The 57,671-nt window shown below is 57.5% G+C and carries 50 protein-coding genes (2 of these 50 cut by a window edge); 26 read left to right on the top strand and 24 right to left on the bottom strand.

Going from position 1 to position 57,671, the window contains the following annotated elements; translation table 11 throughout:
- The 11 genes from map to ccoM all read left to right on the top strand — a co-directional run.
- Positions 1-590, top strand: the 3' portion of a protein-coding gene (gene map / locus Q672_RS20365) for a type I methionyl aminopeptidase (RefSeq protein WP_022984264.1). Its footprint begins 187 nt before the window's first position; the window shows 590 of its 777 coding nt (coding positions 188-777); the start codon falls outside the window, past its left edge; it ends in the stop codon at positions 588-590.
- Between the two features lie 78 nt (positions 591-668).
- Positions 669-3,341, top strand: a complete 2,673-nt coding sequence (locus Q672_RS20360; RefSeq protein WP_022984263.1) for a [protein-PII] uridylyltransferase — start codon at positions 669-671, stop codon at positions 3,339-3,341.
- A gap of 3 nt (positions 3,342-3,344) precedes the next feature.
- A complete protein-coding gene (dapC, locus tag Q672_RS20355) occupies positions 3,345-4,526 on the top strand; it encodes a succinyldiaminopimelate transaminase (RefSeq protein WP_022984262.1) in 1,182 nt (393 codons plus the stop codon).
- A gap of 203 nt (positions 4,527-4,729) precedes the next feature.
- Positions 4,730-5,077, top strand: a complete 348-nt coding sequence (locus Q672_RS20350; RefSeq protein ID WP_022984261.1) for an ArsC family reductase — start codon at positions 4,730-4,732, stop codon at positions 5,075-5,077.
- A 35-nt stretch (positions 5,078-5,112) separates the two neighbouring features.
- Entirely contained in the window at positions 5,113-6,147 is a 1,035-nt protein-coding gene (gene dapD / locus Q672_RS20345; RefSeq protein WP_022984260.1) for a 2,3,4,5-tetrahydropyridine-2,6-dicarboxylate N-succinyltransferase, read from the top strand.
- Between the two features lie 91 nt (positions 6,148-6,238).
- Entirely contained in the window at positions 6,239-7,372 is a 1,134-nt protein-coding gene (gene dapE, locus Q672_RS20340; protein WP_022984259.1) for a succinyl-diaminopimelate desuccinylase, read from the top strand.
- Between the two features lie 218 nt (positions 7,373-7,590).
- A complete protein-coding gene (locus Q672_RS20335) occupies positions 7,591-7,791 on the top strand; it encodes a DUF1656 domain-containing protein (protein WP_022984258.1) in 201 nt (66 codons plus the stop codon).
- Between the two features lie 14 nt (positions 7,792-7,805).
- Positions 7,806-8,642: an efflux RND transporter periplasmic adaptor subunit gene (locus Q672_RS20330; protein WP_031225970.1), complete on the top strand. Its 837-nt coding sequence runs from the start codon at positions 7,806-7,808 to the stop codon at positions 8,640-8,642.
- Positions 8,632-10,737: an FUSC family protein gene (locus tag Q672_RS20325; protein ID WP_022984256.1), complete on the top strand. Its 2,106-nt coding sequence runs from the start codon at positions 8,632-8,634 to the stop codon at positions 10,735-10,737. Before Q672_RS20330 ends, Q672_RS20325 begins: the two co-directional genes overlap by 11 nt.
- A gap of 92 nt (positions 10,738-10,829) precedes the next feature.
- Entirely contained in the window at positions 10,830-12,428 is a 1,599-nt protein-coding gene (locus Q672_RS20320; protein WP_022984255.1) for an aldehyde dehydrogenase family protein, read from the top strand.
- Positions 12,429-12,635: 207 nt separating this feature from the next.
- The gene (ccoM, locus tag Q672_RS34375; protein ID WP_022984254.1) at positions 12,636-12,764 is read left to right on the top strand and encodes a cytochrome c oxidase subunit CcoM; all 129 of its coding nucleotides are present in this window, start codon (positions 12,636-12,638) and stop codon (positions 12,762-12,764) included.
- Between the two features lie 93 nt (positions 12,765-12,857).
- On the opposite strand, the gene Q672_RS20315 is transcribed toward ccoM, so the two are convergent.
- Positions 12,858-13,727, bottom strand: a complete 870-nt coding sequence (locus Q672_RS20315; RefSeq protein ID WP_022984253.1) for a Dyp-type peroxidase — start codon at positions 13,725-13,727, stop codon at positions 12,858-12,860.
- Positions 13,728-13,904: 177 nt separating this feature from the next.
- Here Q672_RS20315 and plsB point away from each other — a divergent pair, with 177 nt between their 5' ends.
- Positions 13,905-16,370 (top strand): glycerol-3-phosphate 1-O-acyltransferase PlsB, encoded by a 2,466-nt coding sequence (gene plsB, locus Q672_RS20310; RefSeq protein ID WP_022984252.1) that lies wholly within the window; start codon positions 13,905-13,907, stop codon positions 16,368-16,370.
- A 45-nt stretch (positions 16,371-16,415) separates the two neighbouring features.
- On the opposite strand, the gene Q672_RS20305 is transcribed toward plsB, so the two are convergent.
- The 6 genes from Q672_RS20305 to Q672_RS20280 all read right to left on the bottom strand — a co-directional run bounded on the left by Q672_RS20305 (position 16,416) and on the right by Q672_RS20280 (position 21,878).
- On the bottom strand, positions 16,416-17,111 hold the full coding sequence (locus Q672_RS20305) for an outer membrane protein (protein ID WP_022984251.1): 696 nt from the start codon (positions 17,109-17,111) through the stop codon (positions 16,416-16,418).
- A gap of 119 nt (positions 17,112-17,230) precedes the next feature.
- Positions 17,231-17,959, bottom strand: a complete 729-nt coding sequence (locus tag Q672_RS20300) for a class I SAM-dependent methyltransferase (RefSeq protein WP_233552393.1) — start codon at positions 17,957-17,959, stop codon at positions 17,231-17,233.
- A gap of 4 nt (positions 17,960-17,963) precedes the next feature.
- Complete coding sequence (locus Q672_RS20295; protein ID WP_022984249.1) at positions 17,964-18,761, bottom strand: undecaprenyl-diphosphate phosphatase; 798 nt, start codon at positions 18,759-18,761, stop codon at positions 17,964-17,966.
- A gap of 62 nt (positions 18,762-18,823) precedes the next feature.
- Positions 18,824-19,261, bottom strand: a complete 438-nt coding sequence (locus Q672_RS20290) for an acyl-CoA thioesterase (RefSeq protein ID WP_022984248.1) — start codon at positions 19,259-19,261, stop codon at positions 18,824-18,826.
- Positions 19,258-19,932 (bottom strand): tRNA (adenosine(37)-N6)-threonylcarbamoyltransferase complex dimerization subunit type 1 TsaB, encoded by a 675-nt coding sequence (gene tsaB, locus Q672_RS20285; RefSeq protein ID WP_022984247.1) that lies wholly within the window; start codon positions 19,930-19,932, stop codon positions 19,258-19,260. Before tsaB ends, Q672_RS20290 begins: the two co-directional genes overlap by 4 nt.
- Entirely contained in the window at positions 19,929-21,878 is a 1,950-nt protein-coding gene (locus tag Q672_RS20280; RefSeq protein ID WP_022984246.1) for an ATP-dependent DNA helicase, read from the bottom strand. Before Q672_RS20280 ends, tsaB begins: the two co-directional genes overlap by 4 nt.
- A 90-nt stretch (positions 21,879-21,968) precedes the next feature.
- Between Q672_RS20280 and Q672_RS20275 the strand changes: the two genes are divergently transcribed.
- Positions 21,969-22,532: an NTP transferase domain-containing protein gene (locus tag Q672_RS20275; RefSeq protein ID WP_031225961.1), complete on the top strand. Its 564-nt coding sequence runs from the start codon at positions 21,969-21,971 to the stop codon at positions 22,530-22,532.
- 79 nt (positions 22,533-22,611) lie between these two features.
- Here the strand turns inward: Q672_RS20275 and Q672_RS20270 are convergent, their stop codons facing one another.
- The 4 genes from Q672_RS20270 to Q672_RS20255 all read right to left on the bottom strand — a co-directional run bounded on the left by Q672_RS20270 (position 22,612) and on the right by Q672_RS20255 (position 26,035).
- Positions 22,612-22,998 (bottom strand): SCP2 sterol-binding domain-containing protein, encoded by a 387-nt coding sequence (locus Q672_RS20270; RefSeq protein WP_022984244.1) that lies wholly within the window; start codon positions 22,996-22,998, stop codon positions 22,612-22,614.
- Positions 22,999-23,201: 203 nt separating this feature from the next.
- Positions 23,202-24,488 (bottom strand): ammonium transporter, encoded by a 1,287-nt coding sequence (locus Q672_RS20265; RefSeq protein WP_022984243.1) that lies wholly within the window; start codon positions 24,486-24,488, stop codon positions 23,202-23,204.
- A gap of 13 nt (positions 24,489-24,501) precedes the next feature.
- Complete coding sequence (locus Q672_RS20260) at positions 24,502-24,840, bottom strand: P-II family nitrogen regulator (protein ID WP_022984242.1); 339 nt, start codon at positions 24,838-24,840, stop codon at positions 24,502-24,504.
- A 325-nt stretch (positions 24,841-25,165) separates the two neighbouring features.
- Positions 25,166-26,035, bottom strand: coding sequence for a tetratricopeptide repeat protein (locus tag Q672_RS20255; protein ID WP_022984241.1), 870 nt, complete (start codon positions 26,033-26,035; stop codon positions 25,166-25,168).
- 208 nt (positions 26,036-26,243) lie between these two features.
- Here Q672_RS20255 and Q672_RS20250 point away from each other — a divergent pair, with 208 nt between their 5' ends.
- From Q672_RS20250 to Q672_RS20215, 7 genes are all read left to right on the top strand, one after another.
- Entirely contained in the window at positions 26,244-28,700 is a 2,457-nt protein-coding gene (locus tag Q672_RS20250) for an acyl-CoA dehydrogenase (protein WP_022984240.1), read from the top strand.
- A gap of 383 nt (positions 28,701-29,083) precedes the next feature.
- Positions 29,084-29,809, top strand: coding sequence for a septum site-determining protein MinC (gene minC / locus Q672_RS20245; protein ID WP_022984239.1), 726 nt, complete (start codon positions 29,084-29,086; stop codon positions 29,807-29,809).
- Between the two features lie 30 nt (positions 29,810-29,839).
- Positions 29,840-30,655, top strand: a complete 816-nt coding sequence (minD, locus tag Q672_RS20240; protein WP_022984238.1) for a septum site-determining protein MinD — start codon at positions 29,840-29,842, stop codon at positions 30,653-30,655.
- Between the two features lie 2 nt (positions 30,656-30,657).
- Entirely contained in the window at positions 30,658-30,909 is a 252-nt protein-coding gene (gene minE, locus Q672_RS20235; RefSeq protein ID WP_022984237.1) for a cell division topological specificity factor MinE, read from the top strand.
- A 297-nt stretch (positions 30,910-31,206) separates the two neighbouring features.
- Positions 31,207-33,582: a hybrid sensor histidine kinase/response regulator gene (locus tag Q672_RS20225; protein ID WP_160169799.1), complete on the top strand. Its 2,376-nt coding sequence runs from the start codon at positions 31,207-31,209 to the stop codon at positions 33,580-33,582.
- 225 nt (positions 33,583-33,807) lie between these two features.
- The gene (locus tag Q672_RS20220) at positions 33,808-35,013 is read left to right on the top strand and encodes an OmpA family protein (protein WP_022984234.1); all 1,206 of its coding nucleotides are present in this window, start codon (positions 33,808-33,810) and stop codon (positions 35,011-35,013) included.
- Between the two features lie 2 nt (positions 35,014-35,015).
- A complete protein-coding gene (locus Q672_RS20215) occupies positions 35,016-37,838 on the top strand; it encodes a thrombospondin type 3 repeat-containing protein (protein WP_022984233.1) in 2,823 nt (940 codons plus the stop codon).
- A 65-nt stretch (positions 37,839-37,903) separates the two neighbouring features.
- Here Q672_RS20215 and Q672_RS20210 read toward each other — a convergent pair whose 3' ends face one another.
- Positions 37,904-38,212: an antibiotic biosynthesis monooxygenase family protein gene (locus Q672_RS20210; RefSeq protein WP_022984232.1), complete on the bottom strand. Its 309-nt coding sequence runs from the start codon at positions 38,210-38,212 to the stop codon at positions 37,904-37,906.
- Positions 38,209-38,967 (bottom strand): zinc-dependent peptidase, encoded by a 759-nt coding sequence (locus tag Q672_RS20205; protein ID WP_022984231.1) that lies wholly within the window; start codon positions 38,965-38,967, stop codon positions 38,209-38,211. The genes Q672_RS20210 and Q672_RS20205 overlap by 4 nt, the downstream gene beginning before the upstream one ends.
- Positions 38,968-39,095: 128 nt before the next feature.
- On the opposite strand from Q672_RS20205, the gene Q672_RS20200 reads away from it, so the two are divergent.
- Complete coding sequence (locus Q672_RS20200) at positions 39,096-40,046, top strand: DMT family transporter (RefSeq protein ID WP_022984230.1); 951 nt, start codon at positions 39,096-39,098, stop codon at positions 40,044-40,046.
- Between the two features lie 304 nt (positions 40,047-40,350).
- The gene (locus Q672_RS20195) at positions 40,351-41,511 is read left to right on the top strand and encodes a tetratricopeptide repeat protein (protein ID WP_233552392.1); all 1,161 of its coding nucleotides are present in this window, start codon (positions 40,351-40,353) and stop codon (positions 41,509-41,511) included.
- Here the strand turns inward: Q672_RS20195 and Q672_RS20190 are convergent.
- Positions 41,488-41,754: an acyl-CoA-binding protein gene (locus Q672_RS20190; protein WP_022984228.1), complete on the bottom strand. Its 267-nt coding sequence runs from the start codon at positions 41,752-41,754 to the stop codon at positions 41,488-41,490. The two genes, Q672_RS20195 and Q672_RS20190, sit on opposite strands and share 24 nt — an antisense overlap.
- 206 nt (positions 41,755-41,960) lie before the next feature.
- Here Q672_RS20190 and Q672_RS20185 point away from each other — a divergent pair, with 206 nt between their 5' ends.
- Positions 41,961-43,112, top strand: a complete 1,152-nt coding sequence (locus tag Q672_RS20185; protein WP_235047180.1) for a GAF domain-containing protein — start codon at positions 41,961-41,963, stop codon at positions 43,110-43,112.
- On the opposite strand, the gene Q672_RS20180 is transcribed toward Q672_RS20185, so the two are convergent.
- Together Q672_RS20180 and Q672_RS20175 are read right to left on the bottom strand one after the other, a co-directional pair.
- Complete coding sequence (locus Q672_RS20180) at positions 43,104-43,739, bottom strand: 1-acyl-sn-glycerol-3-phosphate acyltransferase (RefSeq protein WP_035481688.1); 636 nt, start codon at positions 43,737-43,739, stop codon at positions 43,104-43,106. The two genes, Q672_RS20185 and Q672_RS20180, sit on opposite strands and share 9 nt — an antisense overlap.
- Positions 43,736-44,524 carry an acyl-CoA thioesterase gene (locus Q672_RS20175; RefSeq protein WP_235047179.1) on the bottom strand — a complete coding sequence of 263 codons (789 nt, stop codon included), beginning with the start codon at positions 44,522-44,524 and terminating at the stop codon, positions 43,736-43,738. The genes Q672_RS20180 and Q672_RS20175 overlap by 4 nt, the downstream gene beginning before the upstream one ends.
- Before the next feature lie 246 nt (positions 44,525-44,770).
- Between Q672_RS20175 and Q672_RS20165 the strand changes: the two genes are divergently transcribed.
- Positions 44,771-46,810 (top strand): LTA synthase family protein, encoded by a 2,040-nt coding sequence (locus Q672_RS20165; protein WP_022984223.1) that lies wholly within the window; start codon positions 44,771-44,773, stop codon positions 46,808-46,810.
- 55 nt (positions 46,811-46,865) lie between these two features.
- On the opposite strand, the gene Q672_RS20160 is transcribed toward Q672_RS20165, so the two are convergent.
- The 7 genes from Q672_RS20160 to Q672_RS20130 all read right to left on the bottom strand — a co-directional run bounded on the left by Q672_RS20160 (position 46,866) and on the right by Q672_RS20130 (position 53,689).
- Positions 46,866-47,585, bottom strand: coding sequence for a proteasome-type protease (locus tag Q672_RS20160; RefSeq protein WP_022984222.1), 720 nt, complete (start codon positions 47,583-47,585; stop codon positions 46,866-46,868).
- Positions 47,586-47,606: 21 nt separating this feature from the next.
- The gene (locus tag Q672_RS20155; RefSeq protein WP_022984221.1) at positions 47,607-48,404 is read right to left on the bottom strand and encodes a transglutaminase family protein; all 798 of its coding nucleotides are present in this window, start codon (positions 48,402-48,404) and stop codon (positions 47,607-47,609) included.
- Complete coding sequence (locus Q672_RS20150) at positions 48,401-49,330, bottom strand: alpha-E domain-containing protein (protein ID WP_022984220.1); 930 nt, start codon at positions 49,328-49,330, stop codon at positions 48,401-48,403. The genes Q672_RS20155 and Q672_RS20150 overlap by 4 nt, the downstream gene beginning before the upstream one ends.
- Positions 49,324-50,769, bottom strand: a complete 1,446-nt coding sequence (locus tag Q672_RS20145; protein WP_022984219.1) for a circularly permuted type 2 ATP-grasp protein — start codon at positions 50,767-50,769, stop codon at positions 49,324-49,326. The genes Q672_RS20150 and Q672_RS20145 overlap by 7 nt, the downstream gene beginning before the upstream one ends.
- 231 nt (positions 50,770-51,000) lie before the next feature.
- Positions 51,001-51,777 carry an SDR family NAD(P)-dependent oxidoreductase gene (locus Q672_RS20140; protein WP_022984218.1) on the bottom strand — a complete coding sequence of 259 codons (777 nt, stop codon included), beginning with the start codon at positions 51,775-51,777 and terminating at the stop codon, positions 51,001-51,003.
- A 233-nt stretch (positions 51,778-52,010) separates the two neighbouring features.
- Positions 52,011-52,940, bottom strand: a complete 930-nt coding sequence (locus Q672_RS20135; protein WP_022984217.1) for an electron transfer flavoprotein subunit alpha/FixB family protein — start codon at positions 52,938-52,940, stop codon at positions 52,011-52,013.
- On the bottom strand, positions 52,940-53,689 hold the full coding sequence (locus Q672_RS20130; RefSeq protein WP_022984216.1) for an electron transfer flavoprotein subunit beta/FixA family protein: 750 nt from the start codon (positions 53,687-53,689) through the stop codon (positions 52,940-52,942). Before Q672_RS20130 ends, Q672_RS20135 begins: the two co-directional genes overlap by 1 nt.
- Before the next feature lie 499 nt (positions 53,690-54,188).
- Here Q672_RS20130 and Q672_RS20125 point away from each other — a divergent pair, with 499 nt between their 5' ends.
- Both Q672_RS20125 and Q672_RS20120 read left to right on the top strand, forming a co-directional pair.
- Positions 54,189-55,844: an electron transfer flavoprotein-ubiquinone oxidoreductase gene (locus Q672_RS20125; protein ID WP_022984215.1), complete on the top strand. Its 1,656-nt coding sequence runs from the start codon at positions 54,189-54,191 to the stop codon at positions 55,842-55,844.
- Between the two features lie 573 nt (positions 55,845-56,417).
- Positions 56,418-57,302 carry an oxygenase MpaB family protein gene (locus Q672_RS20120; RefSeq protein WP_022984214.1) on the top strand — a complete coding sequence of 295 codons (885 nt, stop codon included), beginning with the start codon at positions 56,418-56,420 and terminating at the stop codon, positions 57,300-57,302.
- Here Q672_RS20120 and Q672_RS20115 read toward each other — a convergent pair.
- Positions 57,299-57,671 carry the 3' portion of a pseudouridine synthase gene (locus Q672_RS20115; RefSeq protein ID WP_031225945.1) on the bottom strand. The gene runs 338 nt beyond the window's last position, so the window shows 373 of its 711 coding nt (coding positions 339-711); the start codon falls outside the window, past its right edge; its stop codon occupies positions 57,299-57,301. The two genes, Q672_RS20120 and Q672_RS20115, sit on opposite strands and share 4 nt — an antisense overlap.

Here is a 57,671-nt window from a genome sequence, read left to right as displayed (position 1 = left end):
GGGGTTTTCCCAAGTCCATTTGTACCTCGGTCAACCACGTGGTCTGCCACGGCATCCCCAACGACCGCAAGGCCCTGAAAAGCGGCGATATCATCAATATTGATGTCACCGTCATCAAGGATGGCTGGCATGGCGACACGTCCAAGATGTTCTTTGTCGGCGAGCCCTCCGTGCTGGCGCGCCGACTGGTCGACACTACCCGTGAATGCATGATGGCGGGCATTCGCATGGTCAAGCCGGGCGTGCGGCTGGGCGATATCGGGCACCGAATCCAGAAGATGGCTGAAGGCGAGCGTTTCTCGGTGGTTCGCGAGTACTGTGGCCACGGCATTGGCGAAGGCTTCCATGAGGAACCCCAGGTATTGCATTACGGCAAGCCCGATACCGGGCTGGAACTGCAAGAAGGCATGGTCTTTACCATTGAACCCATGATCAACGCCGGCAAGGCCGCCAACAAACTGTTGCCCGATGGCTGGACGGTGGTCACCAAGGACCGCAAGCTCTCCGCCCAGTGGGAACACACCATCGCCGTCACTGCCGACGGTTACCAGGTGCTGACCGCCCGCAACGAAGAAAACGACCTTTACTGACGCCTGCAGCTGGCGAGCTGCACGGTACCTGCATTTACACAGTACCGCTGCCCGCCAGCCCAACCACACAGGATCTCCATGCAGCTTTCACCGGCACTGACCCAGCAACAACTACTGGACGCCCTGCAGGAAAGCGCCCAGCCCGGCCAATATGCCCGCCAGTACCTGGAACAAGGTCAGGAGCGACTCAATCAGGCCTTTGAGATCGCCGACATTACCGATCTGGTACATGCCCGCTCCCAACTGGTGGATCAGGTCATGGTGGGCGCCTGGGCCCTGTTCGGGCTGGCGCAGCGCGACGATGTGGCCCTCGTTGCCGTTGGCGGCTACGGCCGTGGAGAGTTACACCCCTGCTCCGATGTAGATCTGCTGGTGTTACTCGCAGACACCCCTGAACAGTCTGTGTGTGACTGCCTGGAACGTTTTGTCGCTTTCCTCTGGGATATCGGCCTTGAAATTGGCCATGCGGTGCGCACCCTCGACGAATGCGTGGATCTGGCCCGTGACGACATCACCGTAGCCACCAATATCATGGAAGCCCGCACCCTCGCCGGGGAAGACCGTCTGCGCGAGCAACTGGAAGTGCGAACCGGCCCGGAGCACATGTGGGATTCTGCCGCCTTCTTTGCCGCCAAGTGGGAGGAGCAGGTTACCCGCCACAAGCGCTTCAACGACACCGAATACAATCTGGAGCCGGATCTCAAGAATGCCCCGGGAGGCCTGCGCGACATACAGATGATTGCCTGGGTCGCCAAGCGTCATTTCAATGCAGACAGCCTTGAGGCCCTGGTGGGTGCCGGGTTCCTGACCAAGGAAGAATACGCCGTACTGCGCAAGTGCCTGGACTACCTCTGGGAAGTTCGCTGGCAGCTACACGTCCTGACCGGGCGAAGTGAAAACCGCCTGCTGTTCGATCACCAACGCCAGCTCGCCGACCGCCTGGGTCATGAAGATTCCAGCGCCAATCTGGCCGTCGAACATTTCATGAAAGGCTTTTATCGCGTGGCGCTGGCCATGTCGGTGCTCAACGAAATGCTGCTGCAGCTTTTCGATGAGGTGATCCTGCGCTGCGACGACCCCGAAAAGGTCCGCCCCCTGAACCGTCGTTTTCAGGTCCGTAACGATTACCTGGAAATCACCAGTGACGACGTCTTCGAAAAGAGCCCCTCGGCCCTGCTCGAAACCTTTGTCCTGATGGCTCAAAACCCGGACCTGAAAGGTATCCGGGCGTCCACTGTTCGAGCCCTGATCTACAACCGGCGACAGATTGACGAGGCGTTCCGCAACAATCCGGTCAATACCGGTTTGTTCATGCAGCTTCTGCGAAGCCCTCATGCCCTGTTTTCACAACTTCGGCGCATGAAACGCTACGGCATTCTCGGCAAGTACCTGCCGGAATTCGGCGGCATCATCGGCATGATGCAATACGACCTGTTCCATATTTATACGGTCGATGCGCACACCCTGCTGGTGATCAAAAATATGCGCCGGTTGCGCTATGAGGACCTGCGCGACGAATTTCCGCTGGCCAGCGAAGTGTTCTACCGACTTCCCAAGCCGGAGCTGCTTTACGCAGCAGGCCTGTATCATGACATTGCCAAGGGCCGCGGTGGTGACCACTCTGAACTTGGTGCAGTGGATGCCATCGACTTTTGCCAGCGCCATGGCCTGAGTGCCTGGGACGGCAAGCTGGTGGCCTGGCTGGTCAAAAGCCACCTGATGATGAGTGTGACGGCTCAACGCAAGGACATTTCCGACCCGGACGTGGTCTACGAATTCGCCCGCAAGGTGGGCGATCTGGTGCATCTGGATTATCTCTACGTGCTTACCGTGGCAGATATCAACGCCACCAATCCGACGCTCTGGAATTCCTGGCGCGCCTCGCTGCTCCGCCAGCTGTACACCGAAACCAAGCGCGCACTGCGGCGGGGCCTGAATAACCCGGTAGAGAAGCAGGACTGGATTGACGAAACCCGCGATGTGGCCATGAGGCTACTGACCGGTCAGGATCATGATGCAGCGGAAATCGAAACCCTGTGGGCTAACATCGGTGACGAATATTTCCTGCGTGAAACGCCACGGGATATCGCCTGGCACACCGAAGCACTGCTGGACCGGGATGACCCCAACGACCCGCTGGTGTTGATCCGCGAATCCAGCCAGAGCGTGTTGGCAGGTGGCTCACAGATCTTTATTTACACCCCGGACACCCGCAACCTGTTTAGTGCCACGGTGAATGCACTCGATTCCCTTGGGCTGACCATCATGGATGCCCGCATTATCACCAGTGCCGACGGTTTCAGTCTGGATACCTATATCGTTCTGGATGAGCACGGCACACCCATCGGCGAAGACTGGGCCCGTATCGAACAGATTCGCAAGACGCTGACGGAAACCCTGAAATACCCGGAGCGCTTCGCCAGTACCGTCAGCCGGCGGATGCCTCGCCGCAACAAGCATTTTGATGTCCCCACCCAGGTACTGATCAGCAACGACATCGTCAACGACCGCACCGCCGTGGACATTCATACCCTGGACCGCCCCGGTCTGCTCGCCCACATCGGCCGCATTTTCATGCGTTTCGAACTGTTGGTGCAAAATGCCCGCATTGCCACCCTCGGCGAACGGGCGGAAGACGTCTTCTTTATTACCGATCTCGACGGTGAACCGGTATCTGACCCGGCGCTTTGCCTGGAACTTCAGGAAGCCCTGACCCGCGAGCTCGACGACAAGAACAACGGAAAACAGTAAACCATGAATCCAGATCTTGAACGGTTGCACCCCTACCCGTTTGAAAAACTGAAAACGCTGTTCAGCGGCCTGCCTGCCTCTGACAAGAGCCCGATTGCACTTTCCATTGGAGAGCCTAAACACCCTTCGCCGGATTTTGTGCAGCAAGTCCTCAAGGACAACACACACAGGCTCTCGAACTACCCCACTACCGCTGGCATTGCCGAGCTGAGTGAAGCCATTGGCCAATGGCTGACCCGTCGCTTTCATCTGAAGCAAGTGGATGCCGCCAGCCAGGTGCTACCGGTGAACGGCACCCGGGAAGCGCTGTTTGCCTTCACTCAGGCAGTGATCGACCGCCAGCGGCATCCGCTGGTGCTGATGCCCAATCCGTTCTATCAGATTTACGAAGGTGCCACCCTGCTGGCTGGCGGCGAGCCCATGTACCTGCCGTGCACCGACAGCACGGGTTTGCAGCCTGACTTTGATGCCGTCAGCGAAGACACCTGGACCCGGACCCAGCTGCTGTTTATCTGCACGCCGGGTAACCCAACCGGGGCGACCCTCAGCAAGGCACAACTGAAAGCACTGATACAGCTGGCGGACAAATACGATTTTGTGATCGCCTCCGATGAGTGTTACTCGGAAATCTACCGTGACAAGCCGCCCACCGGGCTGCTGGAAGCCTGTGCAGAAATGGGCCGTCACGACTACCGCCGCTGCGTGGTCTTTCATTCCCTGTCCAAACGCTCCAACCTCCCGGGGCTGCGCTCGGGCTTTGCGGCCGGCGACAGCGAAGTGCTCAAGCGCTTTCTCCGCTATCGGACCTACCACGGCTGCGCCATGCCGATTCATCACCAGCTGGCCAGTATTGCCGCCTGGAATGACGAAGCCCATGTTGAGCAAAACCGCGCCCTCTACCGGGAAAAATTCGATGCCGTGCTGGACATTCTCGGTGGCCCCCTTAAGGTTAGCGCCCCGGCGGCCGGCTTTTATCTGTGGCCCAAAACGCCCATCAGCGATGAGGATTTCGCCAAACGGCTACAGGCAGAACAAAACGTCACCGTGCTTCCCGGCCGCTACCTGTCCCGCACCGTCAATGGCAAGAACCCGGGGGAAAAGCGGATAAGAATGGCACTTGTGGCACCGCTGGAAGAATGCATCGAGGGAGCTCAACGCATCAAGGCTTTGCTGGATACCCTCTGACATAGCTGTAGGAGCGTCGCTCGCGGCGCGTTCACAACCGTCATTTAAAGTCGGTTTTACCACAGAGCTCACCGAGTTCACTGGGATAAAACAATGGGTTTTCCCTGTGCCTCTGTGTTCCCTGTGCTGAGGTTGCTTTTGATCCTGGTGAGAAATCGCGCCGCCAGCGGCGCGCCTTCGGAAAGGTTTGGAAAGGAAGAATCATGGAACTGACCATCTTCGGCATCAAGAACTGCGATACCATGAAGAAAGCCATGAAATGGCTGGATGACAACGGGGTTGCCTACCATTTTCACGACTACAAGAAAGAAGGCGTTCCTGAGCAGCGCCTGCGTGAATGGCTGGAAGCGCTGGGCTGGGAAACCGTGATCAACAAGCGCGGCACCACCTGGCGCAAACTCGATGATGGCATCAAGGCAACCATGAACACGGAAAAAGCGGTGACCGTGGCCTTGGAGAATCCGTCCGTCATCAAACGCCCGCTTCTGCAAAACGACAGTTTCATCACCGCCGGCTTCAATGCCGACGAGTGGCAACAGACTTTGAAATAAACGTCGGACGTCCGACGTAGAAATGAGAGGACATCATGAGCAACTATTTCGCTATCGCCCTGGGCTGCGGCACCAAGAACCGTAACGACAACTGGCTGGAAGTCTACTATCCAGACCCGGCGCTGCACCCGGACGCCAAGCTGGTAGAGGTGATTCGTGAAGAGCTGGACTACCAGGGTGGCAACGCCGCCATTGAACTGACCCACCGTCAGGTCCAGCACATTGCCCGCGAGTGGCGTGAGGCGGGCTTCGAGCACGAAGCCAGCTATGCCGTAGCGTTCCAGGAAAGCGATCGCCCCGTGGTGCTGACCGTGCTGGAAACAGATGCCGAGCCGGCCACCACCCCGGAAGCCTATCTCAAGCTGCATTTGATCTCTCACCGTCTGGTGAAACCCCACGGCGTCAACCTGGCCGGCATGTTCCCACTGCTGCCTAACGTGGCCTGGACCAACGAAGGTGCGGTAGACCTGGAAGAGCTGCAGGAGCGCCAGCTGATGGCCCGCCTCAATGGCAAGGTGCTGGAAGTGAACAGCGTGGACAAATTCCCGAAAATGACGGACTACGTGGTCCCTGCCGGCGTGCGTATTGCCGACACCTCCCGGGTTCGCCTGGGCGCCTACGTTGGCGAAGGCACCACCATCATGCACGAAGGTTTCATCAACTTTAACGCGGGCACCGAAGGCCCCGGCATGATCGAAGGTCGAATCTCTGCCGGTGTATTTGTAGGCAAGGGCTCCGACATCGGTGGCGGCGCCTCCACCATGGGCACCCTGTCCGGTGGCGGCAATATCATTATCTCCCTGGGCGAAGGCTGTCTGCTCGGTGCCAATGCGGGCACCGGCATCCCCCTCGGCGACCGCTGCACTGTCGAGGCAGGCCTGTACATCACTGCCGGTTCCAAGGTCCAACTGATGGATGACAAAGGCGAGCTGGTCGACACCGTCAAGGCCCGTGATCTGGCCGGGAAGTCCGACCTGCTGTTCCGCCGCGACACCATCAGCGGTGCCGTTCAGTGCCTCACCAACAAAAGCGCCATCGCACTGAACGACGAACTGCACAAGCACAACTAAAACAGCGACAAGCGACGAGTCACAAGCCACGAGCAGACCTTCCGGGTTTGCCGGCTTGTAACTTGTGGCTTGAGGCCTGGAGCTGAATTTAATGTCCCGCACCCTCGACTACACCAAGGAACTCATCCGTCGCGCCTCCGTCACCCCGGAAGATGAAGGCTGTCAGGACTGGATGATTGAAAAACTCGAAGAACTGGGCTTCGAATGCGAAACCCTGTGGTTTGAGGAGGTCCGCAACTTGTGGGCTCGCCGGGGTACGCAAGGGCCAGTTTTCGCCTTTGCCGGGCATACCGACGTGGTTCCGACCGGAGATGTCTCCGCCTGGAAATACGATCCATTCACCCCGACCGAGGAAGGCGACTTGCTCTACGGGCGCGGTACAGCGGACATGAAGGGCTCCATTGCCGCCATGATGGTGGCCATTGAAGACTTCGTGGCGGCCAACCCCAATCACGCAGGCAGCCTGGCCCTGCTGATCACCGCTGACGAAGAAGGCCCTTCCGTCAACGGTACGGTCAAGGTAGTGGAAACCCTGCAGGCACGTAACGAACACATCGACTACTGCCTGGTGGGCGAACCTTCCTCAACGAATACCGTGGGGGATGTCATCAAGAACGGCCGCCGGGGTTCACTGGGCGCCCGGCTGATCGTCAAAGGAATCCAGGGGCATGTGGCCTACCCGCATCTGGCACGCAACCCGGTCCACGATGCGGCGCCGGCACTCGCGGAGCTGGCCGCCGCGGAATGGGACAAGGGTAATGACTTTTTCCCTGCCACCAGTTTCCAGATCTCCAACATCAACGCCGGAACCGGGGCCACCAATGTGATTCCCGGTACCTGCGAAGTGATCTTCAACTTCCGCTTTTCCACCGAACTGACTGACGCCATCCTTCGTGAGCGCACCGAGGCCATCCTGGACAAGCATGGTCTGGACTACGATCTGACCTGGACGCTTTCAGGCCAGCCGTTCCTTACCGATCGGGGCGCACTGGTGGATGCCACTGTCACGGCCATTCGCGACGTCACCGGCAAAGAAACCGAACTGTCTACCGCTGGCGGCACCAGTGACGGACGCTTTATCGCACCCACAGGTAGCCAGGTCGTAGAGCTCGGCCCCATCAATGCCACCATCCACAAGGTCGATGAGCACACCAGCATCAGCGAACTGGATACCCTCACGGCAATCTATACCCGGTTGCTGGGGAATTTGATGGGCGGCGCCTGACGCAACACCGCCCGCTCGAAGCCCATCAGCCCATCACCCGCAGGCTGGCTCCGACAGTTTGAGGTGATCGGCAGTGGAAACCTGGCCTCTGAGAGAACTTGCCTGCAAGCGAGCCCGATAGCGAGCTACCCGCACACATCCGCATACCGGCGGGGGCGCCTACAGCGGCTCCACTTTATCCGCTACCATGGGTGAAACATCGAGCACCGGGGACAACAATGTGGCTGCATGAAATACCCGTGGGAGGCCTGCTGGTCAGCCCCATGGTGTTATTCGTACTGCTTGGCTTATTGCTGACGGCCCTGACCTGGTGGGTACTGCGCTTGCTCGGCTGGCACCAACAAATCTGGAAAGCCGCCTGGCTGTATTTGTCACTGTTTGTCTGTTACCTGGCGCTGTCAGTGCGCCTGCTGAGTTAAGGACACAGATGCTGATGTCTCAACGTCTACGCATACTCATCACTGTCATCGCCGTGATCATCGCCCTGCTTGCTGGCAACTGGGTGTGGAATTACTACCTGTATGCTCCCTGGACCCGCGACGGTAAAGTCCGGGCAGAAATCATTACGCTGTCTCCCGACGTTTCCGGCTGGGTAGCAGAGTTATCCGTGGGCGACAACCAGCAAGTACGCAAGGGCGACCCGCTATTTCGCATCGACGACCGACGTTACCTGGCTGCCCTCTCCCAGGCCGAGGCCCGCCTTGCCTATCAGCAAGCCAGTTACCAGCTCGCGCAGAAGCGACATGAACAAGCCACACAAAACGACCAGGAACAAACGCAACTGGCCCTGCAGCAAGCGGCGGCCAACATGGCCATGGCCGAAGCCGAACTGGAGAGTGCAAAACTCAATCTGGAGCGCACCCGCATCAGCGCTCCTGCCGACGGTACGGTGGCCAATCTGGCGCTTCAGGAAGGCAACTTTGTGAAACAGGGCGAGCCCGTACTGTCCATGGTCCGCGAGAACAGCTTCTATGTGACCGGCTATTTCGAAGAAACCAAGCTGCCGCTGGTGCATGTAGGTCAATCTGCCACCGTGGTACTGATGAATGGTGCCCATGCACTCAACGGCAAGGTCACCAGCGTCGGGCAGGCTATCGCCAATGCCAACACCCGTACCGATCAGCAACTGCTGCCACAGGTACAACAAACCTTTAACTGGGTACGACTGGCACAGCGAATTCCCGTCCATATCGAGCTTGAATCGGTCCCCGATGACCTGCTGATCGCTGCAGGTATGACGGCCACCGTGCGGCTACACGATGACCCTTGATTCCCGACTGGCGACAATCCTGACGCCAGACCGGCAATCGCTGCTGTTTGCCCTCAAGGGCATTCTCGCCATGGCACTGGCCCTGTGGCTGGCCATGCTGATGCAACTGGAACGCCCCTACTGGGCTCTGATTTCTGCGGTCTTTCTGCAAATTCGGCCGGAAACCGGACTGGTGATTGAAAAAGGCCTGTGCCAGATCGGCGGCACACTGGTCGGCGGGGCCGTCGGGCTGATGATCCTGGCCTGGTTACTGCCCTACCCTCTGCTGGCCATTGTCTGTCTGATGCTGTGGATCGGTCTCAACGCCGGCGCATCCGCCTGGCTACGTCAGGCCAATTTCATCTACGGCTTCGCCATGGCCGGCATCACCGCCACACTGATTGTGGTGATCTCCATAGCCAATCCCCACGCCACCAGCAGTATTGGTATCTTTCATGTGGCCACCGCCCGTGTCAGCGAGATCATCCTCGGCGCCACCTGCGCCACCCTGGTCAGTAATCTGTTCTGGCCAGCCCATGTGGCGGGCCTGCTACGCAATCATGCCCGCAATGCCCTCAACCAGACGCTGGCCTATCTGGAGCTGGAGCTTAATCCTGCCGGCACCCACGCCACCCGCCACCAGCAAGTGGACAGCTTGCTGCAGGACATCTTTGCCCTGAGTGATGACAGCTCCGCCGTTTTCTATGAAGGCAGCCAGGGCCCGGGGCGAGCAAGGGCGGCAACCATGGTGTGTCACAAGACCCTGTCCCTGATTGCCCGCATTCGCGTGATCGGCCGCCTGATGCGCAATCATGACGACCTGCTCACCGATGAGATCCGTGATGTCCTGACACAACTGCGGCAGTCGTTCCTGCGCATGCGAGAAACCCACTCCGCCGAGCAAGCCATGGAAGAAGCCCAGCAGCTTCGCCATACCCTGCGCACAGCCCGTAAAGCGCAACGCAGCACGGTCCCCGCTCTGCAACGGCGTTTCTATCTGGTCGCCCTGAACCTGACCAGCGACCTGATCCTGGCACTGGAAGCCAACCGTGCCCTGTACCACAGCCGCGAGATGCAGCTGCGCCCGCCGTCATTGAAACCCTATCGCGACTGGCAAGTGGCCGCCGCCGTTGGCCTGCGCAGCGCGCTGGTGTTCTTGATTGCTGCCGGGCTCTGGGTGGGCACCGCCAGTCCCATGGCGATCATGCTGATGGTCATGCCGGTGATGTTCACCATTCTGTTTGCCCGGTTACCCGAGCCGGACCTGGTACTCAAGCGGGCGACCTTCACCTCGGTACTGGCCACCCCTGTCAGCCTGTTTTTCGCCCTGCCGCTGCTGGCCATGGCCAATGGCAGCTTCCCCCTGCTACTGGTGGTGCTGACAGCCCCCCTGTTTGTCGCACTGCTGGCGATCAGCAAGAAAGAAACGCTCGCCTACGGTCTGGGCTTTTGTACTCCCTACATCATTCTGGTCCAGCCGGGTAATGACATGGATTTTGATGTGGCCAGGGTCGCCAGCAACGGGCTGGCCATCACCGCTGGTATTTTTATCGCTTTTCTCATGTTCCGTCTGATCACGCCCCCCAACGGCGCCGGGCTGCGCAGGCGCTTGATTCGTCATACGGCCAATGATCTCAGACGAGTGACCGAAGGCCCCCGTGCGCAACAGGAGGACTGGTTCAACGCCCGCATGGCCGACCGCCTGCGCTGGCTGACCGTGTGCGACAAGGCTCTGCCAGAAACCCGGCGACACTTCACTGACCTTGGGCTCACCGGCCTGAACCTGGGCCAGGTATCACTCTGGATCCACAGTCACCTGCATGAAGACAGCTCACCCAGGGTGCGTGAGTGCGCCAGGCAATGGCAGGATGCGCTGGCCCATGGTTATCAGCTTTGCGCCCAAGGCAAAACTGACAGCCAGTTTTTGAATCGCTCTGCTGAACTGTTGCGAGCCCTGCAAGGGGCCGGAGTGAATCACACCCAGAAACTGCAGATCACCGGCGCTCTCGAGCGCATTGATCTTACCTTCCAGCGCATGGCCACACGCCTGAAAGAAGGCGTCACCGACCCGGACATTGTCCCCGGAGACCTGACAGAACGGCCCATACAGCCCTAGCCACAGTGTCTACTCTGTGTTTCCCTAAAGGTACTTGGATTCCGTTTTCAGCCCGGCGAAGTCCGCACTTCGCATGATAGAGAGCCCACCCCATGACTATTCAGGAAACCCTGCAACCCGGTGTTGTGGTTGATACCAATCCAGCCACCGGCAAAGCCGTGGCCGAGCTTAACGAAACCGACCTGACACGCCTGCCAGCCATCATTGCCGGCGCTCGTGAAGCCCAGGCAATCTGGGCCGCCAAGTCGTTCAAGGAACGAGCCCGGCATATCCAGATGATGCGCAGCTACATTGTCGATCGGGCCGATGATCTGGCTCGTATTGTCAGTGAAAGCAACGGCAAGACCCTGACCGACGCTCTGGCCACCGAAGTCCTGCCCTGCGCTCTCGCCTGTAACTGGTATGCACGCAATGCAGAAAAGCACCTGAAAGCCTCCCGCCGAGCCCCTGGAAGCCTGCTGTTCTTCAACAAGCGCACGGAAATGTTGCGCCTGCCACTGGGTGTGGTTGGCATTATCAGTCCCTGGAACTATCCGCTGTCCATTCCCTTTGGCGAAATCGTCATGGGGCTGATGGCAGGTAACGCCATTATCCTCAAAGTGGCAGCCGCCACGCCGGCGGTTGGGCGGGCTATCGAACAGATCGTCACTGCCGGTGAACTACCTGAAGGCCTGTTCACCCACGTGGTGGGGTCCGGTTCAAAAGTCGCCACCGGATTTTTCGAGAACGGGATCAACAAACTGTTCTTTACCGGCAGTGTCCCGGCCGGCAAGACCCTGATGGCGCAGGCTGCGCAAACCCTGACCCCGGTGTCACTGGAGCTGGGCGGTAACGATCCCATGATCGTGCTGGAAGATGCCGATCTAGAGCGCGCTACCAACGGCGCCGCCTGGGGCGGGTATCAGAATGCCGGGCAGAGCTGTGGCGGTGTTGAGCGTATCTATGTGGTGGACGCGGTCTACGACGCCTTCGTGGAGCTGATGGCCCGCAAGACCCGACAGCTGCGTCACGGCGTTGGCTGCAAGGGCTTTGACGTGGATATCGGTAGTCTGACCACCGCAGGTCAACTGCGTACCGTGCAACAGCACGTGGAGGATGCTCTCGCCAAGGGGGCCCGAATCGAAGCCCAGTCTCGCCCCGTCGGTGATGTGGATAACGGCTACTTCTTCCCGGCCACCCTGCTGACCCAGGTCACTGATGACATGCTGACCGTCTGCGATGAAACCTTTGGCCCGGTCATTGCAGTTCAGCGCGTGGCCAATGAAGAGGAAGCCATTCGCAAGGCCAATGATTCCCACCTTGCACTGACCTCCTCCGTCTGGACCCGGGACAACAAGCGCGGCCGCGCCATTGCCGCCCGCCTGGAATCCGGGGTCACCACCGTCAACGATCATCTCTATACCCATGGCCTGTCCGAAACCCCCTGGGGCGGCGGCAAACAGTCCGGCATCGGCCGCACCCACGGCCCCGAAGGGCTGGAAGAGATGACCCAGGCCAAAGTGGTCAACTGGGACATCCTTCCCTCCAAACGGAATATCTTCTGGTATCCCTTCGATCAAGCCACCTATAACGGCCTCAAGAACGCCATGCAGTTTGTCTTCCCCAGCGGCATTGCCCAGTGGCTCAGCGCCTCACTGAAACTCACCCCCTTCCTGGTGAAGAAGATGTTTACGCGCTGGAAAACGGATTAAGGCAGTTAATAGTTAACAGTGAATAGTGCGCGGGTTCAGGCCCGTGCCGCACACAGATCAGAGGCCGCGCCCATACCTTGGGCGTGGCCTCTTTCGTTTGTGAGAATTCGCAATGGCATCGAGAGAATCACTCAGGATCTGACGTGGATCATGGTAGTTTGGGATTCCAGGTCTATGCTGAAAGCGAGAATTCAGGGAGGGTAACCCATGTACACAGACACAATGGTCATCGCCAGCATTGCCGTTATTGGTGGCATCTTCCTGTTTGCTGGTTGTTTCGCCTTGTTCATCTGGCTGGATGCCGCCAACGACGAAGACTCCAGCGAAAAACATTAATTCTCTATCCAGAAACAAGAAGGCCGCGCCCAAGCATGGGCGCGGCCTCTGATCTGTGTGCGGCACGGGCCTGAACCCGCGCACTATTCACTGTTAACTAACCCCATCAATCCACGCCTGCGTCGGCACATACCACCACGAACTCATTACCGGCCGACTGAAGTCCAGCAGGCGATCACGCACGGTATCATCCGCAATGCCATACATACGCCGTAACAGGTAGTCGTGACGGTCAAGCTCACAGGCAAAAGCCACAAAGTAGAGGCCATGCTCAGTCGTGTCTCCGTATGGCACCGAGCGACGCCACATTTTTTGAGGGACACCATCGCGGTCCACATCAGTACGCCCCACATGGGAATCCTCCGGCATATCCTCCGGAGAAAACTCCACGGCATCCACCTTTGTTCGGCCAAACACTTTTTCCTGATCAGGGACGCCCAGTTCGTTAAAGGCCTTAAGGTTATGAACCCACTTCTGTGTCAGCAACCAGCTCCCTCCGGCACCAGGATGAGGTTCGGCAATAAAGGTCGCCTTTTCCGCTTTTTCGCCAGAGGGGTTACCGATACCATCCACGAAACCGGTCAGATCACGCATATCGTGATAAACGAAACCATTCAGTTCCAGCTGGGTACTAAAGACCTCATCGACAAGGTCTCGCACCTTGAGTCCGGTATCGAACACATCGCTGCGGCTCTTGCCCTGTACCCAGACCCACAGATCACCCTGGGTTGCCGGCACATGGCCCTCAAGAGAAAATGGCGGAAAGCTGAAGCGAGTATCAAGTCGGCTCCACAATTCCGGCCCCAGCGCCAGAATTACCGGCGTCTGCTCGCTTTTCAGGGCATTCAGTGCCGCCAACGCCCTGCGGATGGCCTGTTCATCCCGGCCACTGCCAAGGCTCAGCTCGAAAAAAAGGTGGTACTGATAACTGCGATCGAAGATCCCCGCTTGCGGTGTAGACACCTGCGACTCCTTGGATACCCGGTTAAGGTCGACAGGCATTTTAGCAGGCAACCGCGCTAACCCGTAGCCATAGTGTGGGAAAAGAGCGCCAATTTGAAACAAATTGAAATATCCATTGGTGTTCGCGCCAGCCCCCTTTCGCTAAACTTGGCACACATTAGTCACCTGATAGCCACTATGAATCCTTGGTTTGGCCTGGACCGACTGGCCTTTTTCCTGATCCGCATTTTCTTGCGCTTGTGTACACGTGCTAACGCCCTGCCCGGCAATGTGGATGACCTGCAACTGGCCCCCAATACCCCGGTGGTCTATGTGCTGCGCGAACGCTCGGCATCAGACGCTGCCGCGGCTGACCAGTCTGCGCGACGCCTGGGGCTTTCTTCCGCACTGGGCGGCTTGACGCTGGGGCAGACGCGCCTTCGCCACAGCTATTTCCAGCTCTACCGTCGTCAATTCGGTAATCGCCGCCAGCGCAGTCCGATCTCCCCTCCCCGGTTGGAAAAGCTGGTGGCAGCGCTCCGCGAAACGCCTGGCGCGGATGTGCAACTGGTGCCGGTCTCAGTGTTCTGGGGGCGACGCCCCGAGAAGGAAAGTTCATTCTGGCGCCTGTTGTTTTCAGATAACTGGTCCCCTGCCGGCTTTATCAAGAAATTCTTCATCATCGTCACCCAGGGGCGCCAGCTGTATGTGCAGTTCAGTCGCCCCATGTCACTTCGCAAGCTGGTGGATGAATGCGAGACTGACGAACAGGCCGTACGCAAGGCATCAAGAATTCTGCGAGTCCATTTCCGCCGCCAGAAAGAGGCCGCCATTGGCCCGGATCTCTCCCACCGTCGTACCCTGGTCAACACTGTAGTTGACGACCCTTCCGTTCAGGCCGTCATTGAAGAAGAGTCCCGAAATCAGGGCGTCAGCAAGGACAAACTGGAGGCGAAAGCCCGCAGTTACGCGATGGAAATCGCCGCTGACTATTCCCACACGGTGATCCGTTCCCTGGAATTGTTTCTGAACTGGGTCTGGAACCGGCTGTACGGCGGTATCCGGTTGTACAACATGGACAACCTGACCAAGGTCGCCGGTGATCACGAGGTGATCTATGTGCCCTGTCACCGCAGCCACATCGATTACCTGCTGCTGTCTTTTGTGGTCTTCCGTAACGGGCTGGTGCCCCCGCACATTGCCGCGGGCATCAACCTTAACCTGCCGGTGGTGGGCACCATCCTTCGCCGTGGTGGCGCCTTCTTCATGCGTCGAAGCTTCCGCGATAATCCGCTCTATGCCAGTGTGTTCAGCGAATACCTGCACACGATCACTGCCCGTGGTTTCTCTATTGAATACTTTGTCGAAGGGGGGCGTAGCCGCAGTGGCCGGATGCTGAAGCCTCGCACCGGCATGCTCGCCATGACCCTGCGCAGTTTCCTGCGTGACTCGCGTAAACCCATCGCCTTCGTACCAGTCTATATTGGTTACGAGAAAGTCATCGAATCCGGTTCCTATATCGGAGAGTTGCACGGCGAAAAGAAACAGAAAGAATCCATTTTCGGGCTGATGAAATCCCTGTCTGTCCTGCGCAGCTACTTTGGCCAGGTCCACGTTAACTTTGGCGAGCCCATTAAACTGGTGGACTATCTGGACCAGCATCACCATAACTGGCGCAACGAATCGCTTGGCTCGACAGAGAATCCACCCTGGTTCAAGCACGTGGTGAATGAACTCGGTCAGGATGTGGTGGAGTCCATCAATGCCGCAGCGGTAGCCAATCCCATCAATCTGCTGAGCCTTGCCCTGCTGGCCTCGCCCAAGCACACCATGGACATCGGCCAGCTGCACCAGCAACTGAGCCTGTATATTGATCTGCTGAAACTGGCGCCGTACAGCGATACGGCGGCGCTAGGCTGCACTGATGCCCAGGAAATTATCGATTACGGGCTGGATAACGACTTCCTGATTCGTATCAAGCACCAGCTCGGAGATGTGGTTACGACCGACCAGAAAAGCGCCCTGCAGATGGCCTACGTGCGAAACAACAGCCTGCATCTGTTTGTACTCCCTGGCCTGGTCTGCTCTCTGGTGATGAACGCCCGCGAGATCCGCATGGACGTGTTGCAGAATATGGTCCGCCTGCTCTACCCCTTCCTGCGTAATGAGTACTTCCTGCATTGGGACGAAGGTGATGAACTGTCACAGGCAGTAGAAGAAGTCGCGTCAGTGTTGGAACGCTGTAAACTTGTCCGTCGCCAAGGCGACAGCCTGATGGGAGCTGCCTTGCACACCCACGAGGCAGACATGCTCAATCACTTGGGCAAAACCGTCCTGCCCTCCTTGGAGCGTTACTACCTGACTATTCGCCTGCTGGTTCAGCGAGGCTCAGGTATTCTGACTGCGGATCAACTGGGTGAACTGGCGCACCAGACCGCGCAGCGATTGTCATTACTTTACGAGTTCAACTCACCAGAGTTTTTTGACAAGGTCGTTATCAAACACTTTATCAGTCAGCTATACAGCACTGGACTGGTGACTCCTGATGACAACGGGCAACTCAACTTCGATAGCAAGCTTGAAGCACTGGATGATGAAGCACGGCGGATCCTTAGCGCCGACATCAGCGATGCTATTCAGCGTGTCACCCGCCTCCAGGGGTAAGCAGAGCCAACGCAGCCCTTAGGGCTGCGTTGGCTCACATCCCATTTAGAATCGATAAAGTAATGCCAGAGAGTAATTAAAACTCTCGAGATCCAGTTCCATCCCTTCGGCAAAGGGCACACTCACCCCTTCCTTAAAGGCGCGATCCTCAGTGGTTACCGATCCAGCATCAAGATAATAAATCGATAAATCCGTGCTGATATGATCCGTGAACCAATACATCAAGCCACCACCCAGACGAATTGCCCAGTCCGTGTCGTCGCTGTCGTTTATCGTCGCACTGGTAGTAGGAATACGGGTACTGACAGCCTCAAAGCGATTCACCGCCAGTCCGAGGCCACCGCCAATGTAAGGATCAAAAAAACCTCCAGCCTGGGCGTCTCTGAAGTGAAAATACCCGTTCACCATAAATACGCGACTATAAACCTCCGCGGTAACCGTACCGGTCACTGAATCATTACGGGTATAGGTAACCTGATCGGTATCCGCATCACCGAGCCCCAGATCAAGCGCCAGCTCCGCGCGAAAATGTGGCGTAACAAAGTAACCCGCACTCAAAACGATGAGCTCATCCCCCCCCGGGTCATAATTTCCCATCGTGATCTGATCATAACCATCATGTTTGATAGCCATATCCTGACTTCTAAAATCAGAATACGCATAACCGAGTCTGACGTAGGCATCCCCCAATGCGTGCGATGACACTGCCAGCACGAGCAGCCCCACATAAATCCCCTTCATGGCCTTCTCCCAAAAAAGTGAACCAGTTATCAATACAACGATTGCTGGCACACTGACCATCAGGAAATGGGGAGTAGAACAAATAATGGAGAGAAGGAGAAAAGGTGCCGGAGAAATCCCTAGCCCATGAGATAAACATCAAAACGCACAGCCTTACCCTTCTGGCTAAATCCTGGTGTTTTACCGGCCAGATCAGGCGCCTTGCCAGGTCGTTTCACAACGACCCTGTGCGGCTGCAATGACATCGCCCAGGCAAGCAGCGCCTCTTCTTCTGCAGGTTGAGGATACGCACACAACACCTGCAGCCAGCGCAAATCTTTCTTTACGGCGGCGCTTTTCTCGCGGGCAGGAAACATGGGATCGAGATACACGGCATGCCAGACATCCGCTGGCACCTGAACACTGTCCTGACACGGCAGTAGCGTCATCTTTGCCGACAGGGCCGGAGGCGCTCGGCGCAGGCCATCTTCCAGCATGGCATGGATATAGGGGGAGCGTTCAACAAGAGTGACATCAAACCCCGCCTGCGCCATGAGGGCGGCGTCCCGGCCAAGACCGGCAGTCGCATCAAGGATCTGGTGGCGGTCATCACGGGGCTTGCCCAGCGCCTTGATCAGGCGCTCGTGGCGCACCCGTTCCGGGCTCAGGCGGTAGCCTTGCTTGCCATCGGTAAAATTTACGCTGAGCGGCGTTTCCTTGCCCCCGGGGACCCACAGTGCCAGGGCATCCTGATACCAGCCCATGACCAGTGAATGGCCCTGCGCTTGCGCCGACAGCTCGTCGGCAACGGCCTCACCGGGTAGCCCCTCCGGGCAACCCGGTAATAGTCCCAGTGCCGCTTTACTCACCAAGTCAGGCCAGCCATACCAGCAGCGCCACACCCAGGATCAAGCGGTAAATCACAAATGGCAGCATGCCGATACGCTCAAGCAAACGGATGAAGAACACAATGGTCAGGTAGGCGGTTACTGCACTGACACCCGCTCCCAGGGCCATCATTCCCCAATCCACGGGCAGTTGTTGTTCCAGCAGATCCTTGCTCTTGAGCAGCGCGGCACCAAGAATGACCGGAATGGACAGCAGGAAGGAAAACCGGGCCGCCTCTTCGCGGCGATATCCCAGCGCCAGCGCAGCCGTAATCGTGATACCACTGCGCGACGTGCCGGGAATCAGCGCCAGAGCCTGGGCGAAACCGATCAACAATGCCCCCGCCACACCCAGGGTTGTGAGCGCCCGGGAGCGCTTGCCATAGGCATCGGCCAGCCACAGCAACGCGCCGAACAGCAAGGTGGTAATCGCGATCACCAGCGCCGAGCGCAGTTCCCGTTCAATCCAGTCATCGCCCAGAAAGCCGAACACCACCGCAGGAACCGTGGCAAGCCCCACCAGCAATGCCAGTCTCAGATCCTGGTTCATGCGTCGTTGACTGACTGCCTGCCCCGCCCCACCCAACATGGCGAGCAGGTCACGCCGGTAATAGGCCATAACCGCCACCAGGGTGCCAACGTGCACCGCCACATCAAAGGCCAGGCCCTGATCCGGCCAGCCGAGGACTTCGGAAGGCAGAATCAGGTGCGCCGAACTGGAGATGGGAAGAAACTCGGTCAGCCCCTGAATAAGGGCCAGCACCAGTGCCTGAAACCAATCCATGGAAAATCCTTTCTACTACAATCAAGAAAGATCAGCAGGCATGCCAGAGACATACCCTGCATTCATTTTTCGCTGGCGGTTACCTTGTAGCCCTGTAAAAACTCAGGGGGCATGCGCCTCGGTTTGCCAGAATCCAGAGCGACACAGACCCAGCGGGTTTTGCCTCGCAACAAGGTCACGCCATCGGATTCGCGAATGATCTGGTAGCGACGGGTAATGCTGATTCGCTGATCATTCTCGATAATCCAGGTTCCCACCTGTAGCTTTTCCCCTTCGAAGGCTGGCGCCAGGTATTCCACTTCGGTGTGGCGAGCCACCATGCCACGATTGAGCTTTTGGTAGAGATCCCAACCGAGCCCCAGCACGGTGGTATGGTGCCAGGCGATCTGCTCCATGAAGCGCAGGTATTCGGTATTGTTTACATGCCCCATGACATCAATGGCTTCAGCAGGCACCGTCACATCCAGCACATGGACGTTGGGCAGATCCCAGTTACTCATCGAACAGCTCCCTGTATCACCTGGTCGCGAAGGTAAACCGGCTGTGCCAGATCAGCACGGACGCCTTCGCCACGCTCAAAGCTAGATAATGCCAGCACCGCCACCGCTTGCGCATGGGGGTGGGCGTCAGGAATGCAGCGGCTTGCGCCATAGCACGCCAGCAATGCTTCCTCGTGTACCAGTCCAGAGCCCGCGATAAGCCAGTCGTCGCCGTCCAGTTCGGGTAACGCATCGGGGCGAAACAGGCCATCCTCAAGCACGACCGCCTGCTTGCCGTTGTCAACCCGATAGGCACCGAGATAGAGCTCTCCCATGCGCGCGTCAAAAACCGCAATTACCTTCGGGCTGGGCGCCTGGGTCTGCACGCTCAGGGCACAGGCAGCCAACGTCGATACTCCAACCACCGGCAGGTCCGCTGAAAAGGCCAACCCCTGCGTCACCGCCGCCGCCACTCGCACACCCGTAAACGCGCCGGGTCCGTGGCCAAAGGCAATGCCGTCCAGCTGCGCCAGCGACACACTGGCTTCCGCCAGCAACGACTCGACCATGGGCAGCACCAGCTCGGTTTGCTTGCGTGGTGCCATTTCAAATTTTTCCAGCACCTCACTGCCATCCAGCAGTGCCACGGAGCAGGTTTCGCCCGCTGTTTCCAGGGCAAGAATTCGCGTCATGATTGTGCCTGTTCTGTCTCCTGCCCCTGCCGGGCCAGGTAATCGAAAAATCGCTTCACCACATCCAGCTTACGGGTGCGGGTCATGTTCGGGAGGCTGTTGACGAACAACTTGCCGTAGCTTTTGGTCAGCAACCTAGGGTCAGCCACCACCAACAACCCGGTGTCCTTCGGATCCCGAATCAGACGCCCCGCGCCCTGGCGCAGAGCCAGCACCGCCTGAGGCAACTGGTAATCGCGAAACGCATTGCCGCCATTACGGTTGATGTGCTCAATTCGCGCAGCGGCTACCGGATCGCCGGGCGAGCCAAAGGGCAACTTGTCGATAATAACGCAACTTAGCGCTTCACCGCGGACATCAATGCCTTCCCAAAAGCTGCTGGTGCCCAGCAGCACCGCATTGCCTTTCTCGCGAAAGGTTTCCAGCAACTCCCGCCGCCCGGACTCACCTTGCACCAGCAACGGATATTCCAAACGGGTGCGCAGGATAGCAGCCGCCTCACGCAATGCTCTGTGACTGGTAAAAAGGAAAAAAGTGCGACCGCCGGCCGCCTCGATTACCGGAATCATCTGCTCGGTGAGCTGACGGGTATAATCCGGGTCCTGGGGAGGCGGCAGCCCTTCTGGCGCATAAAAGACCGCCTGCTTCTTGAAATCGAACGGGCTTTCCAACCGCAGGGTATCGGCGCTATCCAGCCCCAACCGTTTCTGGATATGTTCAAACCGTCCTCCCACCGACAAGGTGGCCGACGTGAGAATCCAGCTGCAAGGATGACGCTCGCGTTGGGCCCGCAACTGGGCGGCCACCGATAAAGGTGTGCTGTGCAGCACCGCCGTTCGCTTGAAGGTTTCAAACCAGTAGACCCGGTTAGGCTGGTCTCCCTTCAGATAAGCCGCCAGACAATCCACTTGCTCACTGGCCCGGCGGGCACAGGCCTCCATGCCACGGCTGGCCTTGGCCAGGGGGCCCAAAAAGACTTCCAGCTCACGCAGCGCAGTCAGCAGGGCATCACCCGCTTCAATCACCGCATCGGACTCGCACACTTCCGACCAGGGTGCTCGCCGCTCCATCTCGCCCAGACTCAGGCGCAGGTCCATACAGCCCTTGTCAACTGCGGCAACCAGCTGGTTCAAGCGAGCAAGATCCGCGGCCGTATGCCCCGCTTCAGATAGACTATCACGGCCAAGCTCCTGCACCTGTCGGGTACTCAGGGTATCGCCAAAGAACGCCGCCGCAATTTCAGGAAGCTGATGGGCTTCGTCAAAGATCACCGTATTGGCGCTGGGCAACAATTCCGAGGCAGCACCACTCCCCCGCAAGGCCGCGTCAGCAAAGAAAAGGTGATGATTGACCACCACCAGATCGGCTTCCTGGGCTTCCTTGCGGGCTTTCATCAAGGGGCAATCCTGATAACTGGGGCATTCCGTGCCCAGGCAGTTATCGGCGGTGCTGGTGACCCACGGCCAGATCGGTGCATCTTCTGGCAGTTGCTGCAATTCAGCGATATCACCGGTACGGGTCCGCTTGGCCCAGTGTGCGACCACCTGCATTTGCTCAGCAGTTTCACGGGTAAGAAAACGGGCTTCCTGCTGATGGAGCTCCATACGATAAGGGCACAGATAGTTGGCGCGCCCTTTCAGCAAGGCCACCTTGCGGGGCAATCCCAATGCCTTGCGCACCAATGGCAGGTCTTTGAAAAACAACTGGTCCTGAAGGCTTTTGGTCCCCGTTGACACCAACGTAGGGCCTTCAGAAAGCAATGCGGGTACCAGATAAGCCAGGGTTTTGCCGGTGCCGGTCTCCGCCTCTACCATCAAGGTGGAGCCCCCACCAATGGTGTTTTCCACCGCGTCGGCCATTTGCAGCTGGGGCTCACGGGGCTGATAGCCCGGCAGCAGCGGCGCAAAACGACTCAAGTCGGTAAGATGGGAACGGGCACTCTTCACGTATTATCCTGGATTCGGCGCGTGCCAACAGGCCATGGCACGGCCGCAGAGCATAGCCGATTCACGGGCGGAACCCAACGGACACGCACCATGCATGACTACACACTCATTATTCTCGCAGGGGGTAGAGGCTCTCGGGTCGGGGGGGCCGACAAGGGATTGCTTGAGGTGGATGGCAAGCCGTTGATTGCCCATCTACTGGAGCATCTTGCGCCTCGCCCGCAGCGGGTCGTGATCAGCGCCAATCGTAATCAGGCGCTCTACCGACAGTGGGCAGATCAGGTGGTGGAAGATTTGCGGCCGGATTTCCCGGGGCCCATGGCCGGGCTGGAAGCAGCATTCCAGGCCTGTGAGGGGCTATGTCTGTGCCTGCCTTGCGACCTGCTTCAGCCTCCCGCCTCCATGGCCGCAGATCTGCTGGCCAAGGCGGCCATTGGACATGTCTGCGTGGCCCAGGACCCGATACGGCGCCAGCCCCTGTGCCTGTCTCTGCACGCGCAGCACTGGCGCACCTCTCTCACCGACTATCTCGACAACGGTGGACGCAGCGCCTATGGCTGGCTGGAGACTCTGGCAGTACAGCCCGTGGCGGTCGGCACCCCACTGCAAAACCTGAATCATGCGCAGCGACTGACAAACAGCCCTGCCCCCTAGCAGGCTGTTGAAAGCCCATGATCCAAAACAACAATGCCCGCACGAGGCGGGCATTGTCAGGTGTTAACTACCGAAAGAATCAGGCAGTCACGTCCTGGATCTGCTTCATCAGGGCAACCTGATCCGCAGACGGCTGAGCAGTCTGCAGCGCCATCAGCTTGCTCATGTCGCCTTCGATGCGAATCTGGCCGCTCATGAAGCCCTGCATGCCAGCAGACTGGTCACCTTCGATGAAGATGCGCTTGGCCAGATCGGCCGGCAGAATCATGGTGGTCGGCGCATCAGCGTGATGGCCTTCCTCGATCATGCCACCCACCAGGGCCAGCTCCTTGTCACCGCCGTCAGCAGACACGGTGATGTTGATCACCAGGTCCGCCAAGGCAGCCGGGGCCTCAACGTTGCCAGCACCGTCACGCAGTTCCTTAACTTTTGCAAACCACTCGTCAGACAGAAATTCCAGGCTCATTCTTATCTCTCCTTAACTATCGTTATGGCTTCGACGCCATCTCGTTACAGGGCAGGTTACACGCAGCCAATTCAAACGAGCGTTCGAAACTTACCCGTACCTTATACAAAGCCCCGGGGGGTGGCAATAGCCCTTCTGTGCTCTGATAGGGACAAAAAAACCCGGCGCAGGGCCGGGTCTTTTCTGTCTGCCACGGGGCAGAATCAGAGGTCGTAACCCCGTTCCTCGTGCAGGGCAATATCCAGCCCCTGGGTTTCCTCATCCGCGTCAACACGAAGCGTCGAGAACAGCCCAACCAGCTTGAGCAACACCCAGGTCACGATCGCGGTGTAAACGAAGGTTGCCACCACGCCCAGTGCCTGGACACCAAGCTGGTCCAGCATGGTGTACTCGGGCTTGGCAAAACCGTACCCGGAGAACAGTCCCAGTTCAGTGGACGCAAACACGCCGGCAAACAAGGTACCGAGAATCCCACCGACCCCGTGCACCGGGAAGACGTCCAGAGAATCGTCGATCTTGAGTTTGTGTTTGATGAAAATCACCGCATAGAAGCAGATCACACCAGCAGAAAGACCAATCACCAGTGCCGCGGCCGGACCAACAAAACCCGAGGCCGGGGTAATCGTACCCAGCCCGGCAACCATACCGGTGGCGATGCCGAGCGCGGAGGGTTTGCCGAATTTCTTCCATTCCATGGTGATCCAGGCCAGCGAGCCTGCAGCAGCGGAAATGTGTGTTACCAGCATGGCCATGGCGGCATCACCATTGGCCGCAACCGCAGAGCCCCCATTGAAGCCGAACCAGCCGACCCACAGCATCCCTGCGCCCGTCACCGTCATGGTCATGTTATGCGGCATCATGCCCTGGGTCGGGAAGCCCTTGCGGTTACCCAGCACCTTGGCCGCCACCAGTGCGGCCACACCGGCGGTAATGTGGACAACGATACCGCCCGCAAAGTCATACACCCCCAGCTGAGCCAGCCAGCCGCCGCCCCACACCCAGTGACAAACCGGAATGTAGACACCCAGCAACCACAGCACCGAAAACGCCAACATGGGACCAAAGCGCATGCGCTCGGCAAAGGCACCGATGATCAAGGCGGGCGTGATAATCGCAAAGGTCATCTGAAACAGACCATGCAGGCTTTTTGGCAGAGTCCCTTCCAGACTGTCGCGGGTAATGCCGTCGAAGAACACATGCTGCAGCCCGCCAATCCAGGCATTCATGCTGCCGCCATCGGAAAAGGCCAGAGAGTAACCGGCAATCAGCCACACCAATGACACGGCACAGGTAATCGCAAAACACTGCATCAGCACCGACAGCACATTCTTGCTACGCACCAAACCACCATAGAACAGGCTCAGACCTGGCAACGTCATGAACAACACCAGCGCGGTAGCAGTGAGGATCCAGGCGGTATCGCCGGTATCCAGGCCTTCCGCCATCGCCAGGGAAGGCAGCATTAACAGTACAGCAAACAGTTTTTTCATCAGTCCTTCCCCTTTAAATGGCTTCCTGACCGGTTTCCCCGGTACGAATACGAATAACCTGCTCAAGATCGCTCACGAAGATCTTGCCGTCCCCAATCTTGCCGGTCCCGGCGGACTTCATGATGGCCTCAATAGCCTGATCGAGCTGGTCTTCACGTACCGCCAGCTCCAGCTTTACCTTTGGCACGAAATCCACCACATACTCGGCGCCTCGATACAGCTCGGTATGCCCCTTCTGACGACCGAAGCCCTTCACCTCGGTAATCGTCAGCCCCTGAACACCCACCTGAGCCAGCGCATCGCGCACGTCCTCAGCCTTGAACGGCTTGATTACCGCAGTCAGCATTTTCATGGTTGTCTCCTGATCCTCATCCATCCTCAACGTGAATGCACCAACACAAACCCGTGCCGGAAATATGCACCGCATAAGGGCATACAAGAATCAGGCCACTTAACAGATAACAGAAAAACAATAACTTAGAGGGAAACAGGATTCATTCTGCACAATATCGGAGCAATAAATCATATTTCGCACCACATGGATGCACAAAAAGAGAGAAAAGGGAGAAGCCGAGGGGGCATTTTGGTGCCACTGGACAGACAGTACAGTCGGCGAGGATCGGCAAAGCACCAATATCAGGCGCAGCCGGAGACAGCTGCGCCTGAGAGAAACACGCCTAGTACAGGTAATTGAACATCTTGCGACGGTATTCGCTGGCCAGCGGGTCACCCTTGGGCAAACACTCGAAGACTTCCAGCAAGGCGGGACGGGCCACACCATCCTTGTAGTCACGATGGTCACGCAGCAACACCAGCAGTGACTCCAGTCCCGGCCTGAATTGACCTGCGGCAGCGGCTTGCAAACCGTGGGCGTAGAGATCCTCCGGAGTCGGGGCATCCACAATCCGTGCCTCCAGATCCTTCAGGCTCTGCCCTGCCCCTTCCAGCTTTTCAAGCAAGGCAAAACGGGCACGGAACGGACGTAGCGGCTCCGCATCCTCGGTCACTTCCGCTAACACTGACTGAGCGTCATCCAGTTGTCCTTGACCCAGCAAGTATTCCACCAATAGCGCGCGAATGGCGTGCTTGTCCGGCGTCTGTTGCAAGGTCTGCCGCAAAGCGGCTTCTGCCTGCTCGCCGTGGCCAGCCTCAATGGCCATACGCACCTGTTCGATAAAGCCTTCTTCCTGCTGCGCTTCGGCGGCCTCGGGATCAACGATGGGAGCCAGCCACTCTCGCAACCCGGCTTCGGTTTGTGGGCCATCCAGTTCATTGACCAACTGCCCCTGGAACACCAGTTTCAGGCTGGGCAGGGATTGCACGCCAAACTGGCTGGTGAGCATGGGCTGCTCATCCACATTAATGCGCGCCAACAGGACCTTGCCTTGATATTCATTAACCAGGCGATCCAGAACCGGTGCCATTTGCTGGCTGGGCTGACTGCGAGCAGACCAGAAATCGACAATTACCGGTATCTGCCGCGACTGCTCCAGGATTTGCTGAATGTTCTGTTCGGTGGCTTCAAAGATGTAGCTGTTCTGCTGCACGCAAAGACTCCCAGATTCCGTAAATTGCGCGCAATTGTAAGGTAATCAACCAATAAAATCCGGTTAAATGCTGTGCACCTTGCCGCCCCGACGGGTTAGACTGATTGTTCGCCATTGGAGCTGCTTCGGTCGCCCGCTGGGGGCTTCACGTTGTCTGCATGGCGAATGAGTACGCTGGATAGTATTCACTCAGGCAAAGGAGACCACCATGCTTAGCCTTCTGGCTATTGTTGTGTTGATTGCCACCCTCATGACCCTGTTCTACCAACAGGTGAGCCGAGGTGTTGGCAGCGGAATTTTTGTTGTCGTCTGGTTATTAAGCGCTTTTCTCGCCCCCTGGCTTGTCCACCCCCTTTCTCTGATCCTGCTTGCCGCTGGCGTGGCCGTGATCAACCACGTGGACCTGCGTCAGAAATTTATCTCCAAACCGGTTTACAACGCACTGGGCAAAGTCATGCCCGCCATCGGTGACACCGAACGCGAGGCGATTGAAGCCGGGACCACCTGGTTTGAAGCGGATCTTTTTTCCGGCCGTCCGGACTGGGAGAAGTTTTCCCACATCAACTTCACCCCCCTCACAGATGAAGAACAATCCTTCATCGATAACGAGGTCCAGCAACTGTGTGACATGCTGGACGAATGGCAGATATTCCATGAACTGAAAGATCTGCCTGAAGAGGTCTGGGACTTCCTCAAACACAAGGGTTTCTTCAGCCTGATTATTCCGAAAGAGTACGGCGGCAAGGCATTTAGCCCCTATGCCCAGAGCCGTATCATGAGCAAGATCGCCACCCGCTCCCTGACCGCCGCCGTCACGGCCATGGTGCCCAACTCCCTGGGTCCCGGCGAGCTACTGGCTGAGTACGGAACAGATGAACAGAAAGACCGTTGGTTACCGGGCCTGGCCAAGGGTGACGAAATCCCCTGCTTTGGCCTCACCGGCCCGGAGGCCGGTTCCGATGCTGGTGCGATCCCCGATACCGGGGTGATCTGCAAGGGCAAGATCGACGGCAAGGAAGTACTGGGCATGCGCCTGAACTTCGCCAAACGCTGGATTACCCTGGCCCCGGTCGCCACGGTGGTCGGGCTCGCTTTCAAACTCTACGACCCGGAACACTTGCTGGGAGAGGAAGAAGAACTCGGTATTACTTGTGCGCTGATCCCAGCCAACACCAAAGGTGTGGAAATCGGCCGCCGTCACTACCCCGGCTCCCCGTTCATGAACGGGCCGATCAATGGCAAGGATGTCTTCGTGCCACTCGACGCCATCATCGGCGGTCCGGAAATGGCCGGCAAAGGCTGGCGTATGCTGATTGAGTGTCTTGGCGCCGGGCGCGGTGTTTCCCTGCCAGCGCTGGCCACGGCCAGTGGTGAAATGGGTTACCGCATGACAGGGGCATTTGGCCGTATTCGTCGCCAGTTCAACACCGCTGTTGGCGAATTCGAAGGGGTACAGGAAGCTTCTGCAGAGGTGGCCGCCATTGCCTATACCCTTGAGGCTTACCGTCACCTCGTGACCCGCTCACTGGAAGATGGAGCACCGTCGGTGGTCACCGCCATGGCAAAATATCACTCCACCGAGATGATGCGGGAGCTGATCAACCATGGCATGGACATCGCAGGTGGCCGTGGCATCCAGTTAGGGCCGCGTAATTTTCTGGCGCTGCCCTACCAATCGACTCCCATTGCGATCACTGTAGAAGGTGCCAACATCCTGACCCGCTCCCTGATGATCTTTGGCCAGGGTGCGATGCGGTGCCATCCCTACCTGTACGAGGAGCTGCAGGCCATTCAGGCGGAAGACAAGGAACAAGGCCTGCAGGAATTTGATGCGTTGTTCTTCGCTCACGCCGGCCATACCCTGGGCAACATGAGCAGTGCCGTAATCCAGGCGCTGCTGGGGGGTTACCTCTCTGAGGCTCCTGCCAACGCCGATGCATTCAGTGCCCCATGGTACCGACTGATCAACCGTTACAGCGCCGTACTGGCCAGCACCTCGGACGTCGCACTGGCCCTGCTGGGCGGGGACCTCAAGCGCCGCGAGCTGCTGTCCGCCCGCCTTGGTGATGTGCACAGCCAGCTGCTGATCGCCTGTGCCATCCTCAAATACCACGCTACCCTGCCCCGTGACGAGGCCAATGATGCCCACGCGCAATACGCCTTGCGTCGTGCGTTCAGTCTCGCCCACAACTCACTGGAAGCGTTCTACCGAAACTTCGGGTTCTATGGGGTTGGCCATGTACTCAAACGCCTGTTCTTCCCGTTTGGCCGGCCCTGCATGGCCCAGGCCCCGGGTGACGAGCAGATCCGCGCCCTTGGCGAGATGATCATGTCTCCGAGCTCGGTACGTGATGCGTTGGCACAACCGGCTTACATCCCCAGTGACCCGGACGATGCCATTGGTCGTGTGGAAGCCACCTATAACAAGCTGCTGGAAGTGGAACCGGCCTGGCTGGCTTTCCTCAAGGCGGACGGTAAGGGCCAACTGGACGGTAATAGCGTCCTCGAGAAACTCAACGATGCCGCCGGCAAAGGCATTATCAGTGAGGACCAGGTTGAGGCGGTCAATGAGTACGACGCCATGCGCTATGACTGCCTGCTCACCGATGCCTTCGACAAAAATCTGAAGAAGGTGAAAGTACATGCAGAGCGGCCAATAATGTAGAGCCCATGATGGCGGAGCACTGTGCTGCTCCGCCTTTTTTTTCCGCTATGAGCGTCTAATCTCGAGAAGCGGGTTTTAAGCCGGGGCCCAGCCCCCGCTCAGCAAGGCCTTCGCAACACCAAGCTCGCCCTTGCCACCCGAATTGCTCAAATTCCAACCAGCTCACACTTTCACAAAAAGCCAACAGCACCTGCAATGTGCCAAGTTGCTGGTTTTTCCAGCAATTCATTCCATGTCAGTCCCGTGACGGAAAGATTTAACATTCATATCACCCATTTGGCGCTTTTACGGATCGCAGCTTTGGTCTAGGCTTTGCCCAATTCTGCCCCACCGGGCCTCGCCCGCGCACAACGCGCCTCGCCCCCAGGATCTACAGGTCAGGAATGACAGCAGTCGTCGAAGAAAAATCGGTAATTGAATTCAAGGGCCGCATGCTGATGATGACGGTCCTTCAGCTCCGCACACTGGATGCCAACCAGTTACACCAGGAAATCAGCCAACGCCTTGAGGACGCTGCCCAGTGGCTTCAGGAAGCGCCGGTGGTGATCGACATTCACAGCGATCTCGAGATCGACCATGTGAATCTGATGCCCGCCGTGGACACCCTGCGTAACCTGGGGGTGAACCTGGTTGCACTGGCGCGCACAGACCGTATCGACATCGACACCGCCAGCACGCTCGGTCTGGGCACCCTCAGTCTGGCCGGCGGGCGGGATGTCCCCCGCCGCACCGAGCCCGCCGCTGACGCCAGCACAGCGGATACCAGCCAACACTCCGAGCGAGTGGAAACCCTGGTGGTCGAGCAACCGGTGCGTTCCGGTCAACAAGTCTACAGCCGTGGCGACATGATTGTTCTCGCTCCGGTGAGTACCGGCGCGGAACTCATGGCCGAAGGCAATATCCACGTATACAGCAACTTGCGCGGCCGCGCCCTTGCCGGGGTACGTGGCGACAGCAGCGCACGGATTTTCTGCCAGCAACTGAATGCCGAACTGGTTTCCATTGCTGGCCACTATCGGGTAGCCGAAGACCTGCCCGATGCACACCGAAACCAGCCTGTGCACCTGTCCCTGCAGGGCGAGGCAATGCATTTTACCGCGCTGAAATAGCGCTCAGGGAAGACAGCGAAGGAGAAGAGCGTGACAAAGATCGTGGTCGTGACATCCGGCAAGGGTGGCGTCGGCAAAACCACCACCAGCGCCGCACTGGCAACCGGGCTAGCCCTGCGTGGTTTCAAGACAACCGTGATTGATTTTGATGTGGGCCTGCGTAACCTGGACCTGATCATGGGCTGCGAACGCCGGGTGGTTTACGACCTGGTCAACGTGATCAATGGTGATGCCAACATCAAGCAGGCACTGATCAAGGACAAAAAGGTGGACAACCTGTTCATCCTTCCTGCCTCCCAGACCCGCGACAAGGATGCGCTGACCCAGGAAGGCGTTGAAGGCGTGTTCCGTGCCCTGCGCGAAGACATGCAGATGGACTACATCATCTGCGACAGCCCTGCCGGTATCGAGAAAGGTGCGCTGATGGCAGCCTACTTTGCCGACGAAGCGGTGGTAGTGACCAACCCGGAGGTCTCCAGCGTGCGCGACTCTGATCGCATGATCGGTATTCTGGCCAGCAAGACCCGGCACGCCGAGGAAGGCAAAGGGGACATCCCTGCCCGCCTGCTGCTGACCCGCTATTCACCGGAACGGGTCGAAAAAGGCGAGATGCTGTCAGTGGAAGATGTGCAGGAAATTCTGGCCATTGAACTTCTCGGCGTGGTGCCTGAATCCCAGGCCGTTCTCAATGCCAGCAATGCCGGCAGCCCGGTGATTCTGGACACTGACTCCGATGCAGGCCAGGCCTACAGTGACGCCGTCGCCCGATTCCTTGGCGACCAGCTGCCGCACCGTTTCACTACCGTTAACAAGAAAGGTCTGTTCGGCCGTCTGTTTGGGGGCTGATCATGAGTATTTTCAGTTATCTGTTGCCGAAGAAGCAGACCTCGGCCTCAGTGGCCAAGGAACGCCTGCAGATCATCGTTGCCCGCGAGCGCTCTACCCGCGGTGGCCCCGACTACCTGCCTCAGTTACAGGAAGAGTTGCTGCAAGTGGTGCGCAAATATGTCCCCGTAGACCAGGACGCGGTGAATATCCAGCTGGATCGTGAATCCGGTTGCGAGATTCTCGAGCTCAACATCACGCTCCCTGAAGGCTGATTGTCGCCATAGAAGAAACACCCGGGCGGATCCTGCCCCGTTCCGTCCGGGTTCTTTTCCGAGTCCATGCAGCGACAGACTCCCCCTTTGCTTTGATTACCCGACTAACACCCTCCCCATTGCCCGGCCCTCTGTTTCTCTGCCTCTCCCTGAGTTCTGCCTCAGCGGCCACTCCCGTCGTACCACTGGTGGTTTCTGTACTGGCCACAATCGACCAGTTGCGCGAACATGGAGAACATAAGAAAAAGCAGGGATGCGCCGTCAGCCGCCACACTGACAGGCCACAGGGAGAGACCGATGCCAGTCAGAGCACTGCTGCTGTTGCTGCTGCCGATAGGCCTGCTACTTACGGTGGCCATGCCTGCTTCCGCTGCGGGCATCACCATCCTTAACCTGCAGGATCCTGTCTCAACACGTCAACTTGGTCCGTCAATGCAAAGCTGGTGCGACGGAAACGCTACTGCCAGCCTCGCCGAGGCCCGTCAGGCCCCTTATCAACCCGTGAATCGCCAGCAGATCAATTTTGGTTACCGCAGGGATGCCTGCTGGTTTCGGGTTCGCTTTGTGAATACCGGGCACGATGAGCTGGCCCTCTGGCTACAGGTGGATTACGCCGTCCTCGATCAGGTGGATTTCTATCTCGTGGACGAAAACGGGGTGTCATTTTCACGAATGGGGGACACGCTGCCGTTCAACATGCGTCCGGTAAAAATTCGCAGCTTCACCTTGCCTTTTACCTTGCAACCTGCGGTTCCCCGAACGCTTTACCTGCGAATCCACACCCTTACCAGTGCCATGACCGTGCCCGTCAGCCTGATTGGCAGGGAACCCTTCATCGAACAGCAAAGCACCAATGAGTGGCTGATGGGAGGCTTTTATGGCATCGCCCTGGGACTATTGTTCTATCACCTCGTGCTGTGGCTCGGAGGCAAAGAAAAGAGCAGTCGTTTCTATGTCTTGCATGTTGCTTCCGCCACCCTGTATGTAGCCACCCTGCAAGGAATTCTTCATCGCCTTTGGATGGATGACTGGGTGGTACCTCAGTCTGCCAATCACATGTTCGGTTATCTGACCCTGCTTTCCGGGCTATTGTTTGCCCGAGATTATCTGCACACTCGCCAATGGCAGTGGCTCGACCGTCTATTACTGGCCACCTCCTGCATTCAGGTGGGCATCATCATCGCCCTGCTATCGACCCCCCCTGGCACCGTCGCCGCCATGCAGGGCGGGGTCGCCTTGATAACACTCGCCTTATTACTGCTGTCCGGACTCTTCAGTCTGTTCCAGGGTCGCCCGGAAGCACGTATTTTTGTGCTTGCCTGGAGCATGTTCCTTGTCACGGTGATGTTACTGGCACTGGGCGCCTATGGAGCCATCAGCTTGCCGGGGCTGCTCAATGTCACCGGGGTACAAATCGGCCTGGTCATGCAACAGGTATTGTTATCCTTCGGATTGGCCGGCCGGCTGCGAACGTTGAAGAACGAAAGCCTGCAACGCCAACAGGAAATCGTTCGCGCCCAGGCCGAAAACGATGCCAAGAGCGACTTTCTGGCAAAAATGAGCCATGAAATTCGCACCCCGATGAATGCGGTATTGGGCTTGGCAGATCTTCTGCGTGGCACACGTATGGATGCTACCCAGCGCAACTATGTGGAAACCATCTACAGCGCCGGTGGAAGTCTGCTTAACGTGATCAACGACATCCTCGATTTCTCCAAAATCAGTTCAGGAAAACTGCAGCTGGAAGTCAGCAGCTTCAACCTCCACCGACTGTTGGAAGACTGCCTGATGATCTTCCATGCCAATGCCGAAAATAAAGACCTTCGGCTGATCAGTGACTGGGATGATCAGGTGCCGGAATGGGTTGAGGGCGACCCTACCCGGCTGCGTCAAATCCTTCTCAATTTGCTCTCTAATGCGGTCAAATTCACGGAGGCCGGCACCATAACACTGCGCGCCCGTGCCGCAGATGGCCTGGAGCGAGACACATTACTGCTCAGTTGCCAGGTTATCGATGAAGGTATCGGCATGAACAGGCAGGAACTGGGCAGTCTTTTTCAATCCTTCCAGCAGGCTGACAGTTCAACCTCACGGAAATACGGAGGCACAGGGCTCGGGCTGGCGATCTCTAGGCAACTGGCTGAACTTATGAAAGGTAACCTTGAAGCCAACAGCAAGAAAGACAAAGGCTCCACATTCACCCTGACCGTTCCCCTGCGACGTAGCAACAAGAATGATTCGCCGCAAGAGCGCTCCGGTCAGTACGGTACTGAGGGCATGAACGTCCTGGTGGTTGAGGACAATGCCGTGAATCAGATGGTCATCGGCGCATTACTAAAGAAACTCTCCGTCTCCGTCACCCTTGCAAGTTGCGGAGAGGAAGCACTGGAGCTGCTGCAAAACGCCGATGCCTTACCCGATCTGGTCCTGATGGACTGTGAAATGCCGGGGTTAGATGGATACGAGACCACACGTCTTCTTCGCCGTCTGGAACAGCAACGCTCTCGGCCCCCACTTCCTGTCGTGGCTCTGACGGCTCATGCCACCACTGAGCATCGCGAGCGGTGCTTTGCCTGCGGCATGAACGACCATGTTGCCAAACCCGTTACCCTGGAGCAGCTCAAAGAGAAGTTACTTGAATGGTCAGCGTCCCTGGACACGTCAGCCCACTAGAAGTTCCTGCACTCGCACTCACCTTAGGCTGTCTCTATCAAATTAATCCCTTTAGCTAACCAGCCACTAAACCAATAGTACTGGCCGCAAAACCAATCATTAGAACATCCCATTACCCTACTCACCGAAGTGCCCAAATTAACAAAAAAATTGCCCATTATGACAATGTACGCAGCGTGAACTAATTCACATAATCCTCGCCGCAAAATAACTAGGGAAGGTTATATGACGGCACCACGCTCCTCTCTTCAAAACGGCTTTGCTTTCTGCTTTACAGGCTCCAAACCTCTCTTTACCGCATCAGCACTTTGGGGGGCGCTTGTCTTTCCAGCCATGCTGCATGCTGATGAAACGCAAACGATGCTGGCTGAAGACAGCCGGGGTCAGGAAGGGACTACGGACATCATCGAGGAGGCACAGCCACGTCAATATCTGAGCACACAGCTGCATTACCTTGTACCGGACCGCGAGAGGGAGATCGCCAGAAACGGGATTGGCATGGGGTTGCAGTATGGCCGGCAGTGGAAACCTCGGGTGTGGTGGGAAACGGAACTGGCCGGCTACAATCTGGAATCAGGCGTTAGCGGCAGCACCGATTTTTACCAGGCCGGTCTGACCACCGGGTTGCTCTATGCTTTCAGTGATCGCAAGGGTTTTACCCCATTCGCTGTCGGTGCCATTGGCGTCATGTACAGCGACGTTATCCCTGATGACGATGATGGTGCGCATTTCCATGCCAATGCCGGGCTCGGTGTCGTCAGCGGTCCGCTGTTCCAAAATGGGCTCAAACTGCGAGCCGAAGCACGCTATCTCTATAACGACAATAGCCAATCAGACTCTTCGCCAAGCGCATCTGTGGGTAATTATGGCGATTGGCGCTTTTCTGTTGGCGTTGAAGTCCCGCTGGGTTACACCCGTGTGCGCGTCATCGAGCGCGTAGTTTACCAAACCCGTGAAGTGGAACGTATTGTCGAGAAACCGTTTCTCGATAGCGATCACGATGGCATAAGTGATGAGCGCGACCAATGCCCCAACACTCTTGCTGGCGCACGTGTTGACGCCAATGGCTGCATGATCGTCAACCAGACCATCACTTTCAACAACATCAATTTTGAACTTAACGCAGCCCGTATCAGCCCAGGTTCTCGCCAGCCGCTGGACACACTGGTGCAAGCCTTGCGATCCCAAACCGACATCCATATAGAAATTGCCGGGCATTCTGACAACACCGGTTCTGCGGCCTACAACCAGACCTTGTCCGATCAGCGTGCCCGCGCCGTCCGTCAATACCTGATCCAGCAAGGCATTGACGGTGCCCGTTTGAGCGCCAAAGGGTACGGGGAATCAGAGCCTGTGGCCGACAACCGCACCGCCTCAGGCCGTGCCATGAATCGCCGCGTTGAGTTTCGCGTTATGGAACAGGGGGAATAACCATGGCCACGACACTACGCTTCTTGCTACTGCCCTTGCTGGTAGTCACCGTGTTCGGCCTGAGTGGCTGTAATGCTGATGAGGGCGATAATCGCAACAGCAACGGCTTGCAGACAGCCAACAGCAATGATCAGGACAACGACGGCATCCAGGATCCCGTCGATAACTGCCCTCTTGCCAGCAACCCCACCCAGCAGGACACCGATAACGATGGCATCGGCAACGCCTGTGATAATGATATCGATGGCGATGGTCACGATAACGACACCGATAATTGCCCCGGCATCGCCAATCCTGTCCAACAAGATATTGACGGAGATGGGCTCGGTGATATCTGTGATACCGATGTGGATGGAGATGGCATTCCCGACCTCACAGACAACTGCCCGGCTATTGCCAACCCTGACCAGATTGATAGCGATCTGGACGGCACCGGTGATGCCTGCGACGCCAACACCGATAGCGACGGTGATGGCATCGACGACGGCACCGACAACTGCCCTGCTGTCGCCAATGCCAGCCAACTGGACACCGACAATGACGGTAACGGCAACGCCTGCGACAACGACAGCGACGGTGATGGCGTCGATAACAGCAGTGACAATTGCCCACTGACAGGTAACCCTGACCAGCAGGACCTGGACAACGACGGGCTGGGCGATGTGTGTGACAGCGACACCGATGACGATGGCGTCAGTGATGATCAGGATAACTGCCCGCTAGTGGCGAATGCCGATCAGACCGACACCGATCTGGATAGTCAGGGCAATGTATGTGATGCCGACGACGACCAGGACGGTGTCCCGGATCTGGGCGATAACTGCCCTCTCATTGCCAATCCTTCCCAGCTGGACACTGACAGCGATGGCCTCGGCGACGCCTGTGACGCCAACACTGACAGTGACGGCGATGGCATAGATGATGACGCCGACAACTGCCCGATGGTCAGCAATGTCAACCAGGCAGACCTGGATGGCGACGGGATAGGCAACCAATGTGATACCGACGCTGATGGCGATGGTATCCCCGACAGCACGGACAATTGTCCGTTGCTGGCCAATGCTGACCAGGCCGATATCGATAGCGATGGTCAAGGCGATAGCTGTGATACCGACAGTGATGGCGACGGTGTCGATAACACCCTGGACAATTGCCCACTCGTCGCCAACGCTGATCAGACTGACACCGATCACGACGGCAACGGTGACGCCTGTGACGACGACCGCGACGGCGACGGCTTCAACAACGACACCGACAATTGTCCGGCCATCGCGAATGCGAGCCAGGCCGATGCTGACAGCGACGGCCTCGGCGATACCTGCGATGACGATAGCGACGGCGATGGCGTCGATAATGGCGCGGACAACTGTCCGGCCCTGCCCAATGCCTCACAGACCGATACCGACAGTGATGGTCTCGGTGATGCCTGTGACGATGACAGCGACGGTGACGGCATTGCCGACGGAGACGACAACTGCCCCGCCATCAGCAATCCAACCCAGCTGGATACCGACGGTGATGGCAGTGGCGATGCCTGCGACACCCTGACCGACAGCGATAATGATGGCCTCGGTGACGACACCGATAACTGCCCCCAGGTGGCCAATGCGGATCAGGCGGACAACGACAACGATGGCAGCGGTGACGTTTGCGACACTGACAACGACAACGACGGTATCGACAACGATACGGATAACTGCCCGCTAACCAGTAACGCGGATCAGCTGGATACCGACAGTGACGGTTTGGGGAATGCCTGTGACGACGACAGTGACGCGGATGGCACCCCTGACGAAAGCGACAACTGCCCCCTGATTGCCAACGCAGACCAGCACGACACGGACAGCGACGGACTGGGCGACCTCTGTGACAACGATCAGGACGACGACGGCGTGGAAAACAGCGCCGACAACTGCCCGTGGATCGCCAACGCCAACCAGTCGGATGTGGACAGCGACGGTACCGGTGACAGCTGCGACACAGACAACGACAACGATGGCGTCGATGACGACAGCGACAATTGCCCGTTACAGGCCAATCCAGGTCAGGAAGATGGCGACACCGATGGCATCGGCGATGCCTGCGACAGCAGCACCGACAGTGATGGTGACGGCCACGATGATGGAGCCGACAACTGCCCACTGGTACACAATCCGGATCAGGCCGATGCCGACCATGATGGTGAAGGCGACAGCTGCGATAGCGACAGCGATGGCGACGGCGTCGATAACGGCAATGACAACTGCCCCGCTACGCCCAACGCCAGCCAGACAGATACCGACGACGATGGCAACGGTGACGCCTGCGACACCCAGTTCACCTGCAGCGGCAGCTTCGGGAGCGGGTTGTCACCGCTAATGGCCCCTGCTGCCTCGGCGCAGGGCGGAGACTTCGGTCTGATCTGTATCGGCTGCGGCGTTTTCAACACTGGCAAAGCCATTGACGGCAATGAAGCCACTGCCGCCCAGATGCATGTGACACTGGGCCTGCTCGGCGGCGCCCGACTGAATGTGGACAGCGGCCAGACCTTCCATGGCCAGAACCGTGCCGGCTTTGTTCTCAACCCCAGCGCAGGCGCCCTGCTCAGTGCCGGGCTGTTGAACCAGTTTACCGTCGCCCTGCTGAATGACGGCAAGCTGGTCGCCTCCAACAAGACCAGCAGCCTGATCAGCCTGCACCTGATCGGTTGGCCGGGCAGCCCACAACAGTTCCTGTATGTGGACAGCGACCAAAGCTTCGATACGGTTCGTCTGGACATGGCTTCGGCGGTGGGGCTGTTCACCGACATGAACGTCTATCAGGCCTGCGCCGGGCCCTCACCCTGACCCGCCCACCGCGGCAATACCTGAGACTGGTCAGCTACCTTAGCGGTGGCTGACCAGGTCGCGGCTCAGTCTGGCAACACCTGCCACTCCGGGTCTTCGTATTCTCCGATCACCTTCACCTCAACGACCTCGGCATGCCTGGCGAGAATCGCTTTGACCTTGTCACTGCGGCTGTCATCCTTGGCATCGCGATAAGCCTTGCTCTGCCAGTGCGCCACCGCCAACACGGTATCCTCACAACCTATCTTGCGATGCAGAAAAGTGCCTTTCGCCCCGGCAGACTGTTGAATGATTTCACTGGCTTCCACCCAGCCACGAGCGTATTCCTCAACGCTGAACCCCGGCTTCATGGTGACTTCAAAGATGTACTTCATGGGCGCTCTCCCTGTCGGTAGAACTGTGCCAACAAACGGTACAAGGCGGGCCAGTCCCGGTACAGGCTGTCCGGTGACTCAAAGAAGGCCTCGCTGCACACGGCGAAGAACTCACCAGGCCCGGTAAGCGCATAGGCATCGACAGGCATGTGGCGCTGTGTCACATAGTCCCGGTGAAGAGCCTCATAACAGCGTGTGAAGGTGTCATGCCATTGACGTTGGTCCATCCCCGGGTGCAGGGGCGGGGAGCCATTGGCGCCGTTGCGGCGCATGTCCAGCTTGTGGGACATTTCATGAATTACCACGTTACTTGCACCCCCCGCCTCGCAAACGGCTTCCCACGACAGGATGACCGGCCCCTGATGCCAGGCCTCGCCGGACAACACCGGCCCACGGCCATGCACCACGCCATCGTCAGTGCGATGCGGACGATTGGGAATAAAAGCCCCTTCGTAAAGAATCACCGTATACCAACCGTCATACCACTCAAGGCCCAGCTTGAGAATGGGCACACAGGCCATGGTAGCCACCTTCAGACACATGGCATCGGTCACAGCGAACCCACCACCACTGGCTACGCTCTTGCGCGCCAGGAACCGCAGGGAAAGGGTCATCAGGGCCTGTCGCTCAGCCCCCTGATAACGGGCCTGCAGCGGCCAGTCGGCAATCGCCGCTTCCCAATCCTCGGCCGTGAATCCCATGCGGCGCACCCTGCGGGCATCCCGCCGCTCACGCCAGCCACGTGACCAGCTCATCCAGCAACTCCCCTCGATGCTCTCGATGATGACCCATTCGACCATAACCATGGCGTAGATTACGGCGTGGGAAAAGTTCGCCTATGCTAACATCGCCTCCCCTCTTGTCTCGTCGTGGAATCACATCGGTGCCCCTGCAAAACGCACACAAAGCCGACCTGCTGTTGTTGATTGTGACCCTGCTCGCGGCCATCAGCTGGATGTTCTCCAAGGAAGCAGTGCTCAGCATGCCGCCGCTCTTGTTCATGGCTGTCCGATTCCTGCTTGCCTCCGCAATTCTCAGCCTGGTGGCCTGGCCACAACTAAGGCTTTTGAGCAAGGCTCAACTGCTCCGCTGCATCCGTGTGGGGCTGGTTTTTGGGATCGCCATGAGCTGCTGGGTAATGGGGTTGGCGGTGGGAAGCCATGTAGGTGAAGGTGCTTTTCTGACCAGCCTGGGCGTCGTGCTGGTGCCTATTATCGGTCGCCTGCTCTTTGCCGAACCTGTCCCCACCAGTACCTGGCTTGCATTGCCTGTGGCGGTGGCCGGGCTTGCCATGCTGTCACTGCAACATGGGCTCAATCCGCAACCTGGGCAGCTGTTCTTTGTGGCCGCGGCCACCATCTTCGCTCTGTACTTCAATCTCAATACCCGGGCAGCCAATACCATTGCCGTCACCGGGCGCAATGGCCAGACCCACGAACAGGCAAGAATACCCGCATTGGTATTAACCTCTGTGGTTTTGGCTGTGGTAGGAGGGGTAACCGGCGCGCTTTCAGCGGTGTTCGAACCCTGGCGGACGACCTGGCAACAAGTGACCCCCATGCTACTGGTCTGGGTGATCCTGAGCGCTACCGTCGGGACAGCAGTACGCTTTCTGGTACAAACATATGCACAAAGTCTCTCTCTGCAAAGTCACGCGGTCGTGATTATGGTACTGGAGCCGGTGTGGACAGCCCTGATTGCCGCTGCCTGGTTTGACGAAACCATGAACCCGACACAACTTGCAGGCTGTGTACTGATTTTCATTTCTCTATTGGTCAACCGCCATCGTTTCGTACGAGACCTGCTGAAGTCACTCATCAAGCCAATTTCCTAGTACGGCTTGCCCTGCACAGTCCCGCTTCATGGAATTACCCAAGACCGGACAATGCCGGCGCTCGCCTGGTTCAGCGCAGGGATAACCGGGAGGATGAAATCGACAGGATGCCCAAAATTGTGCAGTGTCCTGTGATGCAGTTCCTGCCCTGCGACGGCTGATAGCGCACCATAATGGACAAACTCAGAGACAGGCTTTCTCTGCCCGCAACGATTGCGAGCCGATGAGCGCAGGATCAAATAACGCTAATAATGTAGATCTGCTGATGATGATTTATATGGACAAATCCGCCCCCAGGCTCGTAATGGCAGTCCTTTTGGCCCTGTCCACCCAGGTTCAGGCCGCTACTTGCGTGTCGGAACACCCGCAGACTGGTGTGGCATTGGCGCAGTCTGACCGTTCAGTGATCGCCCTCCTCGACAGCCGTGCCGATGCCTCACAAGTTTCACCACTGATTCACTACAACCAGCAAAGCAACAGCATCAATAAACCGATTCTTGGCAACTATGCCCGCCTGCGGTTAGCGGCCATGGCGCTGCGTGATGGCGATACCGCTTTTGCTCGCACCCAACTCAGTCAGATCGAGCAAAACAGCCCCGCTGCCGTGGACGCAGCACTTCTTCTCGCAGAGAGTTATCGCCGGGACGGTAATGAAGAACAGGCCCGCGCCTGGTTACTGCGCACCGCAGCGCGCTTTCCAGGGAATCCCAGAGCAGTATCCGGACTGGTTTTGGCTGGTGATGACTGGCGCAACCAGGGTGCCTACGCCCAGGCTCTACCCCTCTATAACCTGGCACTGAACAAAGCTGCAGAAAACCTGAAGGCCCTCAACGAGCTGGAGGCCAACCCCGACCGGCTATACCGGACAATGACCAATACGGTCGCGGGCAACAGCACAACCGTTATGGACCAGTTGGTATTGGCTATGGTCCGGGATGAACAAAGCCAGGTGCTTCCCGCGACCCGCAAACTGATGGCAGCCAATGAGCGGATACGCTGCCTGAGAGAAGAAGAAACATCGCTGAACAATGCCATTCAGCATGCCACCGCCCGGGACTTGTCCAACGGCGCCTTTCGAACTGCGGCCAACATGGAAAAAACGGCAACAGAACAAGAAATAGAAGATCTGAAACGCATTATTGCCAATGCGCCCAATGCCATCGAGCTCCAGCAACAACTGGCAGAAGCCCAAGACCGGCTGAACCGCCTCAATAACCGGCTCGACCAACTGGGAGGCACCGCCCTGCCTGCACAACTTGAGGCACGAAAAGCGGCCATGGAATCCCGTAAAGCCAAACTCAACCAGGATCTTAAAACAGCGCGCCATCAAGTGCGCATTGCGCTCACTGAAGAACTCCCCGCAATGAAGCGCTATTACCGGAATCTTGCGGGAGAGGCACAGCTGGGCAAAGCCCAGCTGTTACAGAGCAAGAAAACCGCCTCAACCCTTGTGGGATTCAAGTAGGCTTTCAACCTTGGTTATGTACTTCTGCCGGGCATCATCAGAAGACATACCCTTCAGTTTAGCCCAAGCGTCATACTTTGCTCGGCCAACCATGTCGAGCATCCCCGGGCGTTTACCAGAAACGTCCCCGGCGCTTCCCTGCTTGTAATGAGAGTAAAGAAACAGCAAGTCATCATTGGAAGGCTTACGCTCCAGCGTTTTTACATCTTTCTGGGCTTGTTCAAAACGGGCAGTATCGGTCATGTTTGTTCCTGTTCATTCGTTGACGATAGGTACCATCGGTAGACAATAACCGCTTATCCTGTCACAGGAAATACTACCGGGAATCATTGCTACACTCTCGGGCACAGACAGCACATAACAACAACAGGATCCCCATGGCTACAGACATGTCCGATGCGCTGACCGAGCAACAGGTAAACACTCTACGCCAGTCGCTTAACACCACCATGGTGAACTTCGATCCAGCGCGGGAAAAACACTACCTGGCGTATGCCTATCGTCGTGCGCGCGTGCTGATCCACCAGTCCGTTTACTTGCTCACGGGCATCTACCTGTTAGTCGTGTTGCCAGTGATGGTCCTGATCCGCTCTGAAGAAATGACGCTATGGCGAAATTTTGGGGTTTATCCCATCGCCCTGGCGCTCATGGGTTTGTGGGCATCGACTCGACTTTCCTGGCTCAAGCCACTGGCTGTCGCCATCATGTATCTGTCACTGGGGCTGTCGATCAGTGGGGCACTGTTGGGCGCGATTTATCTAAATGGATCTTTCGCAGGACAAATCGCCGCTTTTGAAACCATCTATCTTCTCATTATCGGTTTTTCTATTCTGCGGCTGCCACCCCGGCAAACCCTGATTACCTGTCTGGTTGCGCTTGCCATAGCCTTGTTGGGCAGCCTGGCACTTCACGTTTCCCTGCCGCTGTTACCAATGATGCTGTTCTTCGCAATCCCGTTGATTATCTGTACCGTCAACGGCTACATCCTTGATGTCGGTGCACGCCGAAACTTTGCGAATCACCTGCTGTTGGACAATGAATCACGCCAACTGCGCCTGTGGCGTGAACAAGTGGAAAGAGACACCTATCGGCAGCAGCAACTGAATCACTTTATGGAAAAGATTGCAGGGAATCTAACATCTGCAGAACTGCTTCAAAAAGTGCTCGGGTACCTGGTAGACCAGATCAACGCAAAGGCAGGAGCGGCCTATATTCTGGAAGAGGAGCGGCTGATCAGGCACGCCAGCTGGGGGCTTAGTGCCCAAGCGGAAGAGCGCAAAAACCTGCAAAGAGACGAATCCCTGCTTGGCGCCGCATTACAGCAAAAAATCCCCCTCCAGCAACACAGTGTTCCTGAGGGGTACCTGGATCTAGAGGTTGGAGAAGGAAAACGCGTGCCAGGCGCAGTATTACTATGGCCACTGCATCAGGGGGAACAACCATTGGGGATCATCGAAGTGGCGAGTAGCCACAGCTTTGAGGAAAGCGACATGGCATTGCTGAACGAACTCCACCGCCCACTGGCTTTTGCCCTTCAATCCGCGCAGCGGCGTGAAGAGTTCCTGCAGCGCATGCAGGAGAAACAAAGCCGCTCAGGGTAATGGCGTTTTGTCATTGAATGGCCGGGATATTCGCTCAGGATGCCGGGGCACGACATCCACCAGCATCTCCACCATGCTCGCCAGATCACGCTCCATATCGCCGCTCGGTTGTACCGTACCGACAATGCGGACTTGTTTGCGGCGGTAGCAGAAGCCTAGCACTACGATCGGCGCATCCAGTGCTTCAGCAATGCGATAAAACCCGGTTTTCCACCGCTCCGCCCCTTTGCGGGTGCCTTCCGGAGCAATCCCCAACCAGCATGGTGCTTGTTGTATGACCGCTACGGTCTGCTCTACCAGATCAGTGGCACTCTCCCGATTGACAGGGATACCACCCAGCCAATACATCAGCTTGCCAAGTCGGCCTTCAAACAGGGTGTGCTTGCCCATAAAGCGCACATGCACACGCAAAGACTGGATCGCACTCAGCCCAATGAGGCCATCGATATTAGAGGTATGAGGCGCCACAGCCAGGACCGCTGTGTCCACATTGGGCAGAATTCCCACAATTCGCCAGCCCATTAACCGCAGGATCAACTGCCCCAGCCTCGCCAACAACCAGTGGCCTCGTCTGGGCACTTGTGGCCCGAGTCTCTTCTGCGTGACTGCTGGCAATTCCTGTTTCATGCAAATACCGTAAAGGTCTGACGGCTCAGCGCCACCGGATTTCCATCACCATCCCAGATGGTCGCGCGGCTTTGTCCGTAACCATCGCTACACTGGTCCGTATGCACCTGATATTGCCACAGGGTATCGGCGGAACGAGTTGCCGGATCGTCAAGCAGCTCCATCGTCCAAGTCAATGAACTCGCGGGTGCAGGCCCCTTGAGCATGGGTAATACCGAGGGGGGCCAGGTATCCACCAGCGCGATCAGTGCTGCCGTGGTCATTACAGATGGCGCCGTTTTGAAGCCCATATAGCCGGCAAAGTCCGGGGCCTGACTGCCGCTGAATGGCGGCATACCCTTCGCATAGCGGATATCAAAGTGGTCCAGAAAGTCCGGCGTGAGTCCCTTGATGAACGGCAATCTCATGCTCTTCTCCGGTCCAGGCATAGAGGGTGCCGCAGGACCGGCAACGGCCACAGCCGAGTCCCGGGCAGCCCCCAGGCTCACCAGCATGGTCGAAACCACCTGTTCATCCTGGCTCGCGGATACCAATGCCTGCATCACAGACTTGCCCTCTCTGAGGACCTCGCTACGCAGTGACACCGGCCCTGGCGCCGCCGGCGCAACAAATGACAGAGAGAAACTGCGCAAGGGGCGCCCCCCGGCAACGCTCTTGACCAGATGTTCGAAAAGCACCGCGCCGACCAGGCCACCAAACAAAGCCCGGCCCTGTCCCCAGCCTTCAGGCAGGATGCCATTGCCGTTGCCGTCCACCGTGGCCAGAATCTCATCAAAGGTCATCATGCTTCTCCTGCAGCTATGGCGATCGCCAAAGTTATTAAGGCGCTCTTTGATAGCATCGGTCCAACGGCAGGAAAAGGCGAAATCGGGACAAACCACCGGTGATACACGACATTCCGAGCAATGTTGATCAAATTAACACCGCACCTGACCAATAATCCATGCGCGAGGTCCCTCATCCCGGTAGCATAGTCGCCTGTTTTGCGTTCATCGTTGGCCTCACTTTCGGCCTGCAACCTGGAGTTACCCATGAGCTGGATGAAGTCCCGCCGTCTTCACTATCTGTTGGCGATTACCGCCCTGTTTTTCGGGCTGATGGTCACATTGCGTGCCATTTTTCATTTCGGTTTTTCTGAGGTTTCAGGCAATCCGGACTACACCAGCTCCACGGTGTGGAATGCCTGGGGCATTGGCTTGCGCTTCGATTTACGGTTGGCACTGCTGATGATGCTGCCTCTTGCAGCTCTGGCCTGGTTCCCTCGTTTTAATCTACTAACCAGTGCAGCCATGCGTTTCGTGGCACACACCTACCTCTTGCTTGCCCTGCTGCTGCTAGTGCTCACCCATTTTCTGGATATGGGTCACTACGCCTATCTAGGGGTCAGGTTGAATGTCACCGCTCTACGCTTTCTGCAAGACACTGCCATCTCTACCCAAATGGTCTGGGAAAGCTACCCCGTTGTCTGGATCACGCTGGCCTGGTTTGCCCTTACCGGGCTAACCTTTTGGGTGGCATTGATACTGGAACGCAAGCTACTGCAGCGCCCCGCCACCCGCATCGGCAAAGGACAGATCGCTATCGGTTTTGTGGTCTGCTTTATACTGTTTTTCTTCGCCATCCTTGGGCGAGTCAGCAACATTAACTTTGCCAATCCGATACCGCTTCGCTGGAGCGAAGCCTTCCTGAGCGGCGATAAAGCACTCGGCGCCCTTGGCCTGAATCCCGTGCTGTATTTCTACGATACTACCCTGATCCCGGCGTCTCCCTATGACAAGGAAACGGTAACACGCTACTACCCTCTGATCGCGGAATACCTGGGGATTGATCCGGCTCAACGTAAGGACCTCAACTTTGACCGGCGAGTAGAGATCCAGCCTCACAAGCTGGATACCTCACAGCCTCCCAATGTGGTTTTTGTCATGCTCGAATCACTTGGCGCCAGTCGGGTGGGAGCTTACGGTACTCCTTTTGACCCAACCCCCAATCTGGACAGCATTGCCGAACAAGGCTGGTTCTTCCCCAACTTCTATGTTCCCGTCACCGGCACGGCCAAGACAATCTGGGCAACCTTTACCGGTATCCCCGATGTGGCGCCGACTGAAAGCGCCAGCCGTAACCCGCTTATCAGTCATCAGCGCATGGTTCTCAATGGCTTCAAGGGCTACCGGAAATTCTATTTTGTGGGCGGGAATGCCAGCTGGGCCAATATCAATGGGCTGGTTCAACAGAGCATCGATGGGCTCGAACTGTACGAGGAAGGCGACTGGAAAGCACCCAATGTGGATGTCTGGGGAATCTCCGATCTGGAACTGTTCCGCGAGTCGCATGAAATTCTTGATGCAGTCCCTTCAGATCAGCCGTTTTTTGCATTTATCCAAACCGCCGGCAACCATCGCCCGTTTACGATTCCCGCCAACAATGGGGATTTTGAGCGCCGTGATGTCGCCGAAGACAAGCTGGCCGCCAATGGTTTCCGCAGCAATGCCCAATACAACGCCGTTCGCCTGCTGGATTACAACATTGGCGAATATATGAAAATGGCACGTACCAGCGACTATTTTGACAACACACTTTTCGTATTTTTTGGTGACCATAACAATCGCATTACGACACTACCTCACATGGTGCCAGCCATGGAAAAGCTGGGGCTGGAAAGTAACCATGTCCCGCACATGATCTATGCTCCCAAGCTCCTTGAACCACGAGTCATCGATGACGTTGTCGGTCTGGTGGATGTAATGCCCACGGTGGCCGGCCTCGCCGGGCTGGAATACCACAACACCACCCTGGGCCGTGATTTCCAGATCCCGGCAGCTGAGGGTGAGCGCGCCAGCTTCCTGGTACTCCAGGAAGGCCCGCAACCGGTGTACGGTGCCATTACCAAAGACTGGTTTGTGCGAATGAATCACGACGGCAGCAATGCCACCCTGCACAGGCTGGATGAGGAAGATCCCTACAAGGATTACGCTGAACAGCAGCCGGAGATCTTCCAGCAATTGTTTGAGCTGGCACGGGGCCAGTATGAAACCGCGCGCTATATGTTCTACGACAATGTAGACGACAAGTAGCGCCATGATGCCAGAACGAGCCCTGTTTATATTCAGGGCTCGCGTTGCCTCGCCGCTACCACTCCATGTCCGGCAGCTTGGCAAAAGCCTCTCTCAGGCCCTGAGACCAGGCGTCGCCCAGACTGCGGAAACTGTCATTGTCACTGGTCACATCATGGTGGCGACCACCGCCAAAACTGTCGCGCTCGTAGATCAATACATCCAGCGGCAGGCCTACTGACAGGTTGGAACGGATGGTGGAATCCAGACTGATCAGGGCGCATTTGGCTCCCTGTTTCAGTGGCAGGTCGTACTGCACTACCCGATCAAGAATCGGCTTGCCGTATTTGTTTTCGCCAATCTGAAAATACGGCGTGTCGGGAGTGCACTCGATAAAGTTGCCTTCCGGGTACACCAGAAACAGACGCGGTTGCTCCCCGCGAATCTGGCCACCAACAATGAAGCTGCTGCCAAAATCCACCGTGCCCTGATTCAGTCCGGCATCACGTTTGAGAACCTCACGACTGGTGCTACCCACAAGGGTGGCGACATCGTACATCGAGGACACTCCGAACAGGTGCTTCCTGTCACTGTTCAAACGCATCTGTAACAAGCTGACGACACTTTGCGTCGTGGCCAGATTTCCCGCTGACAGAATCACGATCAGTCGCTCATCATCGACTCGGAATTTATGCAACTTGCGGTAAGTGGCAATCTGGTCCACCCCCGCATTGGTGCGCGAGTCCGCTGCGAAAACCAGCCCGTCCTGCAACGCCATCGCCACACAATAGGTCATCTCTGTTTTCCCTGAAGTGCCTTACTGATTGTCCCCGGGCCCAAGTTCGCTCACTTGCGCCACTGCCTGCAAGGACTCGGCCCCGCCGCCAAAGCGTACGCCACGGACAGGACAAGCGTCCATATAATCCATGCCCACCGCCAGCTTGAGATGATGACGCGGGCGGCGAGTCTGGTTGGTCACATCAAAGGTGTGCCAGCTATCGTCCTGCCAGACCTCTGCCCAGGCATGGCTGGCCACATGGGACGAGTCCTGGCTATACAGGTAGCCACTGACATAACGGGCGGGCATCCCCAGCGCCCGGCAACACGCCAGAAACACATGAGTGTGATCCTGACAGACACCCTTGCCGACCCGGTACGCCGCACTGGCACTGCTAGCGACATCGGTTGCCCCCGGGGTAAAGGGCATGGCCGTCAGGATCGTCTCACTCAGGTTCTCCAGCTTGCGTCCCATGTTGTCTCCCGGCAAATCAGAGGCCAGTGCCCGCAGCGCCTCATCCGGCTCCGTCAGCGTGGTGTAACGGGTGAATACCAGGGGAGAGAGTCGGTGATCGGCGTCTTCGCCGTCTTCATCGGTGATCTCCACTTCGCCTTTCACCGTCAAGGCGATTTCCTGATGGGGGCGATCCAGCGTCAGCACATGGAGAATGTTGTTGTACCCGTCCGACGCTCGCTCGGCAGATTCCGGCAAGGCCATCTGCCAATTCAGAATGCGCTGACGCGAAGAGGGCCTGGGAGTCAGCCGCAAATACTGGGTGCTATGCTGCACTAGCTCAGAATAACGGTATTCGGTACGGTGATTGATAGACAGTTTCATACCAGCTCCAGATATTCGCTCTGAATGGTGTCCGCCAGTTCATTGATGCGGCGCAGAAAGTCAGTCAGGTAATCGTGCAAACCAATATCGACAATATGATCCAGATCGCCATATTGCAGGCGGGCAAGCTGTACCGCGGCCAACCGCTTGGACTGCAATCCGGCGTCCCCTTCAATCCCGGGCAACAGGTCACACAGCTCCTGCAAGCAGGACAGCAAGGATCTCGGCACCTCCGGGCTCAGGATCAACAGCTCGGCAACCCGTTCGGCATTGATGGTTTCGCTGTACATTTCACGAAAGGCCTCATAGGCCCCCACGGAACGCAGTAGCGCATGCCAGCGGTAATAATCCACTGTGGCATTGGAATCCTCCTGCCCTTCACGATGCTTCACATCGAGAATCCTTGCGGTGTTATCCGCCCGCTCGATGAAGGTCCCCAAACGCAAGAATCGAAAGGTATCGCTTCGCATCAGAGTGCCGTAGGTGGCACCCCGAAACAGATGCGAACGGTTTTTGACCCACTCGAAAAACGCGGTTTCACCGTAGGCCTGCAACCCCATGTGGCGTATCTCTTGCAGCTCCAGCCAGGTGCTGTTGACGCTTTCCCACATCTCGGCAGTAATCTTGCCGCGTACTGCATGGGCGCCTGCACGGGCCAGCCGGAAACACGAGTAGATACTGGCCGGGCTATCCGCATCCAGAGTAAAGAAGTGCAGTATGTTACCGATGCTCACCTTGCCGTAACGGGCACCGTAGTGATCCAGGGTCCCGGTGATTGCCAACGGCGCGGCGATCTCCTTCTGGGTATCGACGGCATAACGAATCAGCGACAGGTTCCAGACCACATCCAGCATCCGGGCAGTGTTCTCCGCCCGTTCAAAATAGCGTGACAGCCAGTACAGGTCCGATGCGGTACGGCTCAGCATGATGACGCCTCCCCGTCTTCCAGCACCCAGGTATCCTTGGTGCCGCCCCCCTGGGAAGAGTTCACCACCAGCGACCCTTCTCTCATGGCCACCCTTGTTAGCCCACCGGGAACCACCCGGGTGTCATGGCCGCTGAGCACAAAAGGACGCAAGTCGATATGGCGGGGGGCAATGCCCTGCTCGACAAAAATCGGACAGGTCGACAACGACAGCGTTGGTTGGGCGATGTAATTATCCGGGTCGGCTAACAGCCGCTGTCGGAACTGTTCGATTTCTGCCTGGCTCGCCGCCGGGCCCACCAGCATGCCGTAGCCCCCGGCACCATGGACTTCCTTGACCACCAGTTCCGGCAAACGCGCAAGGACCTCCTTGAGCTCCGCTTCGCGGCGGCATTGCCAGGTCGGCACATTGGCAAGAATGGGCTCCTCATCCAGATAGAAACGCACCATGTCCGGCACATAGGGGTAAATGGATTTGTCGTCCCCCACGCCGGTGCCCACGGCATTGGCCAACACCACATTCCCTTCACGATAGACCGACAATAGCCCGGGCACCCCGAGCATGGAGTCCGCACGAAAAGCCAGTGGATCCAGAAACGCATCATCAATACGCCGGTAAATCACATCTACCCGCTGTGGCCCGGCGGTGGTGCGCATATACACATAACCGTCCTTCACAAACAGGTCGGCCCCTTCCACCAACTCGATCCCCATTTGCTGGGCCAGAAAGGCATGCTCGAAATAGGCACTGTTAAAGCGGCCGGGAGTGAGTAGCACTACCGTGGGATGGCTGTGGACAGCGCTCTGCTGCAGGGTCTCCAGCAACAAGGTCGGATAGTGCTCTACCGGCGCCACGGTCTGCTGCGCGAACAGCTCGGGGAACAGGCGCATCATCATGCGCCGGTTTTCAATCATGTAGCTCACCCCGGACGGGGTGCGCAGATTATCCTCAAGCACATACCAGGTACCCGCATCATCACGAATCAGGTCTACCCCGCTGATCTGGGAGTACACCTGATTGGGAAGATCCACATCCTGCATGCATGGCTGGTACTGGGCATTGCCAAAGATCTGTTCGGCAGGAATCCGCCCGGCCTTGATAATGTTCTGGTCGTGATAGATATCGTGCAGAAACAGGTTAAGCGCCTGCACGCGCTGAATAACGCCCTTTTCCAGCTGCAGCCACTCCGCGCCTGGAATAATGCGTGGCAAGGTATCGAAGGGAATCAGGCGTTCGGTGCCACTGTCTTCACCGTAGACATTGAAGGTAATCCCCACCCGGTGAAACTGCAGTTCTGCCTCTTTGCGCTTTCGCTGTAGTACCTGTCGGTCCTGTTGCAACAGCCAGTCGTGGTAGCCGGTATAGTGTGGACGCACCTCACTGCCCGAGCCGATCATCTCATCAAAGCCGGTCACCGCCGGCAAACCTAATGACTGCATGGCGCTTTCCTTGTCCCGAGGCTCGCATTACGCATCCTCTAAGCCAGAATAGAGCAAGTCCCATGCCAAATTGATTGCACTCATGGCCCCTTTCAGGCTGCGGTTATCGGCTGCTCGCCCCATTTCGGCGCAAACCCGAACGACCCACCCGAATCTCTCGCCCTGCAAAGGCGCACGACGCCAAGCCACCAGCGACCATAGGCCAACCGCTGAGAGAAAAGTGTCTCAGGGTCAGCGATGCCTCCCCATCACTCGCCCGGCCAGCTTCACCACCCAGCTATCCGGGAGCATGCGCGTGAGCCAGGTCATCATGCGATACGCGGTGCCAGGCACCACAACCGAGCGGCCCCGTGCCAAGGCTTGCAAACCGGCGCGGGCCACCGGCTCGACCGGCATCATGGCCTTTTCCAGTGACGGGTCCAGGTGTTCACGTGCCTTGGAGGAAAACTCGGTGCGCGTCCCCCCTGGACATAATGTGGTGACGACCACACCGGACGGTTTGAGCTCTTCGTGCAGCGCACGCCCCAGGCTCAACACAAATGCCTTGCTGGCCGCATACGTGGCCATCCCCGGGATGGGAAACCAGGCCGATACCGAGCTGACATTGAGAATCCAGCCCTCCCCTCGTTCCGCCATGGGCTCGGCAAACAGGCGTGTCAGTGCCAGCAAGGCGCGGTCGTTCACATCCACCATCCCCAGCTGCTGATCCAGCGGCATTCCCAACAAGGGTTTCTGAAAACCCAACCCGGCATTATTGACCAGCACATCGACTTGCAGGCCAAGGGCAATCACCTGATCAAATAGCTGTTGCCCGCTATCCGGTTCGTTGAGGTCCATCACCAGCACCGCTACCTGCACACCCGACAGGGCTTGTGCCAGCTCGCGCAAGCGCGCTTCCCGGCGGGCCACCAGAACCAGGTTACAGCCGACGGCCGCCAGCTGGCGTGCGATTTCTTCACCAATGCCACTGGAAGCGCCAGTGATCAGCGCGGTTTTTCCTGAAAACATCCTTCCTCCGTTTCGACAACGCCGCCATTGGAACGTAGCGTAGCGGAGTTACGCACGCAGTGGCCGGGTTATTGATTGGCGCCGAACCCAACAATCCTGACCCTTTTCCGTTCTACCAGAATAAAGGGAACGGGTTAGGGTTTTCCTTTCCATTCGAACGTAGCTGCCAGCTCTTGGCTGAAAACAAAAAACCCGGCACAAGGCCGGGTTTTTGTTGGTGCGGAGAGCGAGCGTTACAGCTTGCCGTCCAGCTCCGGTACTGCTTCGAACAGGTCTGCCACCAGGCCGTAATCCGCCACCTGGAAAATCGGGGCTTCTTCGTCCTTGTTGATGGCAACGATGACCTTGGAGTCTTTCATACCGGCCAGATGCTGAATGGCACCGGAGATGCCCACAGCAACATACAGGTTCGGGGCAACGATCTTACCGGTCTGACCCACCTGCATGTCGTTCGGTACGAAGCCTGCATCAACTGCAGCACGGGATGCACCCACGCCAGCGCCCAGCTTGTCAGCCAGCTTGTACAGGATTTCGAAGTTCTCGCCGTTACCCATGCCACGACCACCAGAGATCACGATCTCGGCAGAAGTCAGCTCAGGACGGTCAGACTTGGCCAGCTCTTCGCCTACGAAGGAAGAGGTGCCAGCGTTCTTGGCAACGTCCAGGGCTTCAACAGCAGCAGAGCCACCTTCAGCCGCAACGGCGTCGAAAGAGGTACCACGCACGGTGATCACTTTCTTGGCATCAGAGCTCTTCACGGTCGCAATAGCGTTACCCGCGTAGATCGGACGCTTGAAAGTATCCGCGTCGATGACGTCAGAGATCTCGGACACCTGAGCCACGTCCAGCAGAGCAGCAGTGCGCGGAGCAAAGTTCTTGCCGGTGGTGGTGGCAGCAGCCAGTACGTGGGTGTAATCCGCAGCGACTTCAGCTACCAGATCACCAACGTTTTCGGCCAGCTGGTGCTCGTAAGCGTCGTTGTCAGCGCACAGGACCTTGGAAACGCCCTCAATCTTGGCAGCTTCTTCAGCAACAGCGCCACAGCCTTTACCGGCAACCAGTACGGTGATGTCGCCACCGATAGCCTTGGCAGCAGCAACGACGCTCAGGGTGACCTTGTTGAGCGCGGCGTTATCGTGTTCGGCGTAAACTAGTACACTCATCAGATCACCTTCGCTTCGTTCTTCAGTTTCTCGACCAGCTCGTCTACGGAGCCAACGATGATGCCAGCCTGACGCTCAGCCGGTGCTTCAACGCTAACGGTGGTAACACGCGGAGTCAGGTCAACGCCCAGATCAGCAGCGGTCTTGGTGTCCAGCGGCTTCTTCTTGGCTTTCATGATGTTCGGCAGAGACGCGTAACGCGGCTCGTTCAGACGCAGGTCAGTGGTGACCACGGCCGGCAGGCTCAGCTCTACAGTCTGCAAACCGCCGTCGATTTCACGGGTCACTTTCACTTTGCCATCAGCAACATTCACTTCAGAAGCGAAGGTACCCTGCGGCATGCCAGTCAGAGCAGCCAGCATCTGGCCGGTCTGGTTGTTGTCGCCGTCGATGGCCTGCTTGCCCAGAATCACCAGCTCAGGCTTTTCTTCATCAACGATAGCTTTCAGCGCCTTGGCAATGCCCAGCGGCTGAACGTCTTCGTCAGTTTCTACCAGGATGGAGCGATCAGCGCCCAGTGCCATGGCAGTACGCAGCTGTTCCTGAGCGGTCTTGGGACCGATGGAAACGGCAACGATTTCAGAAACCACACCCTTCTCTTTCAGACGCACCGCTTCTTCTACAGCGATTTCACAGAAGGGGTTCATGGCCATTTTGACGTTTGCGAGATCAACACCAGAGTTGTCCGCCTTCACGCGAACCTTGACGTTGTAGTCAATGACTCGCTTGATGGGTACAAGAACCTTCATAGGATCCTCGGAATGTTCCATTGGGTGACTTGTAGAAGGAGGCGACATGACGCCGTTGCCGGGTCCACCCCCGCGAAAGAGCCGCTATCTTGAACGCTCGGCCACAGCAGGTCAATAGGCCGAAAATCTGTAAGCAGATGATTTTGCTGCAAATAGACCACACAAAGTGTCCACTTTTTGTGACTTTGCAGTCGCTCATCTTGTTGAAAATCAAGCATCTAGCAAGAGATAATCCAAACACCTGTTTGAAACTGACTCCGCCGGCAGGCAAAGCGCCTGCCTTTATATACAAGCCCTGACACACTTCGAAGGCGGCAGAGTCAACCCAGGCAGTGGTGCGGATTCCCCTATCTCTATATACTCCGCGCCACCCCAAGGCTGGCCGCAGGCAGCGACTGAGAAAGATTTTCTGTGACAAAGGTTTTCGATAACCGTTCCCAGAAAGCCTTTCTCAGTGGCTTCCGGGCCGAAACGCAATCCGATAGCGAGGAGACAGGCTGTGGAACGCGAATCTATGGAAGTCGACGTAGTCATCGTCGGCGCCGGTCCTTCCGGTCTGGCAACTGCCTGCCGTCTGGGCCAGATCGCCCAGGAAACCGGTCAGGAAATCAGTGTAGTCGTGGTAGAGAAAGGTTCCGAAGTCGGCGCCCATATTCTCTCCGGTGCGGTACTCGAGCCGCGCGCCCTGAATGAGCTGTTCCCCAACTGGGAAGAGATGGGCGCCCCGGTCAACACCAAGGTTACCGGTGACGAGATCTACTACCTGACTGGCGCCGAAAAGGCCCAGAAAGTCCCGAACCTGTTCGTTCCCAAAACCATGCACAACGAAGGGAACTACATTATTTCCCTGGGTAACCTGTGCCGCTGGCTGGGTGAGCAAGCCGAAGGTCTTGGCATCGAGATCTTCCCGGGCTTTGCTGCCAACGAAATCCTCTACAACGAAGACGGTTCCGTTAAAGGCATCGCCACTGGCGATTTCGGTATCGGCCACGACGGCGAAAAGAAAGACAGCTACATGCCCGGTATGGAGCTGCACGCCAAATACACCATCTTCTCTGAAGGCTGCCGTGGCCAGCTGGGCAAGGAGCTGCAGGAAAAATACAACCTGCGTGAAGGCGCCGACCCGCAGCACTACGGTATCGGCATCAAGGAACTGTGGGACATCGACCCGGCCAAACACCAGGAAGGTCTGGTAGTGCACACCGCAGGCTGGCCGCTCAGCGAGTCCGGCTCTCCGGGTGGTGCATTCCTGTACCACATCGAAAACAACCAGGTGGCCCTGGGTCTGATCACCGATCTGGCCTACTCCAACCCGCACGTCTCTCCGTTTGACGAGATGCAGCGCTGGAAGACCAACCCGGAAATCAAAAAGCACCTGGAAGGCGGCAAGCGCGTCTCCTACGGTGCCCGCGCCATTGCCAAAGGTGGCCTGCAGTCTCTGCCGAAGATGACCTTCCCTGGTGGTCTGCTGGTGGGCTGTAACGCCGGCACCCTGAACTTCGCCAAGATCAAGGGCACCCATACGGCCATGAAATCCGGCATGATTGCCGCCGAGATCCTGGCAGAAGCCCTGAAAGGTGGCCGTGGCAGCGACGAGCTGACCGAGTACAAGGCAGCCTTCGAAGGCAGCTGGGTGTACGAAGAGCTGCACGCGCAGCGTAACTTCGGCCCGGCACAGCACAAGTTCGGCAACTTCATCGGCTCCGCTTTTGCGTTCGTGGACATCAACTTGTTCAACGGCAAGCTGCCGATCACCATGCATGACACCACCCCGGATCATGCCACCCTGAAGCCAGCCGATCAGAGCAAGAAGATCGACTATCCGAAGCCGGACGGCAAGATCACCTTCGCCAAGCTGGACAGTGTTTTCCTGTCCAACACCAACCACGAAGAAGATCAGCCGTGCCACCTGACGCTGAAAGACCCGAGCGTTCCCCTGCAGGTCAACCTGCCCAAGTGGGACGAGCCGGCGCAGCGTTACTGCCCGGCAGGCGTGTACGAAGTGGTCGAGGACGAGAACACTGGCGACAAGCGTTTCCAGATCAACGCCCAGAACTGCGTACACTGCAAGACCTGTGACATCAAGGATCCGACCCAGAACATCAACTGGGTTGCTCCGGAAGGTACCGGCGGCCCGAATTACCCGAACATGTAATTCAGCCAACGGTTACCGTGTCACGGAAAAGGCGCTCTTCGGAGCGCCTTTTTTGTAGTTCATCGCGGATTGGAGGGAAAAGCCTGTTAGCTGCTCTCGCCTGTCCGTAGGAGCGTCGCTCGCGGCGCGGTCACTAAGTCACGAGTCACAACGCAACCGAAGCCACTCTCAGAAGGCGGAACCAGCAAACCTCATAGTGAAACGATTTCACACCGCCAAACGCGTGACTCTTTTCTGATCAGGGTTATCGCGCCACCACCGAGCGCAGCGGAGCAACACACGGATCGAATAACCGCCGCCTCAGCCTCCCGCCCTGCCCCGGAAAACCGTGCTTCCCAGGACACAGGAAAACAAATATCTGCTGACTGTCTAGTCTTGGTAGAACCGGCAAGTTCACAGCATCTTGACCGCCAGTTACGCAATTTTTGTGACATTTGATCAGCTTTTAATGGCAAAAACGCCAGGTGGATACATATGATTTCTTTTGTCTCATTGTGCAGTGGCGCCGTGCTCGCTAGCATAAATAAAACGAGCGTATGACTGGCCCTTTGCCAGCCTTCGAGGAACCTGACTATGAACGCACAAGCCACCGCTATCGACAAAAAAACCCGGCTTGAACATCACTGGCCGGAACCCCTGACCGCCAAACAGCTGGATGCCAAGTATCCGGGCATCCTGGACAGCACCGTTTTCCTGTCTGCGGGTGCCAATATCATTATGCAGTTGTCCCTGCCTGCGGTGGGCCATGGCGTAGCCGAGAGCCGCGTGACCAGTGGTTCCGTTCTGCACAACCCCTTGAAGCGCACTCGCACAACCTTCACCTACCTGGCCGTGGCCATGATGGGCACGAGTGAAGAGAAACTGGCCTACCGCAAGGCGGTGAACGGCGCGCATAAATATGTGCATTCCACCGACGAGTCTCCGGTGAAATACAACGCCTTCGATCCCGAGCTTCAGCTGTGGGTCGCTGCGTGCCTGTATTGGGGCTTTGTGGACACCTATCAGAAGGTTCACCGCCCGCTGACCCGCGCCGAACAGGAAGAGTTTTATCAACTTGCGCACCCGCTGGGTACTACCCTGCAGGTGCGCCAGGAAATGTGGCCGAAAGACCTGGATGCGTTTGAAGAGTATTGGCAAAACGGCCTGGACAACCTGCACATCGATGAGCGGGTTCACGAATTCCTGATGATTATCGTGGACCTCAAGTTCCTGAGCCCAATCACTCAGAAACTGTTCGGGAAATTCAACCGTTTCGTCACCAGCGGTTTCCTGCCGCCGGAAATCCGCGAAGCGATGAACCTGGAATGGAATGCCGACAAACAACGCAAGTTCGACAAGACCGTGCGTTTCTTCGGCAAGACCATGAAGTTCCTGCCGCGCCCGGTTCGCCAGGCTGCTTACCTGCTGCCACTGCGTGATTTCCGCAAGCGTATGGCCAGCGGCAAGCCAATGATCTAAGCGTCAATCTGTTCGACTTCGTTTGACGTTAGCGCCCGGCATTCGCCGGGCGCTAGCGTTTCATCCAGCACCACCGATCCCACCGCCTCGCGGTGAAGTGTCATCACCCGATTGCCCGTTTGAGCAAACATGCGACGTATCTGGTGATAGCGCCCCTCTTGCAAAAAGACCCGTGCCTCCTGTTCCGCCAGGATCTCCAGTCGCGCAGGCCGTGTAACCAGCCCTTCAAATTCAAAATGCATACCGGCCGAAAACGCGGCCACATCCTCAGGCCGCAATGGACGCTCTACTGTCACCCGGTAGCGCTTCCAGACCCCGGAGTCCGGCAAGCTCAAACGCCGTGACCATTCGCCGTCATTGGTGAGCAGT

It is taken from the genome of Alcanivorax sp. P2S70 (genome assembly GCF_000475295.1).
Classification (GTDB): Bacteria; Pseudomonadota; Gammaproteobacteria; order Pseudomonadales; family Alcanivoracaceae; genus Alcanivorax; species Alcanivorax profundi.
This window is presented reverse-complemented; position numbering and strand designations above follow the sequence as displayed.

Coding starts and splice junctions, on each gene's coding strand:
- Q672_RS20140 (WP_022984218.1), bottom strand. CDS start 51,777: ATGTTTTCAGGAAAAACCGCGCTGATCACTGGCGCTTCCAGTGGCATT.
- Q672_RS20210 (WP_022984232.1), bottom strand. CDS start 38,212: ATGAAGTACATCTTTGAAGTCACCATGAAGCCGGGGTTCAGCGTTGAG.
- Q672_RS20270 (WP_022984244.1), bottom strand. CDS start 22,998: ATGAGCCTGGAATTTCTGTCTGACGAGTGGTTTGCAAAAGTTAAGGAA.
- Q672_RS20195 (WP_233552392.1), top strand. CDS start 40,351: ATGGCAGTCCTTTTGGCCCTGTCCACCCAGGTTCAGGCCGCTACTTGC.
- Q672_RS20135 (WP_022984217.1), bottom strand. CDS start 52,940: ATGAGTGTACTAGTTTACGCCGAACACGATAACGCCGCGCTCAACAAG.
- Q672_RS20265 (WP_022984243.1), bottom strand. CDS start 24,488: ATGAAAAAACTGTTTGCTGTACTGTTAATGCTGCCTTCCCTGGCGATG.
- Q672_RS20185 (WP_235047180.1), top strand. CDS start 41,961: ATGGTGAACTTCGATCCAGCGCGGGAAAAACACTACCTGGCGTATGCC.
- Q672_RS20120 (WP_022984214.1), top strand. CDS start 56,418: ATGAACGCACAAGCCACCGCTATCGACAAAAAAACCCGGCTTGAACAT.
- Q672_RS20325 (WP_022984256.1), top strand. CDS start 8,632: ATGACCCTTGATTCCCGACTGGCGACAATCCTGACGCCAGACCGGCAA.
- Q672_RS20250 (WP_022984240.1), top strand. CDS start 26,244: ATGCTTAGCCTTCTGGCTATTGTTGTGTTGATTGCCACCCTCATGACC.
- minC (WP_022984239.1), top strand. CDS start 29,084: ATGACAGCAGTCGTCGAAGAAAAATCGGTAATTGAATTCAAGGGCCGC.
- Q672_RS20295 (WP_022984249.1), bottom strand. CDS start 18,761: ATGGATTGGTTTCAGGCACTGGTGCTGGCCCTTATTCAGGGGCTGACC.
- Q672_RS20350 (WP_022984261.1), top strand. CDS start 4,730: ATGGAACTGACCATCTTCGGCATCAAGAACTGCGATACCATGAAGAAA.
- Q672_RS20220 (WP_022984234.1), top strand. CDS start 33,808: ATGACGGCACCACGCTCCTCTCTTCAAAACGGCTTTGCTTTCTGCTTT.
- dapC (WP_022984262.1), top strand. CDS start 3,345: ATGAATCCAGATCTTGAACGGTTGCACCCCTACCCGTTTGAAAAACTG.
- Q672_RS20180 (WP_035481688.1), bottom strand. CDS start 43,739: ATGAAACAGGAATTGCCAGCAGTCACGCAGAAGAGACTCGGGCCACAA.
- tsaB (WP_022984247.1), bottom strand. CDS start 19,932: ATGACGCGAATTCTTGCCCTGGAAACAGCGGGCGAAACCTGCTCCGTG.
- Q672_RS20130 (WP_022984216.1), bottom strand. CDS start 53,689: ATGAAGGTTCTTGTACCCATCAAGCGAGTCATTGACTACAACGTCAAG.
- Q672_RS20275 (WP_031225961.1), top strand. CDS start 21,969: ATGCATGACTACACACTCATTATTCTCGCAGGGGGTAGAGGCTCTCGG.
- Q672_RS20145 (WP_022984219.1), bottom strand. CDS start 50,769: ATGCAGTCATTAGGTTTGCCGGCGGTGACCGGCTTTGATGAGATGATC.
- Q672_RS20215 (WP_022984233.1), top strand. CDS start 35,016: ATGGCCACGACACTACGCTTCTTGCTACTGCCCTTGCTGGTAGTCACC.
- plsB (WP_022984252.1), top strand. CDS start 13,905: ATGAATCCTTGGTTTGGCCTGGACCGACTGGCCTTTTTCCTGATCCGC.
- Q672_RS20305 (WP_022984251.1), bottom strand. CDS start 17,111: ATGAAGGGGATTTATGTGGGGCTGCTCGTGCTGGCAGTGTCATCGCAC.
- Q672_RS20205 (WP_022984231.1), bottom strand. CDS start 38,967: ATGAGCTGGTCACGTGGCTGGCGTGAGCGGCGGGATGCCCGCAGGGTG.
- Q672_RS20335 (WP_022984258.1), top strand. CDS start 7,591: ATGTGGCTGCATGAAATACCCGTGGGAGGCCTGCTGGTCAGCCCCATG.
- Q672_RS20320 (WP_022984255.1), top strand. CDS start 10,830: ATGACTATTCAGGAAACCCTGCAACCCGGTGTTGTGGTTGATACCAAT.
- Q672_RS20155 (WP_022984221.1), bottom strand. CDS start 48,404: ATGAAACTGTCTATCAATCACCGTACCGAATACCGTTATTCTGAGCTA.
- Q672_RS20165 (WP_022984223.1), top strand. CDS start 44,771: ATGAGCTGGATGAAGTCCCGCCGTCTTCACTATCTGTTGGCGATTACC.
- dapE (WP_022984259.1), top strand. CDS start 6,239: ATGTCCCGCACCCTCGACTACACCAAGGAACTCATCCGTCGCGCCTCC.
- minE (WP_022984237.1), top strand. CDS start 30,658: ATGAGTATTTTCAGTTATCTGTTGCCGAAGAAGCAGACCTCGGCCTCA.
- Q672_RS20225 (WP_160169799.1), top strand. CDS start 31,207: ATGCCAGTCAGAGCACTGCTGCTGTTGCTGCTGCCGATAGGCCTGCTA.
- Q672_RS20290 (WP_022984248.1), bottom strand. CDS start 19,261: ATGAGTAACTGGGATCTGCCCAACGTCCATGTGCTGGATGTGACGGTG.
- Q672_RS20175 (WP_235047179.1), bottom strand. CDS start 44,524: ATGATGACCTTTGATGAGATTCTGGCCACGGTGGACGGCAACGGCAAT.
- Q672_RS20260 (WP_022984242.1), bottom strand. CDS start 24,840: ATGAAAATGCTGACTGCGGTAATCAAGCCGTTCAAGGCTGAGGACGTG.
- dapD (WP_022984260.1), top strand. CDS start 5,113: ATGAGCAACTATTTCGCTATCGCCCTGGGCTGCGGCACCAAGAACCGT.
- Q672_RS20160 (WP_022984222.1), bottom strand. CDS start 47,585: ATGACCTATTGTGTGGCGATGGCGTTGCAGGACGGGCTGGTTTTCGCA.
- Q672_RS20150 (WP_022984220.1), bottom strand. CDS start 49,330: ATGCTGAGCCGTACCGCATCGGACCTGTACTGGCTGTCACGCTATTTT.
- Q672_RS20330 (WP_031225970.1), top strand. CDS start 7,806: ATGTCTCAACGTCTACGCATACTCATCACTGTCATCGCCGTGATCATC.
- Q672_RS20190 (WP_022984228.1), bottom strand. CDS start 41,754: ATGACCGATACTGCCCGTTTTGAACAAGCCCAGAAAGATGTAAAAACG.
- Q672_RS20360 (WP_022984263.1), top strand. CDS start 669: ATGCAGCTTTCACCGGCACTGACCCAGCAACAACTACTGGACGCCCTG.
- ccoM (WP_022984254.1), top strand. CDS start 12,636: ATGTACACAGACACAATGGTCATCGCCAGCATTGCCGTTATTGGTGGC.